At 48.5% G+C, this 57,671-nt stretch carries 56 protein-coding genes and 1 other annotated feature (1 of these 57 running past the window's edge); of the genes, 46 read left to right on the forward strand and 10 right to left on the reverse strand.

Annotated features, from left to right (window positions below):
* The first annotated feature begins 110 nt into the window (after positions 1–110).
* The 8 genes from HP568_RS13945 to HP568_RS13980 all read left to right on the forward strand — a co-directional run bounded on the left by HP568_RS13945 (position 111) and on the right by HP568_RS13980 (position 7,829).
* Positions 111–305, forward strand: coding sequence for a hypothetical protein (locus HP568_RS13945; protein WP_048031905.1), 195 nt, complete (start codon positions 111–113; stop codon positions 303–305).
* Between the two features lie 121 nt (positions 306–426).
* On the forward strand, positions 427–2,001 hold the full coding sequence (locus HP568_RS13950) for a glutathione ABC transporter substrate-binding protein (RefSeq protein WP_048031906.1): 1,575 nt from the start codon (positions 427–429) through the stop codon (positions 1,999–2,001).
* Positions 2,002–2,133: 132 nt separating this feature from the next.
* The gene (locus tag HP568_RS13955; RefSeq protein ID WP_173629457.1) at positions 2,134–2,763 is read left to right on the forward strand and encodes an NUDIX hydrolase; all 630 of its coding nucleotides are present in this window, start codon (positions 2,134–2,136) and stop codon (positions 2,761–2,763) included.
* Between the two features lie 155 nt (positions 2,764–2,918).
* Complete coding sequence (locus tag HP568_RS13960) at positions 2,919–4,355, forward strand: MDR family MFS transporter (RefSeq protein WP_048031907.1); 1,437 nt, start codon at positions 2,919–2,921, stop codon at positions 4,353–4,355.
* A gap of 147 nt (positions 4,356–4,502) precedes the next feature.
* On the forward strand, positions 4,503–5,753 hold the full coding sequence (locus HP568_RS13965) for a GNAT family N-acetyltransferase (protein ID WP_173629391.1): 1,251 nt from the start codon (positions 4,503–4,505) through the stop codon (positions 5,751–5,753).
* Between the two features lie 90 nt (positions 5,754–5,843).
* On the forward strand, positions 5,844–6,017 hold the full coding sequence (locus HP568_RS13970; RefSeq protein ID WP_007728597.1) for a hypothetical protein: 174 nt from the start codon (positions 5,844–5,846) through the stop codon (positions 6,015–6,017).
* A 76-nt stretch (positions 6,018–6,093) separates the two neighbouring features.
* The gene (locus HP568_RS13975; RefSeq protein WP_048031909.1) at positions 6,094–6,570 is read left to right on the forward strand and encodes a PilZ domain-containing protein; all 477 of its coding nucleotides are present in this window, start codon (positions 6,094–6,096) and stop codon (positions 6,568–6,570) included.
* A 116-nt stretch (positions 6,571–6,686) separates the two neighbouring features.
* On the forward strand, positions 6,687–7,829 hold the full coding sequence (locus HP568_RS13980; protein WP_173629392.1) for a DUF2087 domain-containing protein: 1,143 nt from the start codon (positions 6,687–6,689) through the stop codon (positions 7,827–7,829).
* On the opposite strand, the gene HP568_RS13985 is transcribed toward HP568_RS13980, so the two are convergent.
* The 3 genes from HP568_RS13985 to HP568_RS13995 form a co-directional block, all read right to left on the reverse strand.
* Positions 7,826–8,143, reverse strand: coding sequence for a hypothetical protein (locus HP568_RS13985; protein ID WP_048031911.1), 318 nt, complete (start codon positions 8,141–8,143; stop codon positions 7,826–7,828). The genes HP568_RS13980 and HP568_RS13985 overlap by 4 nt on opposite strands.
* 125 nt (positions 8,144–8,268) lie before the next feature.
* Positions 8,269–8,721 (reverse strand): spore coat protein GerQ, encoded by a 453-nt coding sequence (gene gerQ / locus HP568_RS13990; protein WP_048031912.1) that lies wholly within the window; start codon positions 8,719–8,721, stop codon positions 8,269–8,271.
* Positions 8,722–8,753: 32 nt separating this feature from the next.
* Positions 8,754–9,176, reverse strand: a complete 423-nt coding sequence (locus tag HP568_RS13995; RefSeq protein ID WP_048031913.1) for a cell wall hydrolase — start codon at positions 9,174–9,176, stop codon at positions 8,754–8,756.
* Positions 9,177–9,344: 168 nt separating this feature from the next.
* Between HP568_RS13995 and HP568_RS14000 the strand changes: the two genes are divergently transcribed.
* Genes HP568_RS14000 through HP568_RS14010 form a run of 3 tightly spaced genes read left to right on the forward strand, consistent with a single transcriptional unit; the run spans position 9,345 to position 13,137 of the window.
* Positions 9,345–9,761, forward strand: a complete 417-nt coding sequence (locus tag HP568_RS14000; RefSeq protein WP_007728588.1) for a MerR family transcriptional regulator — start codon at positions 9,345–9,347, stop codon at positions 9,759–9,761.
* Positions 9,758–11,329, forward strand: coding sequence for a class I adenylate-forming enzyme family protein (locus tag HP568_RS14005; protein WP_173629393.1), 1,572 nt, complete (start codon positions 9,758–9,760; stop codon positions 11,327–11,329). Before HP568_RS14000 ends, HP568_RS14005 begins: the two co-directional genes overlap by 4 nt.
* Positions 11,326–13,137, forward strand: coding sequence for an acyl-CoA dehydrogenase family protein (locus HP568_RS14010; protein WP_173629394.1), 1,812 nt, complete (start codon positions 11,326–11,328; stop codon positions 13,135–13,137). Before HP568_RS14005 ends, HP568_RS14010 begins: the two co-directional genes overlap by 4 nt.
* Before the next feature lie 52 nt (positions 13,138–13,189).
* Here HP568_RS14010 and HP568_RS14015 read toward each other — a convergent pair whose 3' ends face one another.
* A complete protein-coding gene (locus HP568_RS14015) occupies positions 13,190–13,756 on the reverse strand; it encodes a YqaA family protein (protein WP_173629395.1) in 567 nt (188 codons plus the stop codon).
* Positions 13,757–14,016: 260 nt separating this feature from the next.
* Between HP568_RS14015 and HP568_RS14020 the strand changes: the two genes are divergently transcribed.
* The 9 genes from HP568_RS14020 (at position 14,017) to rplT (ending at position 23,701) form a co-directional block, all read left to right on the forward strand.
* The gene (locus HP568_RS14020) at positions 14,017–14,241 is read left to right on the forward strand and encodes a hypothetical protein (protein ID WP_007728577.1); all 225 of its coding nucleotides are present in this window, start codon (positions 14,017–14,019) and stop codon (positions 14,239–14,241) included.
* A 146-nt stretch (positions 14,242–14,387) separates the two neighbouring features.
* On the forward strand, positions 14,388–15,494 hold the full coding sequence (gene mqnC, locus HP568_RS14025; RefSeq protein WP_173629396.1) for a cyclic dehypoxanthinyl futalosine synthase: 1,107 nt from the start codon (positions 14,388–14,390) through the stop codon (positions 15,492–15,494).
* A 180-nt stretch (positions 15,495–15,674) separates the two neighbouring features.
* Positions 15,675–16,595 (forward strand): putative sporulation protein YtxC, encoded by a 921-nt coding sequence (gene ytxC / locus HP568_RS14030; RefSeq protein WP_048031918.1) that lies wholly within the window; start codon positions 15,675–15,677, stop codon positions 16,593–16,595.
* 25 nt (positions 16,596–16,620) lie between these two features.
* Positions 16,621–16,856, forward strand: a binding site (T-box leader).
* Positions 16,857–16,916: 60 nt separating this feature from the next.
* Positions 16,917–18,830, forward strand: a complete 1,914-nt coding sequence (thrS, locus tag HP568_RS14035) for a threonine--tRNA ligase (RefSeq protein ID WP_048031919.1) — start codon at positions 16,917–16,919, stop codon at positions 18,828–18,830.
* Between the two features lie 134 nt (positions 18,831–18,964).
* Complete coding sequence (locus HP568_RS14040; RefSeq protein ID WP_173629397.1) at positions 18,965–21,019, forward strand: methyl-accepting chemotaxis protein; 2,055 nt, start codon at positions 18,965–18,967, stop codon at positions 21,017–21,019.
* A gap of 213 nt (positions 21,020–21,232) precedes the next feature.
* A complete protein-coding gene (gene moaA, locus HP568_RS14045; RefSeq protein WP_173629398.1) occupies positions 21,233–22,252 on the forward strand; it encodes a GTP 3',8-cyclase MoaA in 1,020 nt (339 codons plus the stop codon).
* Between the two features lie 263 nt (positions 22,253–22,515).
* Complete coding sequence (gene infC, locus HP568_RS14050) at positions 22,516–23,022, forward strand: translation initiation factor IF-3 (RefSeq protein WP_035984450.1); 507 nt, start codon at positions 22,516–22,518, stop codon at positions 23,020–23,022.
* A 30-nt stretch (positions 23,023–23,052) separates the two neighbouring features.
* Positions 23,053–23,250, forward strand: a complete 198-nt coding sequence (gene rpmI / locus HP568_RS14055; protein WP_092276061.1) for a 50S ribosomal protein L35 — start codon at positions 23,053–23,055, stop codon at positions 23,248–23,250.
* Between the two features lie 91 nt (positions 23,251–23,341).
* Positions 23,342–23,701: a 50S ribosomal protein L20 gene (rplT, locus tag HP568_RS14060; protein ID WP_007728568.1), complete on the forward strand. Its 360-nt coding sequence runs from the start codon at positions 23,342–23,344 to the stop codon at positions 23,699–23,701.
* A gap of 110 nt (positions 23,702–23,811) precedes the next feature.
* On the opposite strand, the gene HP568_RS14065 is transcribed toward rplT, so the two are convergent.
* Positions 23,812–24,498, reverse strand: a complete 687-nt coding sequence (locus HP568_RS14065) for a LuxR C-terminal-related transcriptional regulator (RefSeq protein WP_173629399.1) — start codon at positions 24,496–24,498, stop codon at positions 23,812–23,814.
* A gap of 192 nt (positions 24,499–24,690) precedes the next feature.
* Here HP568_RS14065 and HP568_RS14070 point away from each other — a divergent pair, with 192 nt between their 5' ends.
* From HP568_RS14070 to leuB, 10 genes are all read left to right on the forward strand, one after another.
* The gene (locus tag HP568_RS14070) at positions 24,691–25,605 is read left to right on the forward strand and encodes a R2-like ligand-binding oxidase (protein WP_256434931.1); all 915 of its coding nucleotides are present in this window, start codon (positions 24,691–24,693) and stop codon (positions 25,603–25,605) included.
* A 161-nt stretch (positions 25,606–25,766) separates the two neighbouring features.
* Positions 25,767–26,003, forward strand: a complete 237-nt coding sequence (locus HP568_RS14075; RefSeq protein ID WP_173629401.1) for a hypothetical protein — start codon at positions 25,767–25,769, stop codon at positions 26,001–26,003.
* Between the two features lie 161 nt (positions 26,004–26,164).
* Entirely contained in the window at positions 26,165–26,407 is a 243-nt protein-coding gene (locus tag HP568_RS14080) for a hypothetical protein (protein WP_048031925.1), read from the forward strand.
* A gap of 175 nt (positions 26,408–26,582) precedes the next feature.
* Positions 26,583–27,284 carry a phosphoadenylyl-sulfate reductase gene (locus HP568_RS14085; protein ID WP_173629402.1) on the forward strand — a complete coding sequence of 234 codons (702 nt, stop codon included), beginning with the start codon at positions 26,583–26,585 and terminating at the stop codon, positions 27,282–27,284.
* The gene (sat, locus tag HP568_RS14090; RefSeq protein ID WP_173629403.1) at positions 27,281–28,405 is read left to right on the forward strand and encodes a sulfate adenylyltransferase; all 1,125 of its coding nucleotides are present in this window, start codon (positions 27,281–27,283) and stop codon (positions 28,403–28,405) included. The genes HP568_RS14085 and sat overlap by 4 nt, the downstream gene beginning before the upstream one ends.
* Positions 28,406–29,080: 675 nt before the next feature.
* Complete coding sequence (gene ilvB, locus HP568_RS14095; RefSeq protein ID WP_048031928.1) at positions 29,081–30,817, forward strand: biosynthetic-type acetolactate synthase large subunit; 1,737 nt, start codon at positions 29,081–29,083, stop codon at positions 30,815–30,817.
* 1 nt (position 30,818) lies between these two features.
* A complete protein-coding gene (gene ilvN, locus HP568_RS14100) occupies positions 30,819–31,325 on the forward strand; it encodes an acetolactate synthase small subunit (protein ID WP_048031929.1) in 507 nt (168 codons plus the stop codon).
* Between the two features lie 56 nt (positions 31,326–31,381).
* Complete coding sequence (ilvC, locus tag HP568_RS14105; protein WP_007728552.1) at positions 31,382–32,404, forward strand: ketol-acid reductoisomerase; 1,023 nt, start codon at positions 31,382–31,384, stop codon at positions 32,402–32,404.
* 57 nt (positions 32,405–32,461) lie between these two features.
* A complete protein-coding gene (locus HP568_RS14110) occupies positions 32,462–34,000 on the forward strand; it encodes a 2-isopropylmalate synthase (RefSeq protein ID WP_048031930.1) in 1,539 nt (512 codons plus the stop codon).
* A gap of 78 nt (positions 34,001–34,078) precedes the next feature.
* Complete coding sequence (gene leuB / locus HP568_RS14115) at positions 34,079–35,173, forward strand: 3-isopropylmalate dehydrogenase (RefSeq protein WP_048031931.1); 1,095 nt, start codon at positions 34,079–34,081, stop codon at positions 35,171–35,173.
* A 70-nt stretch (positions 35,174–35,243) separates the two neighbouring features.
* Here leuB and HP568_RS14120 read toward each other — a convergent pair whose 3' ends face one another.
* Positions 35,244–36,590 (reverse strand): TrkH family potassium uptake protein, encoded by a 1,347-nt coding sequence (locus HP568_RS14120; RefSeq protein WP_048031932.1) that lies wholly within the window; start codon positions 36,588–36,590, stop codon positions 35,244–35,246.
* Between the two features lie 86 nt (positions 36,591–36,676).
* The gene (locus tag HP568_RS14125) at positions 36,677–38,119 is read right to left on the reverse strand and encodes an aminotransferase-like domain-containing protein (protein WP_173629404.1); all 1,443 of its coding nucleotides are present in this window, start codon (positions 38,117–38,119) and stop codon (positions 36,677–36,679) included.
* Positions 38,120–38,294: 175 nt separating this feature from the next.
* Between HP568_RS14125 and HP568_RS14130 the strand changes: the two genes are divergently transcribed.
* The 10 genes from HP568_RS14130 to HP568_RS14175 all read left to right on the forward strand — a co-directional run bounded on the left by HP568_RS14130 (position 38,295) and on the right by HP568_RS14175 (position 49,056).
* Entirely contained in the window at positions 38,295–38,801 is a 507-nt protein-coding gene (locus tag HP568_RS14130) for a MogA/MoaB family molybdenum cofactor biosynthesis protein (RefSeq protein WP_048031934.1), read from the forward strand.
* A gap of 122 nt (positions 38,802–38,923) precedes the next feature.
* Complete coding sequence (locus HP568_RS14135; RefSeq protein WP_048031935.1) at positions 38,924–40,702, forward strand: B12-binding domain-containing radical SAM protein; 1,779 nt, start codon at positions 38,924–38,926, stop codon at positions 40,700–40,702.
* Between the two features lie 40 nt (positions 40,703–40,742).
* Positions 40,743–41,411, forward strand: a complete 669-nt coding sequence (locus tag HP568_RS14140) for a DNA alkylation repair protein (RefSeq protein WP_254551224.1) — start codon at positions 40,743–40,745, stop codon at positions 41,409–41,411.
* Positions 41,412–41,584: 173 nt separating this feature from the next.
* Positions 41,585–42,202: a DedA family protein gene (locus HP568_RS14145; RefSeq protein ID WP_048031937.1), complete on the forward strand. Its 618-nt coding sequence runs from the start codon at positions 41,585–41,587 to the stop codon at positions 42,200–42,202.
* 3 nt (positions 42,203–42,205) lie between these two features.
* Complete coding sequence (locus tag HP568_RS14150; protein ID WP_048031938.1) at positions 42,206–42,589, forward strand: DUF1294 domain-containing protein; 384 nt, start codon at positions 42,206–42,208, stop codon at positions 42,587–42,589.
* A 94-nt stretch (positions 42,590–42,683) separates the two neighbouring features.
* Complete coding sequence (gene kynU, locus HP568_RS14155) at positions 42,684–43,964, forward strand: kynureninase (RefSeq protein WP_173629405.1); 1,281 nt, start codon at positions 42,684–42,686, stop codon at positions 43,962–43,964.
* A 126-nt stretch (positions 43,965–44,090) separates the two neighbouring features.
* Positions 44,091–45,632: a spore germination protein gene (locus HP568_RS14160; protein WP_173629406.1), complete on the forward strand. Its 1,542-nt coding sequence runs from the start codon at positions 44,091–44,093 to the stop codon at positions 45,630–45,632.
* Complete coding sequence (locus tag HP568_RS14165; protein ID WP_173629407.1) at positions 45,629–46,789, forward strand: GerAB/ArcD/ProY family transporter; 1,161 nt, start codon at positions 45,629–45,631, stop codon at positions 46,787–46,789. The genes HP568_RS14160 and HP568_RS14165 overlap by 4 nt, the downstream gene beginning before the upstream one ends.
* Positions 46,782–47,912: a Ger(x)C family spore germination protein gene (locus HP568_RS14170; RefSeq protein ID WP_048031941.1), complete on the forward strand. Its 1,131-nt coding sequence runs from the start codon at positions 46,782–46,784 to the stop codon at positions 47,910–47,912. Before HP568_RS14165 ends, HP568_RS14170 begins: the two co-directional genes overlap by 8 nt.
* A 13-nt stretch (positions 47,913–47,925) precedes the next feature.
* Positions 47,926–49,056, forward strand: coding sequence for a GerAB/ArcD/ProY family transporter (locus HP568_RS14175; protein WP_048031942.1), 1,131 nt, complete (start codon positions 47,926–47,928; stop codon positions 49,054–49,056).
* 43 nt (positions 49,057–49,099) lie between these two features.
* On the opposite strand, the gene sspI is transcribed toward HP568_RS14175, so the two are convergent.
* On the reverse strand, positions 49,100–49,336 hold the full coding sequence (gene sspI, locus HP568_RS14180; RefSeq protein ID WP_047070986.1) for a small acid-soluble spore protein SspI: 237 nt from the start codon (positions 49,334–49,336) through the stop codon (positions 49,100–49,102).
* Between the two features lie 171 nt (positions 49,337–49,507).
* Here sspI and HP568_RS14185 point away from each other — a divergent pair, with 171 nt between their 5' ends.
* On the forward strand, positions 49,508–50,161 hold the full coding sequence (locus HP568_RS14185) for a potassium channel family protein (protein WP_007728524.1): 654 nt from the start codon (positions 49,508–49,510) through the stop codon (positions 50,159–50,161).
* A 4-nt stretch (positions 50,162–50,165) separates the two neighbouring features.
* Complete coding sequence (locus tag HP568_RS14190) at positions 50,166–50,993, forward strand: TrmH family RNA methyltransferase (protein WP_173629408.1); 828 nt, start codon at positions 50,166–50,168, stop codon at positions 50,991–50,993.
* Here HP568_RS14190 and HP568_RS14195 read toward each other — a convergent pair.
* A complete protein-coding gene (locus HP568_RS14195) occupies positions 50,990–51,709 on the reverse strand; it encodes a DUF2225 domain-containing protein (protein WP_048031946.1) in 720 nt (239 codons plus the stop codon). The two genes, HP568_RS14190 and HP568_RS14195, sit on opposite strands and share 4 nt — an antisense overlap.
* Positions 51,710–52,167: 458 nt before the next feature.
* Here HP568_RS14195 and pheS point away from each other — a divergent pair, with 458 nt between their 5' ends.
* The 3 genes from pheS to zapA all read left to right on the forward strand — a co-directional run bounded on the left by pheS (position 52,168) and on the right by zapA (position 55,999).
* On the forward strand, positions 52,168–53,202 hold the full coding sequence (gene pheS, locus HP568_RS14200) for a phenylalanine--tRNA ligase subunit alpha (protein WP_007728518.1): 1,035 nt from the start codon (positions 52,168–52,170) through the stop codon (positions 53,200–53,202).
* Positions 53,203–53,217: 15 nt separating this feature from the next.
* Positions 53,218–55,641 (forward strand): phenylalanine--tRNA ligase subunit beta, encoded by a 2,424-nt coding sequence (gene pheT, locus HP568_RS14205; protein WP_173629409.1) that lies wholly within the window; start codon positions 53,218–53,220, stop codon positions 55,639–55,641.
* 82 nt (positions 55,642–55,723) lie between these two features.
* A complete protein-coding gene (gene zapA / locus HP568_RS14210; protein WP_007728510.1) occupies positions 55,724–55,999 on the forward strand; it encodes a cell division protein ZapA in 276 nt (91 codons plus the stop codon).
* A gap of 100 nt (positions 56,000–56,099) precedes the next feature.
* Here the strand turns inward: zapA and HP568_RS14215 are convergent, their stop codons facing one another.
* Entirely contained in the window at positions 56,100–56,474 is a 375-nt protein-coding gene (locus HP568_RS14215) for a phage holin family protein (protein ID WP_048031948.1), read from the reverse strand.
* A 245-nt stretch (positions 56,475–56,719) separates the two neighbouring features.
* On the opposite strand from HP568_RS14215, the gene HP568_RS14220 reads away from it, so the two are divergent.
* Positions 56,720–57,671, forward strand: the 5' portion of a protein-coding gene (locus HP568_RS14220) for an endonuclease MutS2 (protein WP_173629410.1). It continues 1,406 nt past the right edge of the window; the window shows 952 of its 2,358 coding nt (coding positions 1–952); its start codon is at positions 56,720–56,722; its stop codon lies beyond the right edge, outside the window.

The following is a 57,671-nucleotide window of genomic DNA, read 5'->3' on the forward strand; positions in this document are numbered from 1 at the left end:
TTTTCTTCTTGTTGCTTTTCATACATAGATCGAAAAATAGACACAAGCAACGTCAAGGAAGCGTGTTTCCAGTCATAGCGCCTCTGGAGCCCGACCAAGCGGAGGGATGAATGGCGGGAGCGTTTTTAGCTTCAACGTGCGAATACATCATCGAGGCTACCACTTTTGAAGCGGCTCCCGTCATTCATGCCGGAGCGGACAGTCTTCACCCCCAGCGGGGCGTAGGCCGAAGCGTAGACTGGAAACACGCTTCTCCACCGAAGCTACGAATCCAAGTATCTTTCCATCTGCACGAAATTAAATAAAAGTAAAAATATTATAAATTGATGTAAAGATGCTGAAAGGTTCGGTTGAAAATCTACCGTATAATGCAAATAAGAAATACATTCAGAATTTTCGACGGTATTCTACAGGGGGTAGACACAAATGAAGAAAACGCGCATGGTCGGTTCCTTGTTGGCTCTGACATTGACGGTTAGTGTTGCGCTGACTGGATGTGGTGGTGCGAGCTCGGAGCAATCCAGTTCGACGAATACAACTGCTACAGAAGCTCCGAAAGAAGGGGGAACCCTGATTGTAGCCCGCAAGGCAGACGCCAACAATTTGGACCCGCATTTCATCTCTAATATTCCTTCGGCAAACTATGTGTATGGAAAAGTGTATGAGAGCTTGGTTTCTCGCGATAAAAACGGCGAGTACAAGCCTACACTCGCTACTGAATGGAAACAGCTCGACGACCTGACATGGGAGTTTAAGCTCCGCGAGGGCGTTACGTTCCATGATGGTACACCCTTTACAGCAGACGCTGTGAAAAAGACGTTCGAACGTGTACGCGATCCAAAGGTTGCATCACCGCGTGCATCTAACTTCTCTATGATCAAAGAAATCAAGATCGTGGATGACAAGACTGTACATTTCGTGCTGGAGTATCCTTTTGCACCGCTGCTCTCCATCTTGGCTAGCTCGGAAGGAAGCATTATCAGCCCGAAAGCAATCGCCGAGCATTCCGATACATTGGCGAAGCAGCCTGTGGGAACCGGACCTTTCAAATTTACAGCGTGGGCACCAGGTCAAGATATGAAACTTTCGAAAAATGATACCTACTGGGGTGAAAAACCAAAGGTAGATGAAGTAGTGTATAAGGTCGTTCCAGAAGATACGACACGTGTAGCGATGATCGAAGCAGGCGAAGCGCACATCGGCGATCAGCTTCCTGTGACAGAAGTAGAGCGCGCACAGGCATCTCCTGGCATGAACATGGTACGTGCAGAAGGCTTGGGTGTGGATTATATCGGCTTTAACGTGCAGAAGAAGCCATTTGATGATGTACGCGTACGTCAAGCTGTCGCACATGCTATCGAAAAACAAGCCATTGTGCAAGGGGTATACAACAATGTGGGAACACAAGCTGTTTCCTCGATGTCGCCAAAAGTAATCGGCTATAACCCGAATCTCCAGGATTACTCGTATGACGTCAATGCAGCAAAAGCACTGCTTGCAGAGGCAGGTTACCCGAACGGCTTCAAGACGTCCATCGTGACAGACGACCGTAAAGAGCGCATGAACGTAGCAGAAGTCATCCAGTCACAGTTGAAAGGCATCGGCATTGATTTGGAGATCAAAGTAATGGAATACGGTGCGTATCTGGAGCACACAGACAATGGCGAGCATGCGATGTTCATCGGGGGCTGGGGCAATGCAACAGGGGATGGCGACTACAACCAGTACAACGTCTTCCACAGCACTTCGAAAGGCAGCGCAGGTAACATGGCGTTCTACAACAATCCAGAGGTAGACAAGCTGATTGAAGAAGGTCGTCGCGAAAAAGATGCGCAAAAACGCAATGAAATTTACGCAAAGCTGCAAGAAATCGAGTTAAAGGAAGTACCGATTCTTCCAATCCGCACGATTGACCATGTGGCAGTTACATCCAAGAATGTAAATGGCTTCTGGCTGAGCCCTGTTGGCTACTTGATGCTGGATGAAGTATCGATCAACTAATGGTGATAGAAGGGATGGCGTTTGTCGCTGTCCCTTCTTTCGTCACGTCAATAGAGAGGAATTTACGCTCTGGACCGGGAATCTAACTTGGGGAAAAGAAATGCGCAAGAGACAAGTCATGGGGTGGAAAACATGCAGGAAGAGCAGCTAGACATTTTTGACGAAGCAGGACAGCACATCGGGGTAGAAGCGCGTAGCGAAGTACACCGCTTGGGGCTGTGGCACCAAACCTTTCACTGCTGGATTTATCGCGTAGTAGATGACCAGATCGAATTGTTGTTCCAAAAAAGACATCCACAAAAGGATACTTGTCCGAACTTGCTCGACATTACCTCTGCCGGTCATCTTCTCGCTTCGGAACAGCCATGTGACGGCGTTCGGGAGTTGGAGGAGGAGCTGGGCTTGTCCGTGAGCTTTGAGGAATTGGATAAGGTAGGCGTATTTCGTGATGTAATGGTTGCCCCCTCCATCATGGATAAGGAAATGTGCCATATATTTTTGTACGAATGCGATCAACCCTTACACGAGTACCGAGTACAGGAAGAAGAAGTCACGGGGCTATTTTGGGTCAGTCTGCATGAGCTAGAGCGGTTGTTTGCGGGCCAGATCGAGCAGATGACGGTGAATGGATTTTTGCTAACGGAAAATGGCGAGCAAAAAGATACAGCGATGATCACGGCCAAAGCTGACTTTGTTCCACATGAGGTGCATTATTACCAGCAGGTGTTTGCAGCAGTGAAGCTACGCGCAGCCAATCGATAACCCTGATCGGAAAAACAATGCCTCGCTTGTCATCGACAAGACGAGGTTTTTCGTTGGTTGAGAAAGATTGGCGAAAACATGTTCCCTAATGTGGTATACTAGACAATGCTTTTTCGCTGCTCGCGATCATGCGTAGTTAGAGAGAGGAGATCGAGATGAGATTACAGATTATGATTGCCCTAATGCTCTCGACATTCCTTGCTGCGATGGAAGGAACGATTGTGAGTACAGCCGTACCACGTATTACGAGTGATTTGGCAGGTTTTGAACAGGTGAGCTGGGTATACGCCATCTACATGCTTGCCACTGCCGTATCTGCTCCCATTTACGGCAAGCTGGCTGATTTATTTGGCCGAAAGAACGTTTTATTAATCGGGATCGGCATCTTTTTGTTAGGTTCCACGCTCTGTGGAGTGGCGACGTCGATGTGGCAGCTCATTGTATTCCGTGCCATTCAAGGCTTGGGTGCAGGTTCAGTCATGCCGATTACGATGACCATTATCGGAGATTTGTACACCGAGCAGACTGCCCGAGCGAAAGCGCAGGGCTGGATTAGCGCTGTATGGGGACTTTCCGGTGTGGCAGGTCCGCTGGTCGGAGGATTTTTGGTCGATACACTGACGTGGCGTTATATCTTTTTTCTTAACTTGCCTTTTGGCCTCGTATCGTTTTTCATGCTCGTCTTTTTGTACAAGGAAAAGCTTGCCGTCAAAGAAAAGCGCCATATCGATTATCCGGGAGCGCTTATTTTTTCGGTCGGGACCATCGCCTTGTTGTATGCCTTGCTAACAGGTAGTCAGAATCAATCCTGGGCCAGTCCAGTGACGATTTCCTTGATCGTATTTGCTTTGGTGACCTATCTGGTGTTTGTATCGGTGGAAAAGAAATCACCTGAGCCACTAATTCCGCTTTCGCTTTTTACCAATCGAAACGTGGCCATGACCAATCTGCTGACACTCTTGACCAATGGAATTGTAATCAGCATGGTGGTGTACTTGCCGATCTGGAGCCAGGGAGTCTTGGGAGAAAGTGCGACAATGGCTGGCTTTGTCCTGACGCCGATGCCAGTTTGCTGGACGATCGGCTCTATCCTTGCCGGGAACTTGTTAGGCAAGCTGCGAGCTGAACAATTGTTTATCGCAGGGACAGCCGTTCTGACGGTAGCGACAACATTGTTGAGCTTCTTGTCCGCTCAGTCAGCGGGATATCTCATTTATGTGGCTGTAGGTTTAATTGGTTTGGGAATGGGACTCATTTCTCCGATCATCATGGTAAAAATTCAATCATCCGTTGCAGTCGACAAGAGGGGGACAGCGGTTGCCCTCAATACGTTCACGGGTACATTTAGCCAAACCTTCGGGGCAGCCGTATTCGGAATGTTGTTCAACATGGTGACTGTAGCAAGTGGTCATGCGAATTTAGGGGCCTCGTTTGAACACGGATCGATTCCAGTGGCACAGCTGGCACAGATCCGAGACTTATTGGCTAGCGGTGTTCATGTGGTCTTCACAGGTACCTTAGTGCTTGCGATAGGCAGCTTTGTTCTGGCGCTTGTGATCGCAAAAGGAAGCCGAGTCAAACAGACACACTAATTCGAAGACGTCCGCCGAGTGTGGGCGTTTTTTCAATAATTGGTTACAGTTTTCCAAAAAATACAAACTTCATATTGCCAGTTGCTACATTCATCGTTACTATTTTCCTAGATGCCCAAATTCTTGCGGACAGGAGTGCATGAGACGATGGAGGAGATTCGACCGGTTTCAATTGACGATATCGATGAGGTCGTTAGAATTGCAGCGATGAGTTACCCTGGAAGCAATCTACTGGGTGCAGAGAGCAGGCAGCGATTTGCCGAACGCGTAAGGGAGACGATCGAAAACGACCCGCACGTCAGCTACCACGGATGCTACCGTGATGGACGACTGGTGGGGATTATGAAATGGTACGATTTTCCCATGAATGTTCACGGTACACCGCTTTTGACTGGCGGGATTGGGTTGGTCGCCGTGGACCTTTTGCATAAAAAGGAAAAAGTGGCCATGTCGATGCTGCAAGGTTTTCTTTCCAGCTATCGGGAGCGGGGAATCTCGTTGGTCTCTCTCTATCCGTTTCGTGTTGATTTTTACAAGCAAATGGGTTTTGGAATAGGGACTAAGGTTCATCAATACAAGTTCAAGCCGTCCAGCCTGCCGTTTGTAGGTAAGGATAAAATCGTTTATATAGGAAAAGAGGACAAAGAAGAACTGTCTGCGTGCTATCATCGTATCGCCCGTCAAACACATGGCATGATCAAGCGAACAGATCGAGAGTGGGACAGAATCCTCGATAGTCCTGAAATGATTACCGTCGGCTACCAAAAGGAAGGGAGACTAGGCGGCTATCTCGCTTTTCAGTTTCAGAGCGCCCATGAAAAAAACAAACTCTTCAACAACATAGAAATAAGAGAGCTTCTGTATGAGAGCCGCGAAGCACTTGCACAACTGCTCTCTTTCCTGCGCAGCCAGGCCGATCAGATTCAACGGATCGAGTTTACGACGCCGGACGAAGATTTTCACTTGTTGCTATCTGATCCGGGCAATGGAACGGATTCGATCTTGTGGAGCATTTATCATGAGAGCCATGTATCCGGAGTCGGTCTGATGTATCGGATCATTGATGTGCCTGGATTTTTCCGTCAGCTCTCCCACCACCGTTTTGGTTCGGAAACGGTAAATGTAATGCTGACGATCCGCGATTCGTTCCTGCCTGAGAATGAAGGAACATGGCTCATCAAGTTTGTCGATGGACGTCCGGAATTAGGAGAGGCAGTAGAGCCTGACGTTACGGTGCAGCTAGATATTTCGGATTTTTCTTCGCTCGTGATGGGGGTAGTAACTGCCCGAAAGCTGCATCAATACGGCCAGTTGGAACTGGATGCCCCAGAAAAGCTACCCATTTTGGATAGACTGTTTGCTGTTTCCGAGAAGCCGCGAAGTGTGACAACCTTCTAGAAAAGGAGGATTGTCACGTTTTTGACACATTTGGTTATCTTATGATGCTTCCTCCCATATGTTGTTAGTAAATGGGAGGAGGCAGGTTTTATGATCTTTCTTACACTGGTTATCTTTTTTGCGTTTCTTTTGATTGTTTGGGTGGTCGTTAGACTCCTCTTCCGGCTGGAAAAGCATGATTCCATCACACATGATGAGAGAGAATTATGGAATCGCTTTCAGGTGAAAGAGCAGGAGATCAAATACCGAAAGCCCAAAAAATAAAAAGAAAGGCGCCAAGGGACAGGCGCTCTTTCTTTTGCGTCTTACCCACTATGAGAAGAGAAAGAAGGAGAAGAAAATGCCAGGTAGATCAGAGGGGCATCAACGTGAATTTTTTCGCTTACGTCTAGAATACGCCCTCTGTGCAGACATGACTATTGTGCTGATCAAAGGGAAAACCATGGAGATTGGGAGCACGCAGGTATTGATCGAGGATATCGGGGCAGGTGGACTTCGTTTTCTTTCTCATCTCAAAATGCCGGCAAATGATCAGCTCGTTCTGCAGTTTGCGACGGAATTGTGCGGACAGGCTCTGAAAATGTACGGCCATGTAGTCCGCACGATTCCGTGGGAAACGGACTATTACGAATACGCTGTACGGTTTACGATGGAAGAGGAACAACATCTGGAGATTAATCGCATGGTAAACCGATTGGCGATCCGCTATCGGCAGAAGCGGACAGCAACAGAAGGACGTTTCTATAAAGGTGACCGCCTGGCATTTTTAAAAGAGTTGGCTCAAGCAAGTCTTGCGATGCGAGCCAGTGAAGCATAAACAAAAAGGCTTTCTGTTGTGCGAATAGACAACAGGGGGCTTTTTTGTTTGACACAAAACAAACGTGATGATAAGTTATCTATAATAAATTAAACGAATAAAGGTTGTGTTTATATATGAGTCTTCATGAAGCATTTTGGAGCGCTTCCCTTCAAGAGTGGAAGCAAGGTTACATCGAACAAGGTGAACATTTTATGTGTTTGCTCTGTGGGGAACAGGTGGAGAAAGGAATTATTTATCCAGTGGAAGGTGTCCTGTACGAAGCGTCCCGGTTTATGCGCCATCATATCGAGGCAGCGCACGGTTCTGTCTTTACTCACCTGAGCCAGTTGGATAAACGATTGACGGGCTTGTCTGATCATCAGGTGAATTTGCTTCGCCTCTTTTATCAGGGCAAGACAGACGCCGAGGTTCAAAATGAAATGGGGATCGGCAGTGCATCGACGATCCGTAACCACCGCTTTGCACTCAAGGAAAAAGAACGTCAGGCCAAGGTGTTCCTGGTCATGATGGAGTTATTGCATGAAGCGGATAAAAATCAATCGTCCAACGATGCCAAATCAAGCAAGCAAAAGAATACCTCGAAAGATGGCGATGCCGCAGAGTATGCCGCGATCGTAAAGAGGCTCTTGCCGAATGGACTATCAGGTCGATTGGAGCGTTTCCCGCGTAAGCAAAAGCATAAACTGATCCTCCTCGAAGAGATTTCCAAAAAATTTGAGCTCGACCGTTTCTACACTGAGCGAGAAGTGAATGAGATTTTGGAAGGTCTCTACGACGATTATGTGACCTTGCGGAGATATTTAGTCGATGTTGGTCTGATGGATAGACAGGCGGATGGCAGTCAATATTGGCGGATCGCAGTGGAAAATGAAGGAGAGGAACGGGGGGCGCAACAGATGAATCGCAAACAAGAGCTCAAGCAGATGTACAAGGAAGTAGAAACCGATGCAGGCGTATATCAAATTAAGAACAAGCAAAATGAAAAAGTGTTCATCGCCAGCACGAATAACCTAAAAACGATCAACGGCAGAAAGTTCATGCTTCAGCATGGTTCACATCCTAATCGTGAGCTGCAAAAAGACTGGGATAAATACGGTCCGGACGCTTTTGAAATCGAAGTTCTAGAAAAGGTGGAGAAGAAAGACCATCCGTATTTTGATGGGAAGGATGCCCTGGAAAAGCTCGAAGATAAATGGATGAAAAAGCTGGCGCCATATGGTGATCGAGGCTATCACGTGCAAAAAGATCCATCCTAGTCTCGTCTATCATCCAGCATGCGGAAGCGCTCCAAGTGATCCCACAGGCCTTCCTTTTGCAAGACCTGGATTTGTTTTTCGCCCAGTAAATCAAAATGTGGGAAGGGTGCGCGGTTATGAATGTAGACAGGATCGAGTCCGTTGGCTAGGCACCAGTCTGTCAGTAGCGAATAATTGGCACAGCCTACTTTTGTAACGGTTTTGATTCCGGGAAACCGGGGGTCCAGCCAATAGTGGGTGAGAAATGCCAATTCGCCTCGACTAACGGCTTGCTTCCAACGGTTCAGTTCGTCTCGTGTAATCCCAAATGCCACTCTTCCTCATCCTTTGCAAAGCAGTCGTGTTTCTCACTCATTAATAGCATGGAATGGTAGAAACGTCAAAAAGACAGTTCTCCCCGGGCATAGCCGACGGAAACTGTCTTTTTGTGCTTGGTTGCTTACCGAACTCCTGTTGGAAGCTGCGGCGGGACGTAATTCAACTCTTCGTCCGCAGTGATGTAATCGGTGTTGACCATGAGGAGCAAATAGCGCTTGCCGGTTTGCGGATCGCTGATAATAATGTGGTCGCGGCCAGCTGTTTCGAGGACGCCACGAAAAATTTTGGCGTTCCATTGGCTGTTGTTTTCAAACGTTTGGTACACCGTAATGACCTTGCCTCGATTCAAGCGAAGGATGTTTTCGATGTACGATTCTTCCAGCACTTGCCCAGGAGTAATGGGCATTCCAGGAATCAAGGCTCCGCTTGGCTGCATCGGAACTAGTTGAGGTTGCTGCTGCTGAATCATCTGCTGCTGTTGCTGAGGCATGCCGTATGGATACTGTGCGGATGGGTACATGTCGTAACCGTATTGTTGTTGAGGGTAACCAGTGTAAGGCATTTGTTGACTCATGATGAACTCGCTCCTTTATCTATCTAATTCTTTTAATAGACGCGTGGACAATCTGCTGGTGTTGGAACGAAGAAGCAGTGTGCCTTATAGCGACCGGAGTTTTGCTGATCCCACCAGGTAGGAGGGCAGTTTCCAGCAGGACGGTAGAACCACAATGCGTTGCTCGCAGGGCGGGTTTTCTCTCCATTGACTGCCCGCTGTGCCAGTCTTCTGTCTTTTTCCCTGGCCCGTTGATAGAAATACGGCTTCTGGACCGCTTCGAATCCTCCCGGAGATTGATAGACCATGTCACGCATGCTGCGAATGTTTTTGAAGTCAAGGCAGTTACCTAAAATCCGATTTACTCCAACGTTGCCAACCATCAACATGCCCAACTCACCTTCACCCTCAGCCTCGGCCCGAATCAGTCTGGCAAGCATATCTACATCACTGGAGTTCGCTTTGATGACGGCCATTGCTTCACCTCCTTCCACAAAAATCACAATAACAATATATGGGCGAATAATAGATTGGTGATTGGCCCGATAAATTTTTCATCAAGTTGACGTTTACGTAAACGGCAGTTACAATCGCTTTATTCGGTAAATTTCGAATTTTATAAATGTAAGTAAGGGGCGCTGGACATGAGCAGAGAAGGAATACAGAAGGAAGAATCGTGGACCATCTCTGATCTTGCTCAACAATTAGATGTCAGCACCAGAACGATTCGGTACTACGAAGAGCTCGGTTTGATTTTCCCCAGTCGAACAGAGAAGGGAAGCAGGCATTATAACCGCAAGGATCGTGCCCGGCTGCGACTCATTCTGCGAGGGAAGCGCTTCGGATTTTCGTTGGATCAGATTCGCGAGATGATTGAGCTGTTCGACGAGGATCGTACAGGTCGTGCGCAGCTTATGCGAACGATTGAGTACGGCAACCAAAAGCTGGCTGAGATCGACGAGAAAATCATGGAACTCCGACAACTGAGAGAAGACATTCTCGTCTACAAGCAAAACTTTGAACAAAAATTGCTTGAAGAAAATGAGGAGGAGAAACGATGAACGTATCAGCTCTGCTCGCAGTAAACGGAAGGAAATATCCGGACAAGTCCGCGCTGATTGCTGGAGATGTAGAGGTCAGCTTTTCCCAGTGGGACACACGCTCTACTCAGTGGGCTTGCCATTTGCAAGAGCTTGGCATCGAGCAAGGGGATCGGGTTGTCATGCTGATGCCCAATTGCCCGGAGTTTGCCATTTTTTACGTCGCCATCATTCGCAGTGGTGCCCTCGTTGTACCGATTAATGCACGCTCAACTCAAGAAGAAGTACGACATATATGTGAACATGCCGGAGCAAAGGCACTTCTTGTTCATGATGCCCTCGTGCCTATCGTGAATGAGTGGGTCCTTCAAACGCCACAGCTTGTGGCAATCAAAACAGGTCCGAGCCAAGGGAATTGGTTTGGAATCGCTGACTGGGATGCCAATAACGTGTCTTTTGATAAAATGAATGCGCTTTCTTCACAGCCGTATTTGGCGAACATGAACGAAGATAGCGAGGTCAGCATCCTGTATACTTCTGGTACGACTGGACGCCCTAAAGGGGTGCTTTATACACATAGAAACTTATTGACGGTCGCGAAAATGATGTCGATTGAACTGACGATGACACATCATTCACGAATTTTACATTTGATGCCGCTGAGTCATTCGGCTCCCCTCCATCTCTTTTTCATCGCAGGGCTCATGCTTGGCGCCACTCAGGTAATGGCCTTGACCTTCTCGCCGCAGCTTCTTTTGGATTTGGTGCAGCAGCATCGGATTACGCATTTCTTCGGAGCGCCAGTGGCGTATTTGCTGACGATGAAGCATCCCGAGTTTGCGGCGTACGATTTGTCTTCCATCGAACATTGGATGTATGGCGGGGCTCCGCTGTCCAAAGAGATGGCTTCGGTTATGGAAGAAGCATATGGACGCGATAAACTGGCGTGCGTCTACGGCTTGACGGAGGCAGGGCCGACCGGAATGTGCCTCTTGCACCGCGAGCATCCGGATAAAATCGGCAGTCTAGGCAATCGTGGTGTATTGTTCGTCGAAATGGAGGTTGTAAACGAGCGAGGAGAGCGATGTGCCAGTGGCGAAGCGGGTGAAATTCGCTTGCGCGGAGAAGGGACAATGAAAGGATATTACAACAATCCAGAGGCGACAGCAGAGACCATACGCGATGGTTGGGTGTACACTGGCGATATTGCACGCGTAGATGAGGATGGGTTTCTGTGGATGATTGATCGCAAAAAAGACGTGATGATTACGGGAGGGGTAAACGTCTACCCACAGGAAATCGAGCAGTTGTTGGAGCGTCATCCGTCGATTGGCGAGGTAGCTGTTGTTGGTTTGCCGCATCCTGAGTGGGGTGAGACGGTTACGGCTTATGTGGTACTGAAGCCAGGAGTCGATACCAATCGTGAGTGGCTAGAGGAAATCCAAGGCTCTTTGCGTGGTCATCTCGCCGATTACAAGCTCCCTCGACAGGTGAATATCGTTCCTGCACTGCCGCGGAACACGAGCGGAAAAGTCCTGAAGCATGTATTGCGTGATGTCAGTTCCCAAAAGGAAGTGGAGCTGCGATGAGTGATTTGCAAACGAGCATCGATCAGCGAGCATACAGCGACAATATCCCGCATCCGCGTACGCCACAGGGGCAAAATTTTTTCAAAGCAGATCCCAACCTCGATTACTTACTGAAACGTTATCTCCCTGCTTCTATGCATGAATGGGCCAGACAGCAGTTGAGCTGGCTTGGTGCGCAAGTGGCAGGACCCATCGATGAACGTGCTGCTTACACAGACAGAGAAGGAAAGCCGAGATTGCGCAAGTACAATCGGCTGGGCGAGGACATTTCCGAGATCATTACCAATGAAGGTTACAAGGAAACCGTAGCAGAAGTGTACGGAGCAGGCATCGTTAGCTACTTGTATCAAGACATACCTGAGTTGGGGAGAAAAGCGCCGTACAGCTATTCCTTTTTCATGGGCTATCTCGTGAGTCAGTCTGAACCGGGCTTCTATTGTCCTGTCACCTTGTCGATGTCAGCCGCTTATTTAATTGATCGCTATGGCAGCGAAGGACAAAAGGAGCAGTACCTGACAGGGCTGACCTCTCGCGATCGCACTCGCTTGTATGAGGGGGCTACTTGGCTGACGGAGAGACAGGGCGGTTCGGATGTCGGTGCGAATTTGACTGTAGCAGAGCCAGTAGCAGGTCGGCCGGGTGTGTACCGATTGACAGGAGAAAAGTTTTTTGCGAGCAATGCGGGAGCATTTGTTGCGACTGTATTGGCGAGAATCGATGAGGAGAAACCGGGGACAAAAGGGCTTGGACTGTTTTTGGTGCCTTGGATAAAGCCTGACAATGAACGCAATCATATCCAGTTCCGCCGTCTGAAAGATAAGCTGGGCGTCAACGCTGTACCATCTGCGGAGATCCTGTTGGACGGGGCAGAGGGCTATTTGATCGGGGAGCCGGAGAACGGCTTCAAGTACATGGCAGAAGCCCTGAATCTCTCTCGCATTTGCAACGCGATTGCTTCGATTGGGATCATGCGTCGAGCTTTTTACGAAGCGAGGTATTATGCGGAGCAACGTCGTGCATTCGGGAAACCAATCGATCAGTACCCGATGGTAAAAGAAATGCTGGTCAGCCTCTTATTGGATACGGAGGTAAGCACGGGTGCGGTATTTGATATGATTGCTGTTTATGATCGCTTGCAGTCTCATTCCGCCAGCAAAGAGGATAACGCGCTTGCTCGCTTGCTGATTCCTTTGCTGAAATACCGTACAGGGGAAGAGGCTGTCGAATCGACCCATACCGCAATAGAAATTCATGGTGGTAACGGTTATATCGAGGAATACGTGACGCCGCGTCTGTTACGTGATGCGCAAGTTTTGACCGTATGGGAAGGCACCTCGAATATACTCGCACTCGATATTTTGCGTGTGATGCAAAAAGAAAACAGCCACGAGGTGTTTAGCAGATTGCTTCGGGAGCGCATAGCTGGCTGGAAGCATGCCTTCTCACTGCCGCACGCCGAGTTGATTCGGACAGAACTGGCTATCATGGAGGAAAATATCGCCTATCTCATGCAGCAGACCCACGATTATGTAACGTACAAATTAAAAACGCTCGCAGACCATATGGTAGATTTGTACACCTTAACTTGCATCGTCAGTGAGGCCGAGGATCAGGTGACACGAAAGGGAAATGCGCGCAAATACATTTTGGCAAAGCTGTATGCCGATAAGCATTTCCATTCACAAGAAAAGCGGGGGGTCCAAGCTGATTCTTTGCTGGATGTTCAGTTCTTCACTCAACTGGTGGAGTATCAATTTGTCAGCGTAGAAGAGTGGGCCAAACAGTCCACTATTGTTCCGACCCGATAATCAAAAAGCGCCTTTAGACCACTTGTTGAGGTGGCTTGGGCGCTTTTGATTTTTACGCATACCGCTTGCGGCGCATACTCCAAATAAACCAGATCGCAGCAACCACTGTTGCGACCGCCAGCAGCGTGATCTCAAAGTATTCATCGATCAGAACCTTTGCGTGTTTTCCGTATAAATAAAACAAGGTGCCAATCAAAAAAAACTTCAATCCCCGCCCGATGATCGCATAAAACATGAGCTTGGTCAGCGAGTAATTGAATACGCCAGAGAGCACAGTGAAAACCTTGAAAGGAATGGGGGTAAAAGCTCCGATCAGTACGGCAGCATCCCCGTTTTTTGCGAATTTTTCCGTCGCTACAATAACCCATTTTTCAGGGAGAATCTTGTGCAAAAGTGGTTTTCCCAGCCATCTTCCCAAGAAAAATCCGATAGGGGCGCCGAGGACGGAAGCAGTAAAGGCTACTGTCGCAAACTGAATCGCTGAGTCTGGATCGAGCAGACTCATCGCAATTTGCATAAAAAACGGAGGAATCGGACTAATAAATGAGTCCAAAAATGCCATGGCAACAAGTCCCCACATCCCATACTGCATGAATAGCTGTGTGATATGTTCGAGCATGAGCATCTCCTTAGAAGGTTTTTTCTATTGTAGCTATCCTATGCCAGTTTGTCCAAAGAAAGACCACAACGGAAGTTGGATGTCGAGGGCCAAATTTCATCGGAACAATAATCAAGTTACGCAGACGGTTTCAAAATAAGTGGATCAATGAGCTTATCCTAGGTCGGATGTTGGTAATGAAGTCCTTGTTTTTCATTGACGCTAGGAAAGATTATCCACTAAAATGAAGGGAAACAGGACAAACATCATGGGAGGAACCAATGAAAACATTGGGTTCGGGAAAAGTCGTTTTCTATGCGCCAAACGGGACTAACTTGCAATTGTCAGGGGAAATTGACGTTCGTGGTGATCGGGTATCCATAACAGAAATCATCTATTTTAATGGTCAACCAAACGGAGCACGCGAAACGAATTTGCCACTCGCGCAAACCGTGATTTACTGGGAGCCAGAAGTATACGAACAGATCGGATATGAAGAACAATAAGAATCATTGCGATTCCATGCCCTGTCTCTAACAGGGTTTTTTCGCGTACGGCAGCGAATCTGCCAGCACCTCGGGCTATAGCCGATGTCCCGGTATTGTGTTATGATGTGGGATGGAATTTACGTATGGTACAAGGAGTGATCCTTATGATCGATTCTATATTGGAACGTGCACTCGCAGGTGAACGACTGGGTCTCGAAGACGGTCTGGCTTTGTTTGCGAGCAATGAAATCGAAAAGATCGGACATTACGCTAATCTGGTCATGCAAAAGCATCATCCAGAACCGATTACGACTTTTGTCATCAGTCGCAACGTCAATTACACGAACGTATGTGACACGTATTGCCGTTTTTGTGCCTTTTACCGTCGCCCGGGCTCTTCTGAAGGATACGTTCTCCCCAAAGAAACGATTTTCCAAAAAATTCAGGAGACCGTGGACGTTGGCGGTACAGAAATCTTGATGCAAGGCGGTACCAATCCGGATCTGAAACTGGATTATTATACGGACCTCTTGCGTGAGATCAAGCAACGCTTCCCGCAGATTACGATGCACTCTTTGTCTGTAGCGGAAGTGATGAAAATCGCGGAAGTTTCCAACATGTCTGTCGAGGAAGTACTGAAAGAGCTGAAGGCAGCAGGTCTCGATTCCTTGCCGGGAGCGGGCGGCGAAATCCTCGATGATCGTACACGTCGGAAGATTTCCCGTTTGAAGGGTTCTTGGACAGAATGGATCGACACACAAAAAGCTGCACACCGTGCAGGTTTGCCTGGCACTGCTACGATGGTCATTGGTTTTGGGGAAGAGATGGAGGAGCGCGTACTGTCCCTTCTGCGCATTCGTGATGCTCAAGATGAGACAGGCGGCTTCAAAGCGTTCATCGTCTGGACCTTCCAACCGGACAACACCAACATGAAGGCAGTCAACAACACGCCAGAGGAGTACTTGAAAACACTGGCAATCAGCCGCCTCATGCTGGATAATATCGAAAACTTCCAATCCTCCTGGGTGACGATGGGCCCGCATTACGGTCAGCTTTCTCTCTCTTATGGGGCGAACGATTTCGGTCAAACCATGATGGAAGAAAACGTTGTTTCCGCAGCGGCATGTACGTACAAGGTCAACACGAACCAAATTTTGGAGCTCATTCGCGGCGCAGGCAAAATTCCTGCACAGCGCAACACACAGTATGACATTCTGCGCGTTTTCAAAGACGGCGAGATGGCAGAACGTGATTTTGTCATGCAAAACTAAATAACCTACAGACGCTTCTCTGCCCCCTTCTAACAAAGGGAAACTGGCAGGGGAGCGTTTTTTGGTTTTTGAATCAGGAACTTTTTACCTGCAACCTTCCCTGAGTTTCCAACCGTTTAAAAGTATATCGCTCCTGACGGGACATATACTGTAACTACAATGGCGGTTGGGGGGATGGTTATGCAGACGTTTCGCGTATTGCTGGAGAATGTCCCTGAGCATTGTGACACGTATCGGGCTATCGTAAATGAGATGACGGAGCGGGTCAACACTGCACCGGTGCGCATTACATACAGGGAGCAAGAAGAGAATGGATACCTCTTGTTCTACTTCCAAAGCTGGTGTGAGACTGAGTATGACGCGCAGACCATCGAGTGGGCGAGAGCCTTCGTTGCTCTTACATTAGCCGAATGGGTCATTCAGGTGAAAGAACCGAAAATTATGGAAGAAATGGCCGCTGACTTACTTGCTGCTGAACAGATGGAAACCGAGTGGGCAGAGATTTTTCCTTATATTCAACGCATGTGCCAAGAAGTCGAGCTAGATGGCAGGGACCTGCTAACAGCTACAACTCGCAAGGCAAACGTATATCGCAACGTTTTTACCTATCTGGAGGGAGAGCGAACGATCAACGTCTTGGGTTTCGTCCGGTTCCGATTGCAGGAGCATTGGAACGAGCTGTTCGAACTCGTGGAAACTGGCATTGATGAATATCTGGAAGACAAGCAATACCAAGAGTTCGTCGAGCTGTTGCGCTATTTCATTGCTGTACAGGAAACCAAGCAGGAAGTCGTTCATGTCGTTCCTAGTGTGGACAAACCTTTCCATCTTTATGATAAAAAAGGGGATCGACTTTGGCTTGAACAGTTGGATACCGTTCTGAACATGGACGAACAAAAATGCAGGGACGAGGATTATTTGGTCAGTGCTTTGGTTACACTGGCTCCTGAGAGTATCGTGCTCCATATGGCTTCGGAAAAGCCTGGGCTTGCACAGACGATCCGCAGTATTTTTGACAGTCGGCTCGTTACTTGCCACTCTTGTTCGCTTTGCCTATCCGAGCGACGCGTACTTGACGGGAATAATCCCTCTAAACTATAATAGCAACAACAACTTTACATCGCTTATAAATACGATGAGAAGGACACGGACAATAGTAAGGACGCTCTAGAGAGGCGGGCCACAGGCTGGAAGCTCGCTGCGAACTGTTATTGATCTACCACCTTCGAGTAGCTGCCGGGAACGAAGCGTAGGCTTTTACTATCGGTATGCCGGTTAAATACCGTTACATGGAATGAGGAGTCTGTTTTTGTGAACAGACTTGAAGTAGGGTGGTACCGCGAGAACACACTCGTCCCTTTTTGGGGATGAGTGTTTTTTTATTTTCTCAACAAAACAAGATACAGGAAGGAAGAATCCGCAGTGGCACAAATTCATGTTACTTTCCCAGATGGAGCCGTTCGTCAATACGACGCTGGGATTACTATCGAAGACATCGCAGGCTCCATTAGCTCTAGCCTGAAGAAAAAGGCAGTAGCTGGTAAAAAAGACGGCAAGGTTGTCGATCTGTACACAGAACTCACAGATGATGCAGCGATTGAAATCGTTACCCTCGATTCTGCTGACGGCTTGGAAGTATACCGCCACAGTACGGCTCACTTGCTCGCTCAAGCGGTAAAACGCATTTACGGCGCTGAAGTGAAGTTCGGAATCGGACCTGTGATCGAAGACGGCTTCTACTACGACATGGATATCCCGGTTTCCCTTTCCCCAGAGGATTTGGGCAAAATCGAAGCAGAAATGGAAAAAATCGTGAAGGAAGACCTGCCGATTCGCCGCAAAGTCGTAAGCCGCGAAGAAGCAACTGCGATTTTCCAAGAACTGAACGATCACCTGAAGCTGGAGCTGATTCGCGACCTGCCAGAGGATGCGACTATCACGCTGTATGAGCAAGGCGAATTTTTCGACCTCTGTCGTGGTCCGCACTTGCCGTCCACTGGCTTCATCAAAGCGTTCAAGCTGATGAGCGTGGCAGGTGCATACTGGCGCGGAAAAGCAGAAAACCAAGTTTTGCAACGCGTATACGGTACAGCTTGGCCGAAAAAAGCAGACATGGATGAATATCTGCACTTCATCGAAGAAGCGAAAAAGCGCGATCACCGCAAATTGGGTAAAGAACTGGGACTGTTCATGTTCTCCGAGGAAGCACCAGGAATGCCGTTCTACCTGCCAAAAGGCTTCACTGTTCGCAACGAGCTGGAGCAATTCTCCCGCCGTCTGCAACAACTGGCACAATACACTGAAGTGCGCTCTCCGTTCCTCATGAACGAACGTCTCTGGAAAGAATCCGGTCACTGGGATCACTACAAAGAGAACATGTACTTCTCTGAAGTAGACAACGCGACTTACGCCCTGAAGCCAATGAACTGCCCAGGTCACATGCTGATTTATAAAAACGAGATGCATTCTTACCGCGACCTGCCAATTCGTTACTCCGAGTTCGGGCAAGTTCACCGCCATGAGTACTCCGGGGCATTGAATGGAATGCTGCGGGTGCGTACCTTCTGCCAGGATGACGCGCACGTATTCGTCCGTCCTGATCAGATCGCGAGCGAAATCAAAGGCATGATCACTTTGATTGATAGCATCTACAAGGTATTTGGCTTCGAATACAGTGTGGCTCTGTCCACTCGTCCGGAAGATTCCATGGGATCTGATGAGCTGTGGGAAGCAGCAGAAAGCTCTCTGAAAACAGTGTTGGAAGAGCTCGGTATGGCCTATGAAATCAAAGAAGGAGACGGTGCGTTCTACGGACCGAAGATCGACTTCCAAATTACCGACGCGCTGAAACGCCGTCACCAATGCGGAACGATCCAGTTGGACTTCCAAATGCCTGAGAAATTCGACCTGACTTATGTTGGTCAAGACAACGAGAAGCATCGTCCAGTTGTCTTGCACCGTGCGATGTACGGCTCCATGGAGCGCTTTATTGGTATCCTGATCGAGCACTACGCAGGTGCATTCCCGATTTGGTTGACACCAATCCAAGCACGCATCATGAACATCAGCGAAGTGCACATGCCATATGCAGAACAAGTAAGAGAAAAGCTGCAACAAGCTGGCATTCGTGTAGAGCTGGATGGCCGCAATGAGAAAATCGGCTACAAAATCCGAGAAGCACAAGTTGAAAAAATCCCGTACATGCTGGTCATCGGTGAAAAAGAGGTGGCTGACGGTACGCTGTCCGTCCGCAAACGCGGAGTGGGCGATGAAGGCGCGATGACAGTGGATGCGTTTGTAGAGAAAATCCGCGCTGAAATCAATGAAATGAAGTAAAAGCGTATAGAAGTAGAGCCGCCCTGAATTTTCGGGCGGCTTTTTTCATTATACGTTTACTTGGAAAAAAGAATGGGAATAGGATGTAGGGTAATGGTGCTCATGGACATCAAGAAGAACTGCGGGGGATACGTATGCGGGTAAGCATCAAGCAAAGACTGATAGCAGCATTTCTTGCCATTATTTTAATCCCGATTGGAGTGATTAGCTCATTTGTATATGTCAGTATGGAGGAGCGAATCCAGACTTATTTTATTGAATCCTCGACAAAAGAAGTGGCTCAAGTAGACAACGCGATTAACTTGTATTTCGACTCGATTCGTGCAAACGTAAACCTGATAGCAGGCAGTCCCTTATTAAAAAGTGCAGATAATACCATCACGACGTATATGGACAAACCAACCAAAACCAAGCATACGCCACTGCAAAATGGCGGGGTAGAGGCGGCCATTTTTCAAGATTTCCTGCGATTTGTCGATTCTCATCCGAATACTGCATTTATCTATTTAGCGACAAAATACGGAGGATACATACAGTGGCCGACAGATGATGTCATTCCGAATTACGATCCGCGTACAAGGGATTGGTACAAAACCCCAATGGAGAATCCCGGTAAAGTGATCACGACAGATCCGTATCTCTATTTGGGCGACAACAGTATCGTGATCAGTAACGTGACGATGCTAAAGGATGACAAGGGTGAACCGCTTGGCGTTGTTGGACTGGACGTGAATTTAAAAGGACTAACCGACATTCTGAAAGAAATTAAGATCGGGAAAACGGGTTATCTCATGCTGGTTGGCAAAGACGGAACGATTTTGGCTAATCCCAAGAACCCCGAGCTCAATTCGAAAAACCTGAAAGATACGCAAATTCCTGAATTGGCTGCGATCGCAGAGAATACCTCCAGCAGCTTTGCGGTCACGATGAACGATACCGAGTATATGGCTAACGTCTTTACTTCAGACAAAACCGGTTGGAAATATATTTCGTTTATTGAAAGAGCTGAGCTCTCTGCTGAAGCCAATCAAATCGGTTTCATCATCGGGGCATTGAGCGTTTTGTTTGCTTTACTAGCGATTGTCGCTTCCATTCTTTTCTCGCACAAATTCACCAAGCCATTGCTTGCTATCGTTGACCAGATTGCGCAGATCGGACGTGGTGACTTTACAGGTGAATTGCCCAAAAACCTTTTGGAAAGAAAAGACGAAATCGGCATGCTTGGTCAGAGTATTCAGGTGATGCAAGTATCCATCCAAGGACTCATTCGGGAAGTCCAAAAAGCGGTTAATACACTCTCTACTTCGTCTGACAACATATCGGTTCGCTTGGCGGACAATGTAGATGCTACGAACAAGATATCTACTACCATACAGGAAGTTGCAAGCGGGGCCCAAAATCAGCTCAGAGGTACCGAAGAATCCGCAAGAGCAATGGAAGAGATGTCGATCGGCATCCAACGTGTGGCGGAGACAACCTCCATCATTTCGGAAGCATCTACATGTACGGCGGATGAAGCGCAGTTAGGAAATCAGTCCATCCAAAAAGCGATCCAGCAAATGGACTCCGTCCGTGGCTCTGTGGAACATTCTGTATCCGTAGTCAAGCAATTGGGTGAGCGATCCAAAGAAATTGTGCAAATCATTGACGTGATTACGGGAATTGCTTCCCAAACCAATCTGCTTGCTCTCAATGCAGCCATCGAAGCTGCCCGTGCGGGAGAGCATGGACGAGGTTTTGCTGTCGTAGCAGATGAAGTGAGAAAACTCGCTGAACAATCTGATGAGTCTGCTCGGCAAATCGCCAATCTCATTCAGGAGATCCAAGCAGATACGACCATGGCGGTCAACTCGATGGATTCAGTCAATCAAGATGTTCAGGATGGATTGTCTATCGTACTGGAGTCAGGAGAGGCCTTCCAACGCATCTTACAAGAAATTCAACAGATGACCGATCAAATTCAGGAGGTATCTGCTGTCTCTGAACAAATGTCGGCTGGATCAGAACAAGTAGCAGCATCTGTGGACGAGACTGCTCAAATTGCAAGGATTTCAGCGGGCAATGCTGAAAATCTGGCTGCTTCCTCCAAAGGACAATTGGCTACTATGGAAGAGTTTGCCGTTTCATTTGAATCCTTGAATCAGATGGCTCGCGAACTGGAAAGAATGATTAGCAAATTTAAGATATAAGAATTCATAACGAAAAGAGTACGAATGTCGGGAGGTATTCGTACTCTTTTTTTTGCAAAGTGGTCCCATTTATGACAAAATGTGCGGTTTGCGTTTGAAAATTTGGCTATTTCGATTTATGATAATAGACTGGTACTAAGTCGAAATACGATATTATAGTAATGATGAAGAGAAAAAGTTGCCATATATAGATAAAAAGGAGAGTGAACACCTATGCCAGATAAAGTGCTTGATTTACGGAACCGTCCTCTCCGAGATTTACGAATATCTGTCACCGATAAATGTAATTTTCGTTGCCGTTATTGCATGCCTGCCGAAATTTTTGGACCGGATTTTGAGTTTTTGCCGCAAAGCAAGTTGCTGACCTTTGAGGAGATCACCCGTTTGACCCAGATCTTTACTTCGCTTGGGGTCGGGAAAATCCGTATTACCGGCGGAGAGCCATTGATGCGCAGAAATTTGCCTGAATTGATTCGAATGATACGTGAAGTGGAAGGCGTTCAAGATATTGCGATGACGACCAACGGTTCTCTCTTGTCCCGCCATGCTCATGCACTAAAAGAAGCAGGTCTGGATCGGGTCACGGTCAGCCTGGACAGCTTGGATAATGAGCGTTTTGGGATGTTGAATGGAAGAGGCTATCAGGTCGATGCCGTGCTGGAAGGGATTCGTGTTGCAGCAGATGCCGGGCTGCTGGTTAAGATTAACATGGTAGTACAGCGCGGAGTCAATGATCAAGATATTTTGCCGATGGCACGGTACTTCCGTGAGCAAGGGCATACCCTGCGATTTATTGAATTCATGGATGTGGGAAACAGTAATGGTTGGCGACTGGATCAAGTCGTACCTTCCCGTGAAATTGTGCGCATGATCCATGAAGAGATGCCGTTGGTGGCGACTGAAGCGAACTACTACGGAGAGGTGGCTTCTCGCTATCGCTATGAGGGATCGGACCAGGAGATAGGATTGATTTCATCAGTGACCCAAGCTTTTTGCTCCACTTGTACGCGAGCTCGCCTGTCGGCAGAAGGGAAATTGTACAACTGTCTCTTCGCGTCATCTGGAGATGATTTGCGCGAGCCAGTCCGCGATGGACGCACGGATGAGGAGATTCGCGAGCTGGTACGTGCGATCTGGGAGCGTCGTGACGTGCGCTACTCGGAGGAACGACTAAGTGAAACGCCTGGTCTCGCCAAGCGTGAAAAGGTCGAAATGTCCCATATCGGGGGATAATTAGGTATGAGCCTTGACAAAACCCAAGCTACCTAGTAATATAAATTGCGTGTATAAACACTTCATACTTCGAGAACAAGCAGAGGCGCCCAGCTTCTCACCTGGGTCGACGTCGTATACGACTGTTGACAGGTAACTCTTACGCAAAGATCCTCGGATCTGATGAAATTGCTTAGGTGAGATATGTGCGGGCGCAGAATGCGTTCGCACATTTTTGTTCCTTCTCGAAATTGACGGGGGTGGCAAGTATTAGCAAGGATCAAATGTTAATTAACGAAGCGATCCGTGCCCGTGAAGTCCGTTTAATCGGTGCTGACGGGAGCCAATTGGGAGTCGTACCTTTTAGGGAAGCATTGCGCATTGCCCAGGAAGCTGAATTGGATCTGGTAAACGTTGCTCCTACAGCCAAGCCGCCTGTATGCCGTATCATGGACTATGGAAAGTTCAAATACGAGCAGGCGAAAAAGGAAAAAGAAGCGCGTAAAAACCAGAAGATCATCGAGCTGAAAGAAGTGCGTTTTTCTTCTAACATCGAGGAACACGATTTTCAAACAAAGCTTCGCAACGTCCGCAAGTTCTTGGAGGATCAGCACAAGGTGAAGTGTACGATCCGTTTCCGTGGACGTGAAATCACCCACTCCGAAATTGGACTAGGCGTTATGGAACGTGTAGCTGCCCAGTGTGAAGATCTCGCTACGCCTGAGCGCAAGCCGAAGATCGAGGGCCGCAGCATGATCATGATTCTGGCTCCGAAAGCGGAAAAGCAGTAAGATAGTAGTTTAGACAGGAGGATTTTTCAGATGCCTAAAATGAAAACCAACAAGGCCGCTGCGAAACGTTTCAAAAAGACTGGAAGCGGCCAATTGAAGCGCGACCGCGCGTTTGGTAGCCACTTGTTCGCTAACAAATCGACGAAAGCTAAGCGCCACCTGCGCAAAGCTGCACTCGTTTCCAAAGGCGATCAAAAACGTATGGAGCAAATGCTCACTTACCTGTAAGTTTTTCTTTATTACACACCATTACGCAGCATGAGCTCCCTAAGCGCCTAGTAGTAGGCCGCCATGCTGGAAAGACCAGGAGGAGTTTAGTATGCCAAGAGTAAAAGGTGGCATTGTTACACGCCGTCGTCATAAGAAAATCCTGAAGCTGGCGAAAGGATACTTCGGTTCCAAACATCGCCTGTTTAAATCCGCTAATGCGCAGGTAATGAAATCCCTGCTGTATGCATACCGTGACCGTCGTCAAAAGAAACGTGATTTCCGCAAACTGTGGATCACTCGTATCAACGCACAAGCTCGCATGAACGGTCTGTCCTACAGCCGTTTGATGCACGGCCTGAAAGTTGCTGGCATCGAAGTTAACCGCAAAATGCTGGCTGACTTGGCTGTTAACGACAAAGCTGCGTTCAACGAACTGGCAACAGTTGCAAAAAGCAAACTGAACGCTTAATTTTTTTATAGAAGAGCCGATCTTCCCGTTTGAGGGCAAGGTCGGCTTTTTTTGTTTGAGTCAAAGAAAAAACAACCGCGATCACATTCGGTTGTTTTTTCTATTTCTATTCAACAAATGATTCGCTGGCGAATAGCGTCTGCCACACCTTGTGCGCGATTTTGCACACCGAGCTTTTTTAAGGCGGACTTGATGTAATCCTGCACGGTAAACTCACTAATTCCCATCCAGTCCGCCATCTCCCTAACGCTTTCGCCCCATGACATCCGCTGCATGACTTCGACTTCTCGGCGTGAGAGCTTGACGGTTTTAGGGCGAAGGGAGTCGGTTGCCAATACTTTGCCCAGCATCATACAGTACGTGCTCAAAGATTGCACCAATTGATGGTTGATGCCAGAACAACCGTCCTGATGCCAGGAAATACCGGCGTAGCCGAGTACGTTAGGCCCATAGCTGATGGGGAGAATGAGCGCATAGGGGGCGCCGTAAACTAAATTGGGCGGGAACTGACGAATCGCCTCAGAATCTAGCAAGACGGCCTTCTGTTCACGGATCGCATGCTGAATGAGGGGCATGTTGCTCATGTCCACCCGTATATCGCGGATGGAGCATAACTCTTGGTCAAGGATCGACCATAGTCCCTCACCCATTTGACTGAGCGTCGAGTAATTGCACAGAATGGCCCCCATGAAAGGAAAGAGATCTACAAAGCCACGTACAGCAAGCACCAGTTTCTCCTCGTAAAATGTCGTTTCTTCGATTCGATCGATGTACATGTTCAGCTCTGGACTGACCATGGAGTGATTGCCACCTCCATTTGAGTGATGAGCACCCCCTGATTTTTGGGGATATGAACGATCGTTCAGCCTGACCTATAATCAACCTATAGCGCCTTCATTTTATCAAACCGCTGATCGGAGCGTAAAGAACCGGATTGGTATAAATTTACAATTTTATGACTTCTTTCATTCGCTCGGAATAGAAGGCGTATGAGAAAAAAGAAAGGTTGGATGGGGATGAGGAATGGTTTTGTTTCGACCAGCCAAAAAGGATTGAATCAGGAGCTACTGCCGTACCAGTTGTATCAAAAAGCGAAGAGATACGGCATTTGGAACCCGCAGGACATTGATTTTACGCAAGACCGCGAAGATTACGCGAATATGAATCCGGAACAGAAGGAAGAAACTTTGGGGCGAATTGCTGGTTTTCTTGGTGGGGAAGAGGCAGTCACCCTCGATCTTTTGCCTTTGATCATGGTCATTGCAGAGGAAGGGCGATTGGAGGAAGAAATGTATTTGACGACCTTCCTCTTTGAAGAGGCCAAGCATACGGAGTTTTTTCGATTGGTTCTAGACAACATCGGCGAGTCAGGAGACTTGCATCATTTTCACGATGATAGGTACAAGCGAATTTTCCATGAGATCTTGCCGAATGCACTCAATCGTCTGCTGACGGATAAATCCCCCGAAGCCATCGCAGAAGCTTCTACTGTCTACAACATGTTTGTGGAAGGCGTGCTTGCAGAGACAGGCTACTTTGCGTTTTACGAAGCACTCAGCAAAACAGGGCTCATGCCTGGTTTAATGCAAGGAATTGGGTATTTGAAGACAGATGAATCGCGGCACATCAGCTACGGAACATTCCTGCTGCAGCGATTGATCTGTGAGCATCCCCATATTTACGATGTCATTGCCAAAAAGATGGATGAGCTAGCCCCAATGGCAAGTCATCTGTACGACTGGATGGATGACCCACAAGGGGTGAGTGCGTTCGGAGTGAAGGTCGCTGATTTGCAGCAGTTTGCGAAAAAGCAACTAAGCGTGCGCATGGAGGTACTTGCCCGAGCAAAAGGGCAAACGATTGAAGAGCTGTATAAGCATACAAGAACAACGATCGATGTGTAAGAATAAAAGCGATCTCCGCTTATAGAACTGGGCTCTGGTCCTAAAGCAGAATCCGCCCAAGGTCTGAGCAAAAAACAACCTCTCGTCCGTGTTGAACAGCCTGGCTGACCCCTTAAAATAAAGACATCAAAGGAAAACATTGGATAGGGAGAGAGACCAAAATGAGAAAACAAAAGTGGATGATGATGGGAATTACAGCAGTTGTTTGTTCAGCGATGTTCGTGCCAGGGGCGTTTGCCAAAGACAAGGATGACTCATATTCCGTGACGCCGTCTATCTTCGCGCCTGGTCCGTCCTCGGCTCCGGTAGTCCAGAAAACAGATGCGGCAGAAGGCGCGCAATCAGCAGGAAATGCGTTTACTTTCGCTCCAATTGTAAACGAAAAAGAAGAAAACTAATGGGCTGAAGCATCCGTACAGGATGCTTTTTCTTTGGAACGAAACGGATGTAAGCCTCAAGTCTGACAAAAAAACAATCTTTCGTCCGTGTCAAGCAGACTCCCCAATGCCATACAATAAAAAGCGTTACAGGAAAACATTGGATAGGGAGAGAAACATAGATGAGAAAACAAAAATGGATGATGATGGGTGTAACAGCAGTAGTTTGTTCAGCGTTGTTCGTGCCAGGAGCGTTTGCCAAAGACAAGGATGATTCTTACTCGGTGCCGCCTTCCTTCGTAAGCCCTGGTTCATACGCGATACCGACTGTTCAAACGGTTCCAGTAGCCGATACTAAAAAGACGCAACAAATCGGCCCTTCGTTTATATTCGCCCCGGCTGTAAACGAAAAAGATGAAAAATAAAGCAGCAGAAAGCTGTCAGACCCTTGTCTGGCGGCTTTTTTTCTGTGAAAAGCGCCTCAACCAAACGGTCATGATCATTTGGTTTGGGCGAGTTGGATATAGGTGGACGATGCGCCACTTCCAGTCACTAGGCATATGATGGTGGGTGAATCCTAGCAAGAGAGGAGCTTCGCTGATGAGCAATCGCCAAAAAATGGCGGATGAGGAAATACAGGAATGGGCAAGCCGACTGGAAGAGCAGGCGCCGCAGGACGTGCTTGTGAACGCCGTCGATAATTATGCAGCCAGTCTAATCCTAGCTGCCAGCTTTGGCGCTGAAGATGTCGTTTTAATCGACATGCTGCACAAATTGGCTCCCACCATTCCTGTATTTTACCTCGATACCAACATTCATTTTGCTGAAACGTATGATACGCGTGACAAGCTGCAAGCCAGATACGGCACGACATTTATTCAAGTGCAGCCACAACTGACGCTAACCGAGCAGGCAGAAAAACACGGTGACAAACTGTGGGAGAGAGAACCGAATCTTTGTTGCGAGATTCGGAAGGTAGAGCCGTTAAAGCGCGTCCTGTCCAACTATCAGGCGTGGATTACAGGCATTCGCCGCGAGCAATCACCTACCCGAGTGAATACCAAAAAAGTGGAGTGGGACGAAAAATTCAACCTGGTTAAATTCAATCCGCTAGCAGATTGGACGGAGGCCCAGGTGTGGGAATATATCCATGCACATGATGTCCCTTACAACCCATTGCACGACAGGAACTATCCAAGCATTGGCTGTCGAGTATGCACGCGCGCTGTCATGCCTGGCCAAGATTCTCGATCCGGACGGTGGGCTGGCTTCGAAAAGACCGAATGCGGTCTGCATAAATGAACAGCGCAGGAGGGAAAGACGTGAAGCAAATGATCTTGCCGCACGGGATCAAAAAAGCCATTATCGTGGACAAATGGACCCTGTCGGACATCGAATGTCTTGCTATCGGAGCATTTTCGCCGCTGACTGGATTCATGGAAGAGGCGGATTACCACACTGTCGTGGAAACGATGCGTCTCGCCAATGGAACGGTGTGGCCATTGCCAGTGACATTGGCTATCGATGCAGATGAGCACAACGATGTTGTCCCTGGTGACAGTATTCTGTTACGTGGGGAAGATGGCGTGGACTATGCGATTTTGCAGGTGAAAAGCTGCTTTGTGCCCGATAAAATGCGTGAGGCCGAGCTCGTTTTTCGCACGCTGGATCTCGCTCACCCCGGTGTGAAAAAGCTGTTTGAAAAGTCAAATCTATACGTAGGTGGGCCTGTAGAAATACTGCAAAAGCCACAGCCTGAGCGCTTCTCCGATTTTTATTTGACGCCGGCAGAAACGAGAGAAAGATTTCGAGAAAATGGCTGGAAAACGGTGGTTGGTTTCCAAACGCGCAATCCAGTTCACCGGGCGCATGAATATATTCAAAAGGCGGCATTGGAGATTGTCGATGGCCTTTTTCTCAACCCATTGATGGGGGAAACGAAATCAGACGATGTTCCTGCACAAGTACGAATGAAAAGCTATCTCGCCCTTCTGGAAAATTACTATCCGCGCAACCGTGTACTGCTCGGTGCTTTTCCGGCTGCTATGCGATATGCGGGTCCGCGTGAGGCGGTCTTCCACGCATTGGTACGGAAAAATTACGGTTGTACACACTTTATCGTCGGCCGCGATCACGCAGGGGTAGGCGATTACTACGGCACGTATGATGCACAACACATCTTTTCCGAGTTTGCGCCAGGTGAGCTCGGTATCCAGCTACTCTTTTTTGAGCACAGCTTTTACTGCAAGGCATGCCAAGGGATGGCAACGACCAAGACGTGCCCGCATGACAAAGAATCTCATATGACCTTATCGGGAACAAAAGTGAGGGAAATGTTGAGAAACGGAATCACGCCACCTCCGGAATTTACACGTCCGGAAGTCGCAGCGATTTTGATAGAGGGATTGAAATCCCCGCACTAAAACGGAACTGAAAAAGCGGGAGAGGACGGCAATGCTGTCCTTTTTCCGTTGCGAAAAACCGGACAAGTTTTCCTGTTTCCAGTGAAAAACGTCTCGCCGTTTTTCATAAAAGGATACGCGAACGCTTGCGGTCAACAAAACGGCTTTGACCGTTTTTTGTATCCGCTTTCACGCAAAAACCGCGCTGTAAAGCCATTTCCTACTGAGCATTCGTTCGGACGAAAGTCCAGTAAAATCTTTTTGTTTTCGTTGACACCCCCTAGGTGCCTAGCTATAATCAGACGTAACACTTTATTCTGACAACAACAATATTGAAAATATTGTTTTAATAGTAGGCCAAGACGAGGATGGTGCACGTTACCCCTTTTACAGAGAGCCCTGATGCTGAGAAACGGGTATAGGGTACGTCGCATTGCTCACCTCCGAGCCGTTTAGCTGAAACTTGCTTTGCAGGTAGTAGGCCAAACCGCTTAACACCCGTTAACGTGTTACAGTCCACATTTGCTGTGACTGGCTGAGATCGGCTGACCGTGAGGCGCCGATAAAGTTGGGTGGTACCGCGAACCCTTTCGCCCCAAAAGACATGGAAATAAAACCGTGTCGGGGCGAAAGGGTTTTTCTATGTGTCTATAGTTATTTTCAATACCTGTTGAGAATTGGGAGGAGGAGAGGTCAATGAGTGTTGAAATGGCCGAATTGCAGAAAAAGAACGGCATTCCACCGATTCAGTTCGGGGAAGAAGTGTCAGGAGCAGAAACGCTGCTGCGCTGTTTAATCCTGGAGCAGGTCGAATACATTTTCGGCTATCCAGGCGGTGCGGTGCTCCCCATTTATGACTCCCTGTACGGGAGCTACTTCAAGCACATTTTGACTCGCCACGAGCAAGGCGCTATCCACGCTGCTGACGGATATGCCCGAGCGACAGGCAAACCGGGTGTTTGTATCGCTACTTCCGGTCCGGGAGCAACAAACCTCGTAACGGGGATTGCAACTGCTCAGATGGACTCGGTTCCACTGGTCTGCATCACGGGTAACGTAGCACAGTCGCTGATTGGTACTGACGCGTTCCAAGAGGCGAATATTACGGGAATTACCATCCCGATTACGAAGCACAGTTACTTCGTTCGCGACATTCGCGATCTTCCACGGATTGTGAAGGAAGCTTTTCACATCGCAACAACCGGTCGCCCGGGCCCAGTATTGATCGACATTCCCAAAGACGTCGCCAATGCGAAGGCACCATTTACCTATCCGGATAAAGTGGAGATTCGCGGCTACCGCGCTTCCCTCGTACCAAGCGACGAAGAAGTACAAGGGTTTGTAAAAGCCGTTAGCGAAGCGAAACGTCCAGTCATTTTGGCGGGCGGGGGAATCATTGCAGCTCAAGCAGAGAAAGAATTGCGCGACTTTGCTGAAAAAACACGCATCCCTGTGATCAACACCTTCATGGGATTGGGCGGTTTTTCTGGAACACACGAGTTGTCGCTGGCAATGCCAGGGATGCACGGAAATTACACAGCGAACCAAGCGCTCTTGAATGCGGATTGTGTAATTGGTCTGGGAGCACGGTTTGATGACCGGATCACGATGGGACGCACGAAAGAGTTCGCACCAAAAGCCCGCATCGTACACGTCGACATCGATCCAGCAGAGCTGGGGAAAAACGTAGAGACTGCCGTAACAGTAGCGGGCGACGTGAAGAGTACGCTGGCAAAAGCAATTCCGCTCGCAAAGGCTTGTGATTCGGAAGCGTGGATCAGCCAGTTGAAAGAGTGGCAAGAACAATATCCGTACAAGTACAAAAAAGATGGCGACGTATTGAAGCCGCAAGCAGTCATTGAACTCTTGTACAACTCCACAGATGGGGAAGCGATCGTCACAACAGACGTTGGACAACACCAGATGTGGACAGCTCAATACTATAAGTTCAAGCACCCGCGCTCCTTTATCTCTTCCGGTGGTCTCGGCACGATGGGCTTTGGCTTCCCGGCAGCAATTGGCGCACAGATCGCTCACCCGGATCGCACGGTAATCTCCGTCGTTGGGGATGGCGGATTCCAGATGACCAACCAGGAGCTGGCAATCGTCTCCCAATACAACATTCCGGTCAAAGTAGCGATTGTGAACAACCAGTGCTTGGGAATGGTACGTCAATGGCAGGAGCTCTTCTACGATAATCGCTACAGCCAAATCGATCTGACATGCAGCCCGGATTTTGTCAAGCTGGCGGAAGCCTATGGCGTAAAAGGCTTGCGAGCAAGCACGCCGGAAGAAGCCGAAGCAGTTTGGGCCGAGGCGCTTGCGCATGATGGACCAGTCGTGGTGGACTTCCGCGTGGCACAGGAAGAAAACGTATATCCGATGGTTGCATCAGGCAACACACTAGATCAGATGGAATTGGGGGACGATTAGGATGCAGCAACATACCATTTCCGTACTCGTCAACGACCAACCTGGCGTTTTGACCAGAGTGGCGACACTGTTCGGCCAACGCGGCTTCAACATCGACAGCATTACGGTGGGAGGCACGGAAGAACAGGGGCTGTCCCGGATGATCATTTCAACCGGGGGAGATGACCGCCAAATCAATCAGCTCATGAAGCAATTGCACAAGCTGATCGATGTCATCTCAGTCACGAATCTCAGTGAGAACCCTTTTGTTTCAAGGGAACTGGCACTGATTAAAGTGACGGCATCGCCTAGCCAGCTGGCAGAGTTAAACGGAATTGTCGAGCCGTTCCGTGCCGCGATCGTCGATGTGGGGCCTAGCTCACTGATCGTGCAAGTCACGGGTGACACCGAAAAGATTGATGCGCTGCTCGTACTATTACAAAGCTACGGCGTTATTGAACTGACAAGAACAGGTGCAGTAGCGATGGCGCGCAGTATTGTTCCAGCAACAGCCGCAGCAACGGTTTAAAATGCAAAATTTCAGAATAAAAATTCAAACTAAACATTTTTAGGGAGGCTATACAAATGGTAAAAATGTATTATGAAGCGGACGTAAAACAAGAGGTACTGCGTGGGAAAACAATCGCAATCATCGGTTACGGTAGCCAAGGTCATGCACAAGCACAAAACCTGCGCGACAGCGGTTATAAAGTAGTTGTGGGCTTGCGTCCAGGGAAATCCTGGGATGTAGCAGCAAAAGACGGCTTTGAAGTTTTGACAGTAGCAGAGGCAACCAAACGCGCTGATGTAGTACAAATCCTGATGCCAGATGAGCGTCAAGCACAAGTATACCGCGATGAGATCGCTCCAAACCTGAAATCCGGTGCTGCACTGTGCTTCTCTCACGGCTTCAACATCCACTACGCGCAAATCGTGCCACCAGCGGATGTAGACGTAATCATGGCAGCGCCAAAAAGCCCGGGTCACCTGGTTCGCCGCGTATACCAAGAAGGCTTCGGCGTACCTGGTTTGATCGCAATTTACCAAGATGCAACTGGCAACGCGAAAGATCTCGCACTTGCCTACTCCAGCGGTATCGGTTGCACAAAAGCTGGCGTAATCGAAACTTCTTTCCGTGAAGAGACAGAAACAGACCTGTTCGGTGAGCAAGCAGTATTGTGCGGTGGCGCAAGCGAGCTGGTAAAAGCAGGATTCGATACATTGGTGGAAGCAGGTTATGCTCCTGAGATCGCCTACTTCGAGTGCTTGCATGAGCTGAAGCTGATCGTTGACCTGATGTACGAGGGTGGCTTGGCTCGTATGCGCTACTCCATCAGTGACACTGCTGAGTACGGTGACTACAGCACAGGTCGTCGCATCATCACAGATGAGACTCGCAAAGAAATGAAAAAAGTATTGGCTGAAATCCAAGACGGTACATTCGCTCGCAATTGGATCTTGGAAAACCAAGCAAACCGTCCTGGCTTCACTTCCCGTCGCCGTCTGGAATCCGAGCATGGCATTGAGGTAGTAGGGGAGCAACTGCGCGGCATGATGTCTTGGATCAACAAAGATACGAAAAAAGAAGAAGCGAAAATCGGTCAATAAATAGGCGTGAAAAAAACGCATATATAATGTAGGGAAAAATGTGGAGGTGAAAAGTTCATGCGGACCATTGAGATTTTTGATACGACACTGCGCGATGGGGAGCAGTCTCCGGGCGTCAATATTAGCACGAACGAAAAGGTGGAGATCGCCCTTCAACTCGAGAAGCTGGGCGTAAACAGAATTGAGGCGGGCTTCGCTGCTGCCTCCCCAGGTGACCAAAAGTCTGTGGCCGAAGTTGCAAAACGGGTGAAGAATGCAACAGTCGTCAGTCTGGCTCGTGCCGTAAAAGACGACATGGATAAGGCATACGAAGCGCTTCGCAACGCACAAAACGCTTCCCTCCACGTCTTTCTCGCAACATCTCCGATTCACCGTCAGTTCAAGCTGAACATGAGCAAGGAAGAAGTCCTTGCTCGGGCGGTGGAAGCAGTTACTTATGCGAAAAAGTACTTTACGGAAGTCCAGTTTTCCGCAGAGGATGCGGCGCGTACCGAGATCGACTTTTTGGCAGAGGTTGTAGAGGCGGTCATCAAGGCAGGGGCTACTACGGTAAATATTCCAGATACGGTTGGCTACATGACGCCGTATCAATACGGAAACATTTTCCGTGAGCTAAAAACACGGGTACCTTCTACTGATCTGATTCGTCTGAGCTGCCATTGCCACGATGACCTCGGGATGGCAGTCGCCAACAGTCTCGCTGCTGTCGAGGGTGGAGCTACGCAGGTCGAGGGCACCATCAATGGAATCGGAGAACGTGCTGGAAATGCTGCTCTGGAAGAAGTGGCGCTTGCATTGGAGACGCGCAAGGATTACTACCAGGCAACGACCAAGCTGAATTTGAAAGAAATCGCACGGACCAGCCAGTTGGTGAGCCGTTTGACAGGAATGATCGTGCCAGGGAATAAAGCAGTCGTGGGGGCAAATGCTTTTGCACATGAATCCGGTATTCATCAGGATGGCGTGTTAAAAGAAGTCACCACGTACGAAATTATCCGTCCGGAATCGGTTGGCTTCAAGTCAAACAAACTGGTTCTCGGCAAGCACTCTGGCCGCCATGCTTTCAAGGAAAAGTTGGTTGATCTGGGCTATCACTTGGAGCAGGAAGAAGTAAATGCGGCGTTTGCAGCATTCAAAGTGCTGTGCGACAAGAAAAAAGAAATCACGGATGACGACATCCTCGCATTGGTCGACTCCAAGATGGTTCGTGGACCAGAAGCGTTCCAGCTGGAATCCGTACAGCTTGCTTACGGCAACATTTCCGTTCCGACAGCGAGTGTGCGACTGGTTCGTGCCGACGGATCGGTATGCGAAGAAGCCGCATGTGGAAATGGATCGGTTGATTCCATCTACAAAGCGATTGACCGCGCTACCGGAGAAGAAGTTACCCTCGTCGATTACAAAATCCTTTCCGTTACTCACGGGCAAGATGCGCTGGGTGAAGTGTTTGTTCGTCTGCAGCAGGGCGATCTGATCGTTACCGGCCGCGGCGTGAGCACAGATGTGCTGGAAGCGAGCGCGATTGCCTATGTACGGGCAGTGAACAAGATCATGGAGCGGCGTGGCGAGCCTATGCCCGTCAGTGCAACGATATAAAGATAGGTCAAATATGGATAGGATCATAGGAACCAGCAGCGTTCGGAAACCATTACGTATAGAAAAGCGGGATAAACGATGAAGAAAAACTATCGCATCGCCGTTCTTCCTGGAGACGGTATTGGACCAGAAATCATGCAGGAAGCGGTCAAAGTCCTTACACTCGTAGGGGAACTTGAAGGTGTCACTTTTACATGTGAAGAAGGCCGAATCGGTGGTATAGCAATCGATACGGATGGAACACCATTGCCAGAAGAAACGGTAACGCTGACAAAGCAAGCGGATGCTGTGCTCTTGGGTGCCGTTGGCGGACCGAAGTGGGATCAGAATCCTGGGCATCTTCGTCCAGAAACAGGGCTGCTCGGCATTCGCAAAGCGCTCGGTTTGTTTGCGAACATTCGCCCAGCTACCATGCACAGCTCTCTGGTCGATGCTTCTTCCCTCAAGCCAGAAGTCGTTTCTGGCGTTGACTTGATCGTTGTACGTGAACTGACCGGGGGGATTTATTTCGGTGAGAAAAAACGCTATGACGGTCCAAACGGTGAAGTCGCAGAAGATCAATGCATCTATCATGAAGCGGAAGTCGAGCGAATCATTCGAGTCGGTTTCGACATTGCGCGCAAACGCCAAAAGCGTCTCGTATCTGTAGATAAGGCAAACGTCCTCGAAAGCTCCCGCCTCTGGCGCAAGGTAGCCGAGCGAGTAGCGGCGGACTATCCAGATGTAGAGTTGTCTCATCAGTTGGTAGACTCCTGCGCGATGCAGCTCGTGCGAGAACCAAAGCAGTTTGACGTCATCGTGACGGAAAACATGTTTGGCGACATCTTGAGCGATCAGGCAGCGATGCTGACTGGTTCGATTGGGATGCTGTCCTCGGCGAGTCTGGCAGCAGGCAGCTTTGGCCTGTATGAACCGGTTCATGGTTCTGCCCCTGACATTGCTGGAAAAGGCATTGCCAATCCGCTGGCAACCATTCTGTCTGTAGCGATGATGCTTCGTCTCTCACTTGGTATGGATGAAGCGGCAGCAGCAGTGGAAAACGCTGTTTGGTCCGTACTGGAAGCAGGACATCGCACTGGCGATATCGCGGCTGACAGAAGCAAAGCGATTGGTACAATCGAGATGGGCCAACTGGTTCGCGACGAGCTGTCCAAACAGTGGCAAAAACAATAAATTATACGCAAAACGAAACCCTGCCAAAGTCCTTCGGTGATTTGGCAGGGTTTTCTCCATTTTTATACGGTTATCCGATCGTGATCTTCCCTTTTGGATAACGGAAGTATTCCTTTTGCTTGCGTTGAGCGAGGGCAAAGGCAATCGTGAGAGGTCCCAAGCGACCAGCAAACATCGTCAAAACGATTAATGCTTTACCGATTGGCGTAAGGTTTGGAGTCAGCCCCATAGATAGTCCAGTCGTAGCAAATGCAGAAGTGACCTCGAACAGGATCATCTCGAATCGGGCACTTGTCTCTGTAATGGAAAGCACCATCGTCATGACAAGGACAATGAACAAGGCGATCATCGTCAATGTCAGCGATTTGTAGACCATGTGAGGCAGAATGCGTTGCCGAAAGAAGATGACATCTTCCTTCCCTTTAATTTGGGCGATAACAGCACCAACCAGTGTAGCAAAGGTCGTCGTTTTGATTCCGCCTCCAGTTGAACCAGGTGACGCACCAATGAACATCAGAATAATAATGAGGAAGAGGGACGACTGATACATATCCCCGATATTCAATGTGTTCGAACCTGCCGTACGAGGTGTAACCGACTGATAAAAGGAGCCAAGCACCTTACCCATCATGGATAGAGGCTGTAACGTTTTTGGATTGTTATACTCCAAAATGAAGATAAGCACGGTCCCTGCCGTAATCAAGAGACCAGTTGTTGCCAGTACCACTTTCGTATGTAAAGACAGGCGGCGGGTTTGACGATAATCGTATAACTCACTCACAACAATGAAACCAATACCGCCTAGAATGATCATCAGACAGACGACGAAATTGACGAGCGGATCATCTACATAAGCAGTTAAGCTGGCGAAATCCCCCATCAGATCAAACCCAGCATTATTAAAATTAGAAATCGCATGGAAAAAGCCAAAGTAAATCGCTTTTTGCAGAGGAAAGTCAAAGGCAAAACGAATAGAGAGAAGCACTCCGCCTATAAACTCAGTGAGTGCAGTAAAAATCAAAATCATTTTGGCTAAACGTACGACACCTTCTATCGATACCTGATTGAGCGACTCTTGCAGGATGAGTCGTTCACGCAATGAGATTTTTTTACGCATGATCAGTGCGAAGAAGGTAGCGAACGTCATAAATCCGAGACCGCCAATTTGAATGAGAGACAAAATAACAAGCTGACCAAAGATCGTAAAGGTCGTACCGGTATCGACGACAACCAAGCCGGTTACACACGTAGCAGAGGTGGCCGTAAACAGAGCATCAAGCCAATGCAGACCAAGTCCATCAACTGTAGCGACCGGGAGTGTCAAAAGCAGCGCTCCCAGGAAGATAATCAAGGCAAACCCAAGAACAAGCGTTTTTGGTGGATCAAGGTGAAGCTTTTCTACGATTTTTTTAATCATAGCAGGTTATACCTCGGCTTTTTTAAAGTCTAGTGTAAAGGTAAGAGGGAAATCCATCTCTTAGTATGGCATTTCCCTTAGAAATCTTACCGAAGAAGAGCAGCACCCAATCGGTGAAGCCAATGTTTCAACTCTCGTTCTTCCAGTGGAGCAAGCGGGAAACGGACAGCCGGGCAGCGCAGAATATCCGCAGGCTCATCCGCTACGCGAAAAGCATGGCCACCAGTCAGCTCGAGACCCTCCTCCCGCAGAATAGCGACGACTCTCTCTTCCTGTTCGGTTGCTCTTGCGGTTGGCGTTCCCCATTTGATCCACGTATTTAACCCCCCTGAAATGGGGTACATTCGTGCGTGCTCAGGGAGTGCCTGGCGTCGTTCCTGCCACAGTCGCAGGAAGCGGGTCTGGAACAGGGCGCGACGATCCGTCAGAAACTCTTCATAAAACCACGGATCATCGAGGAGTCGAACGGCAGATTCCACGACGAGTAAGGATGGCTCTGCTCCTGTCATGGAGACAAGCTGACTGTAGCGTTCCAACTCGTCATCTGATAAATCAGAAGGAAGCATTAGCACGCCCAATTGCAGATCGCGAGCCAATGTTTTGGATAACGAATGAAGATAGTAGACCTCCACAGGGCTTTTTGCCTGCGCAGCCATCTGGTATAGCGGAACACTCGGTTCTTCAAACCAGAGATCGCCATAATGGTCGTTTTCCACAAGACGGACGTTATGGCTCTGCGCCCATTCGAGCAAATCTTCCTTTCGTTTCAACGAATAGCTAATACCGGTAGGAAAGTGATAATGCGGGTTAATCAAAAGCCAATTCGCCGGGTAATGCTCCTGCTCTTCCGTGAGAGCTTGAATACAAACGCCTTCTTCATCCATGCGAATCGGGCGAACGGTAATCCCGCACTGGCTCAACAGGCGAAGAAATACGGGATAACTATACTCCTCTACATAGACGACATCACGTGAATTCATGACACGCTGCGCAAGAAAAGCGAAGCCGCTTGTGCTTCTATTAAATAGCAGGAGTCGCTCAGGCGAGTGAGGGAGCCCTCTGCGGCCGAGGTGATCGGCAAAAACTTTGGCAGCTTGTGTTCGCCTGATTTTCTTTTGCGCGGACGGTTCATCCAAGACGGTCAGGCTCTCATAAAAAGCACCACGCAAACGCTTCACCAGCTCTTCGCTTGGACGAGGGGAGGAATCAGCGAGGGAAGCGATCGGAATATCTGTGAGCGGGAGGCGATTTTCCAAACGAGCTTCTTTGGCAAGCTGCGTCAAGTAATAGCCTTTGCCGTGTACAGCTTCCAGCCAGCCTTCCAACGCAAGATGATCGTATGCTTTTTTGACTGTCTCCAGCGAGCAGCCGCTAATTGTTTTCATATCTCGCAGTGATATTAATTGTTGTCCATCTACAAGAAAGGCACCACGCAGAATCGCTGTTTTTAATTGCTCAGCGAGTTGTACATAGATCGGTGTGTGCGATTGTTTGTGGAAATGAAAAGAAAAATACGGTCGCTCTGGCATTCGCGCACGCCTCCTTGTCTGTCGAAAAAATAGCAGTCATCAGCATTATATAGGAAAGCGAAGCATCTCGGGTATAGGGAGTGAAGAAAATGTTGCCGGAACGACGAGGGTATTGGAAACCCGAACATGGTATCATAAGAAATAGGTATATATTGAAGAAATGAGGAAATTACGGATGAGTACGCAGGAACACAAGGCGTTATCGCCCAAGCAAGTCACATGCATGGTCATTACCGTTTCCGATACCCGGACAGAGGATACAGATAAAAGCGGACAGTTAATGAAAGAGCTTTTGACGGAAGCGGGTCACAGCGTTGCCCTGTATCAAATAGTAAAGGACGAGCCTGTACAGGTCATTGCAGCGATCGAAGCGGGAATCGCACATGAAGACGTTCAAGTCATTCTTCTTAATGGCGGTACTGGCATTTCGCCAAGGGACAATACCTTTGAGGCTGTTTCTGGCTTGCTTGATAAAGAAATGCCGGGGTTTGGCGAGCTGTTTCGGATGTTGAGCTTTACAGAAGACATCGGTTCGGCAGCGATGCTCAGTCGTGCGATTGCAGGAACGCGGAAAGGGAAAATGATTTTTTCCACGCCAGGCTCGACAGGTGCGGTGCGACTGGCGATGAATCGGTTGATCGTGCCAGAGCTGGGGCATGTGGTGCGCGAATTAAACCGTTAACGATTTGCCGTTAGTAGTCTCGTATGGTACTGTTACGAAAGGAAAAAGATCGGTCAGACCATGAACCATCGATTGCAGATGGTTTTTTGATGCCGAATTTTGCAAGGAGAGTAGGCCCATCCATGAAGATTTTACTATCGACCTTAAACGCCAAGTTTATTCACTCCTCACTCGCTTTGCGTTATTTGCGAAGCTATGCCCAGGAAGCATTTCCTTCGATTGAGCTGGTGGAGTATACCATCAACGATGTGACGTTAAATATAGTAGCAGATATACACAAGCGCAAGCCCGATGTCGTTGCATTTTCCTGTTATATCTGGAACATTCGAGAGACGCTCAGTGTCATGCGCACGTTGAAAAAGATTTGCCCGGATGTTCCGATTATCCTCGGCGGACCAGAAGTGACCTACGATGCGGACGAATGGATGAAGAAGCATCCTGAAATCGATGTCATCTGCATTGGTGAAGGGGAGCAGACCTTCTTGGAGCTTTTGCAGGTGTATCAGGAATCAATGCAAACGAATCAGCCTCCACGCCTGCGTGATGTAGCTGGAATCGCTTATCGCGAAGAGGAGTACGTGCGTTTTTCCATGCCGCGTGCGCAAGTTGAAGAGATGGACAGCATTCCTTCCCCATACGCGGACCATCTGGACGAGCTGAACAACCGCGTCGTCTATTTTGAGGCATCCCGTGGGTGTCCGTTCAAATGCCAATACTGTCTGTCTTCGATTGAAGACGGCGTACGCTATTTCAGTCTGGAACGAGTCAAAGAGGATCTCATGCGCTTGATCAATCACGGCGTCAAAACGATCAAGTTCGTGGATCGCACGTTTAACATCAATAAAAAATATGCGTTGGAAATCTTTCAGTTTTTGATCGACAACCACAATGGCACGATCTTTCAATTCGAGATCACGGCAGACATTTTGCGGGCGGACGTTCTCGACTTCTTGACCGAGAACGCACCACCAGGCATTTTCCGCTTCGAAATTGGGGTTCAATCCACGAATGATGAGACCAACCGCCTTGTTCAACGGATTCAGCGCTTCGATCGCCTTGCGCGTACAGTGACACAGATCAAGGATTCGAAAAAAATCGATCAGCATTTGGATTTGATCGCTGGTTTGCCTGAGGAAGATTATGCGTCTTTCCGCAAAACCTTTAACGACGTATTTGGCCTGCGCCCGGAAGAGCTCCAGCTCGGCTTTTTGAAAATGCTCCGCGGGACCGGTGTTCGCGCTCGTGCGGCTAATCACGGCTATGTTTTTATGGATGAGGCTCCTTACGAAATTTTGGGGAACAACGTCCTTTCCTTTGATGACATGCAAAAAATCAAGCGTGTAGAAGACATTCTGGAAAAGTACTGGAATGCGCACCGGATGGACTATACAGTGGAGTGGCTGTTGGCAAATCAATTCGAAACAGCTTTTGACTTCTTCCAGACATTTGGTGACTATTGGGAAAATCAAGGCTGGAGCCGAATCGGTCATCAATTAGAGGATTTGTTCGTGCGCTTGCAGAAGTTTTTGCAATTCCAGCAAGTGGACGGTATGGGGCATGTGCTCAGCATGATGAAATTCGATTTCCTGCGCAACCAGAAGCATCGCCCGCGCAAGCTGTGGTGGGAGGATGTCATGGACAAGGAAGAGATGCAGCAGACGTTTGCTGTCCTAACCGAGCAGCGTGAGCGACTCCGCGATGATTTTGCCGCACATGCTGCATTGGAAAAAGATTACTTCAAGCACACGCTGACTGCCAAGGTGACCTTTGACATTGAAAAATGGATGGAGACTGGTGAGTTTGTCGAGGGAGATTTTACCCTTGTCGTGTATTATCCGTACAAAGACGAAGCGCAAAATGCTTTTGCTGTCGTCAAGCAGGACGTCCAAGTAGCAGGTTAAACCACCGGAATATCAGATGAGTTGGGTGGAGGAGACGCAGATGAACGCAAGCGAGTATACGAAGGCTGTCGAGGAACGGTTGCGTGGCCATGGTGATTCGATTGTGGCTGGTCCAATGGAACAGTACATGAAAAATCATTTTCCCTTTCTGGGGATCAAATCACCACAGCGCAAAGAACTGACCAAACAAATCTTTCGTGATTATGGTGTACCCGAAAATTGGGAGCAGGTCGTTGGTTCCTTGTGGGCTTTGCCAGCACGAGAGTACCAGTATGTAGCGCTTGACGTACTCGAGAAGTCCAAAAAGCGTCTCACCCCTGACCATCTCCCGTTCGTTGTCGAACTTATCACGACAAAATCGTGGTGGGATACCGTGGATTATTTGGCTTCTCATACAACGGGCAAATTGTTTGTCTTGCATCCCGAACTGATCGGACCGAATACGACAGTCTGGATGAATGGAACGAACATGTGGCTGCAACGAACGGCGATTTTATTTCAGTTGTCATACAAAGACAAGACAGATCAGCGGCTGCTCTTTTCCTTGGTGGAAAGATGCGCGGATTCCAAAGAGTTTTTTATTCAGAAGGCAATCGGCTGGGCGTTGAGAGAGTATGCGAAAACAAATCCCGACGCTGTACGTGAATTTGTAGAAGCTACGCCACTCGCGAGTTTGTCCAGACGTGAAGCGCTCAAACATCTATCATGATAGAGTCGTCTGGCGTATCTGTGCTTGATAAAATACGTAAATCTATTGCAAAATAAACAAGTACCTTTTTGGAGGTTCATTCGTAATACATAGAGTCAGATATCGTGCGATGCCATAGCTGCTAGTATGTCAAGAAATGACCGCACTGTGGCAAGGATAGGGGATTTTGCCTCATGGAAGTCGACCTGCTGATGTCAATCATAGAGCAATACGGCTACGTAGCGATTTTTTTCCTGCTTTGGCTGGGGATTGTAGGTTTGCCGATTCCTGATGAGCTGGTTGTTGCTACAGGAGGATTTCTTGCCTCCATCGGCGTGCTAAACCCATGGTATTCTTTTTTGGCGGGATATTTAGGGGTTGCCTCCGGATTGACGATTGGCTTTTTACTTGGAAAGTACTTTGGGAAACCGATATTGCAATGGCTGTGCAAAACCGAGAAAATGAGGAACGCCGTGAATCGATCAACGGGCTTGCTGGAGAAGTATGGTACTACTGCTCTTTGCATCAGCTACTTATTTCCGGTTGTCCGTCATGTCGTACCTTATTTGGTTGGGCTTGGCGGTATGACGTTCCGTCGTTATGCGATGCTGTCTTATCCGATCGGGTTGGTTTGGACCATCGCCTTTTACTTTCTCGGCCATGTATTCGGTAATAATGTGGAAGCAATTATCGAAGTCATCCGTAAATACGGTTTCTACGCTTTGCTGGTGATCGTGGTTGTTTTGGGTGTGGTATTCTTCGTACGCAAGCAGTTCATGGGAAATCGGGCATATCGGGCAAAAGGAGATTAAGAAATGTACCATCAACAATTAGCTGCCCATCGCCGCAATTTCGTGCTGGTGCTCATCATAAGCTGGGTACTCCTCTTGGCAGGATACTTCAATTCGAATGTCTGGGTGCTGGCGGCAGGAGCTTTGCTGGTGAATGGCTATGCTTATTACCTGATGCAAACAGACAAGCGTCTGGCGAAAGAAAAAGGTTTCCGGGTTCCGGAATTGAGCCTTTTGCTGGTCGCATTTTTAGGAGGAGGGATTGGTGCGCTTGAGGGTATGCTCATTCAACGGCATAAGACCAAGCATATCTCTTTTCTCATCCTGCTCCCGCTCTTTTGCATCGCGCAAATCTTGCTAGTCATTTGGTTAACGCAACTATACTTGGATAAAAATCTCGTGTCGTAGGTGACACGGGATTTTCTTTTTTCGAATGGGATTCTCTTGTTTGAAAATTCAGCCTATAATAGAGGTAACGATAGCACAAGCCGAGGAGGTAGCTATGTCTCAATCAAGCCCCCTAACGAAAACGTACGCTGAGCAATTGGATGCACAGGACGAACTCGCGAGCTATCGCGAAGAGTTTTATTTGCTTCCGAGCCTCTATTTGGATGGAAACTCGCTTGGCCTCATGTCAAAAAGAGCGGAAAAGAGCGTCATGGATATGATGCAGTCTTGGAAGGAGCTGGGTGTGAAAGGCTGGACAACGGGTAACCATCCGTGGTTTTTCTTTTCGGAGAAATTGGGAGAGATGAGCGCAGCACTTGTAGGGGCAAGTCCCGAGGAAGTGATCGTAACGGGTTCTACGACGATCAACCTCCACCAGTTGGCAGCTACCTTCTATCGTCCGGTTGGGAAGAGGACAAAGGTGATTGCTACCGAGCTGGATTTCCCTACCGATATTTATGCACTCCAGAGTCAAATGAAGCTCCATGGGCTAGACCCGGAAGAGCATTTGGTCCGGGTAGCGTCAAGAGATGGCCGCCTGATCGAGGAAGAGGACATTATCGATGCGATGACGGATGAAGTAGCACTGGTAATCCTTCCAACGGTTCTGTATCGCAGCGGTCAACTGCTCGATATCGAACGATTGACAGCAGCCGCACATGAGAGAGGGATTCTGATTGGTTTTGACGGATGTCACTCTGTAGGCGCGATCCCGCATTCCTTCAGCGAATGGGGAGTGGACTTTGCCTACTGGTGCAACTACAAATACGTAAATGCAGGGCCCGGAAGCGTGGGCAGCCTATATGTCAACCGCAAGCATTTTGGCAGGGCTCCGGGATTGGCAGGATGGTTCAGTTCGAAAAAGAGTAAGCAATTTGACATGGAACATACGCTGGATGCATGCGAAAATGCGGGCGCTTACCAGATTGGTACCCCACATATGCTGAGTCTCGCCCCGCTGCTTGGTTCCTTGGAAATGTTCCAGGAGGTGTCCGTGGAAAAGCTTCGTACCAAGTCGCTCGGCTTAACGCGGTTCATGATGGATTTGATCGAGGGGGAGCTGGCAGACATGGGTTTTACGATTGCGAACCCACAGCAGGATGACCGCCGAGGTGGGCATGTCAGCCTTGAACACGATGAGGCCATACGTATATGCAAGGCTTTGAAGGAAGCGGGCATTATTCCTGACTTCCGTGCACCAAACATCATCCGGTTAGCCCCCGTTGCTTTCTATACGACTTATACAGAGGTTTGGGAAAGTGTCCAGATCTTAAAAAAGATTATGCTGGAGAAGAGCTACGAGAAATTTGAAAACAAGCGAGAGGTAGTTGCTTAGCAGGTCCGACTTAGGTTGGACCTGTTTTTCTTATGGAATAAGCCTTTTACGGGATTTCCTTTCCATTATTGGGCACACTATCCGTACCTGTCGGCAGACTACATTCCATGGATAAGGGTGAGCAGCTTGAGCCAGTTTTTTCAAGCATGGAAGAAAAGAAAAGAAGCCCTCCAGTCAAAAACGTTGGAACAGCACTCTGACAAGAGCATGGAAAGCGTATCGGATGTTGCGCTCACGACAAATGTGGAAGAAAACATCCAATTGATTCAAGCGCAATTTGGAAAGTGTGACGATCTCGTTGTTCGTCGTTTTCAAACAAAGTCAAAGGCACAAGCCGCTATCGTTTTTATAGATGGCATGGTGGATCGCAATGTCATCAGTGATTTTATTATTCGCTATATGACGACTCCCGATATCACCTATCAAGATCCGGCGACAAATGAGCTGGATTTGACAGACAAACTGAGGCAGATCGTCCGAAATATTTTGTCTGGATGTGCGGTACTGATCATCGATGGGTGTCAAAATGCTTATTTGAATAACACGAGAGGTTGGGACAGGCGTTCAGTGGAAGAGCCTCAGACGGAATCAGTCGTACGAGGGCCACGCGATGGCTTTTGTGAGACGTTGTGCGTGAATTCAGCATTGATCCGCTTCCGCTTGAAAGACCCCAATCTCAGAGTGCGTCATATGGTTGTCGGTGAACGAACACAGACTGACATTTACGTCATGTACATCGACGGTATTGCGTATCCCCCAATGGTGGAGGAAGTAATTGCGCGAATAGAGAGTAATGTTCGTGTGGATGCTGTGTTGGAGAGCGGGTACATCGAACAAATGATTCAGGATCGGAGATGGTCCCCCTTCCCGCAGATTCAAAATACGGAGCGCCCTGACAAAGTAGTGGCCAATCTTTTGGAAGGGAAGGTAGGCATTCTGATAGACGGGACTCCGTTCGGATTGATTGCTCCGGCTGTATTTTCGCAGTTTTATCAGAGTCCCGAGGATTATTACGAGCGATTTTATATCGCGACCTTGATTCGTTTCATTCGGATTATTAGTATCAGTATCGCCTTGCTGTTGCCGTCTCTTTATATCGCTTTTAGTGCGTTCCATCCAGAGATGATCCCTTCTCGGTTGGTCATTGCGATGGCGGCAGGACGATCTACCGTTCCATTCCCTTCTTTAATCGAAGCCCTGTTTATGGAGTTGGCCATTGAGATATTGAGGGAAGCGAGTGTGAGGCTGCCGGGGCCAATTGGTCCTACGATCGGGATTGTTGGAGCACTGGTGGTCGGAGAAGCGGCGGTAACGGCCGGGCTTGTCAGTCCTGTCATGGTAATCATCGTGGCTGTGACGACAATCGGCTCGTTCGCATCCCCGAGTTATAGCGCAGCGATTGCCATTCGCATGCTCCGTTTCCCGGTTATGATCTTGGCAGGGATGTTTGGTCTTTACGGTATTATGCTGTTTTTGATCGTCATCCTCATTCACTTGTCTTCACTGAAATCGTTTGGAGTACCCTATATGAGCCCGCTTAGTCCGCTCAACCTGAATGGAATGAAGGACTTGTTCATACGGGCCCCGCATCATCTATTGAAAACAAGACCGATGATGTTTCATGTTCAAGATAAAATCCGGATCAGAGAGGAGGAGAACCCGAAATGAGCAGGAGGGAGGGGCACGGCTGGCACCAGACTCTATCGATGTGGCAGCAAATTTGTCTCATGACAAGTACCTTAATCGGTGTCGGCGTATTGACCCTTCCTCGCACAACTAGCTCGAGATTATTCGAGGCAGGCTGGATCGCCCCTCTGATTGGCTCAGCAGGTGCGTATGTCTCCTTATGGTTAATTGTCAAATTAAGCAGGCGTTACCCGGGAGAAACCTTCATTGAATACAGTCACAAGGTGTGGGGATCTGTCAGACGGCCTTGGGTGGGCAAAGTGTTCAGCCTTCCCTGGATTTGTATCTATCTGGTATATCTGTATTTTTCCACGGCAGTCGTCTCGCGTGTGTTTGGCGAAGTGGTTGTGACTTCCGTTCTTTTGCAAACTCCGTTGGAAGTTATGCTTATCACGATGTTTTTACTGGTGCTGTTTTTGTGCATGCATGAGGTGGAAGTAGTAGCGCGAGTGAACGAGCTGCTGTTTCCTTTAATTATCTTGCCGCTTCTTTTTATCGCGCTTGCGTCGTTCCAAAAAGCGGAGTTTGGGAATCTCCTCCCGATTAATCATGTGTCGATCAGTTCAATGGTAAAGGGGGTATACGAAGGAATTTATTCCTATTCCGGTTTTGAAATTATGTTCGTCTTTTTTGCCTATGCACAACAAAACACGAACAGGGAAAAGGCGGGATTTTACAGTCTGTTAATTGCAGCATTACTTTACATGTTAATTGTGGTGGCGGGCATTTCGGTATTTGGGTACGAAGAGCTCCAGAGGGTGACGTGGCCGACACTTGAATTGGTCAAGACGACGCAGGTGCCAGGATTGATCTTGGAACGTTTGGAGTCCGCTTTTTTGGCAGTGTGGGTTGCGGCTGTTTTTACTACGGTAGCCAATGCGTATTACGCGGTTGTTTATTCGCTGAGACAGTTGTTTCGCAAGGGAATCTGGTTTCAAAGAAGCGTGGCTTCTATTCTCCTCGTCCCCTTATACTTCTTTGCGCTCATTCCTCAAAACATCACGGAAGTATTTAAGTTAGCGTCGTTGTTGGGGTTGTCTAGCCTGGTCATTAATTTGCTTATCCCCGTCGTTTACTGGATAGCAATCCTCATCCGCGACATGGTGACGCGACGAGAGGGGCGGAATATCGATGGGTAAGTCTCTTAGATACTTCGCTTTACTGATCATCTGTACAATCTTGCTGACAGGGTGCTGGGACAGACGTGAACTGGAGGAACGCGCATCCGTATTGGCCATTGCGATTGATCAGGATGAAAAGGATGAAAAGCTGTACAAAATGACCGTCCAAATCCCGATTCCCATCAAAATCGCGGGGAGCAGTGGGAAGGGGGGAGGAAGTGGTGCGGATGCCGTGAAGATCATGAGCGTGACAGGAAGAACGGTAACAGATGCTTCTAATAACTTGCAAATGCGGATGAACCAGCGATTGTTTCTTGGACATACGCGTATTCTTGCCATAAGTGAGGAGGTGGCTCGAAAGGGAATCCAGGACATCATGGACAGTTTTCGGCGCGAACCGCAAATACGGCGACTTCTGTGGCCGATCGTCGTGAAGGGTAAAGCGTCTACCTTGCTGGAAATCAAACCGAGAATCGAGCCGATTCCAGTCGTCTATATGATGGGGCTGATCGAAAATGGCATGAAATTAGGAAGAATTCCAGACCAAACGTTGGGCGACTATTTCAATCAGACCTCTAATCTAACCATGGAGCCGTTTTTGAATTATGTAGAGGCACGAATGAATGAGGTGAGCTGGAAAGGGGTTGCCGTTTTTCGCGGACACAAGATGGTGGGGAAATTGGATCACTTACAAACATGGATATTGCTCCAGTTGCGAAATGAAAAACCGGGTGGAGACATTGTGCTTCCGTTGCCAAAAACCAAGAACGGATATGTAAGTTTTCGTCCGCATTTTGTAAAAAAAAAGGTGATCATTCACCAATCCTCTTCCGCTACTTATCATTGCGAGCTCCAAGGAGATATTGTCGAACTCACAGAAGACCTGAAAATTCCGCCAGAGCAATTCGTCCTGCAAATGCAAGCGCTTATCAAAAAAGAGATGGAAAACCGCGCAAAGAAGCTACTACAGCAATTACAAAAGCAGTACAATAGTGACATTTTGAAGCTGGGCCTTACACTGCGTGCGAAGCATTACCAAGACTACTGGAAAACTCACAATTGGAAGCAAGATTTCAGGGATTTTCCGGTTCGCGTTACATACACAATCAAGCTTCGCCGTCTTGGTATGGAAATGCAATAGGAGAGCGATCACTATGGAGAATCAGCAACGTAATTTTGGTGCCTGGCAACTGACAAGCATTATGATCAGTTCGATGATCGGGGTGGGTATTCTCATCATCCCGAGAACGGCAACCGAGCTTCTTCGTCAAATGGGGTGGTTAGGACCCGTTGCAGGTGCTATCGTAGCATCCGTGGCTGTGGCGGCTATCGTTTATTTAGGCAACCAGTTTCCTGGCCTTACCTTTGTCGAATTTATGCCGAAGATATTTGGTGTTGCCATCGGTAACCTGTGTGTGTTTCTTTTCATTCTCTACCAGTTCCTCAATGCGGGAATCACAGCCAGATTGTTCGGGGAAGTCGTCGTAACCTCCGTATTGCCGCAAACGCCACTAGAAGTAATTATCATCACGTTGCTATTGTTGGTCATGTTTCTTTGTTGTCATGAGATTGAAGTTGTGGCAAGGGTAAATGAGCTATTGATTCCTTTCCTTATGTTGCCGTCTCTCTTGGTTCCGCTCGTATCCTTCTTGAACGCAGATTGGTACAATTTATTGCCATTCCAACTGGAGTCATGGACAGATGTCATAAAAACGGGTCTGGAAACGTATACGCTCTACACCGGGTATGAGCTGTTAATGGTTTACTTTGCCTTTGCTATTCCCGGGGCAAGGCTAGGGGTGGCAAGCATGACAGGTATGAGCTTTGCTCTTGTCGTTTATGTGATCACAGTTGTTGCAGGAATTACTGTATTTGGCTATGAAGAATTGCAGAGGCTTGTTTGGCCAACACTTGAACTGATCAAGGTAACGCAGAAAACCGGCTGGTTTTTGGAGCGTTTTGAGTCCGCCTTTCTTGCGATTTGGGTTGCTTCTGTATTTACAACGATCGGGAATATGCTTTACGCGACGATTTTTTCCTTGCGACGCTTGTTTCACAAAGGCATTCATTTTCAGCGAATCACCGCGATTGTGATCATGGTGCCACTCTTTTTCCTAACATTAGTGCCGCAAAATATAGTGGAGTTGTTTTCTTTTACAAAGTATTTGACGGCCGTAGGATTTTTGATAACCATCATCATTCCCCTCTTGCTGGCAATCACCCAATTCATGCGCAATCAGTTCAACAAAGGTCGGGAAGTAAACAATGAAAAGGGAGGGACATAGCAGTCCCTCCCTTTGTAGCTTTATTTGCTTGATGAAGACGTGGTTAGATCGGTTTTTCGGCTTGCTCAGGCAAGTGTTCCGCGATAGTTGTAATCATGGATTGGCGTGAGGAAGCATCGCTGTTTTGCCACAGCACTTCAAATAAAACACCTAAACCCGGCAGTGTCTTCTCCTGACCACTTGCGATAGCATCACTGATGGTTTCTTCCACTGCGTTTGGATCTGAGCCTTGCATTTTGTACATGATCGCTTGACGTAAGTTGAGTGAGGCAATATTCATGACCGTGCTTGCACCTCTCTTGTGAGAATGAATTCATGAAATAGTATTTGTAAACGCTGATTTGTGCATACCATGCTTTTCGTACAAAACGTTCATGAGCATTTTGTGGCGGATGTTTTGGTTGTGCTATAATGCTTGATATTGGTAAGTTCCGTAAAGGAGAAGATTAACATGTCCAAGCAATTTGCCATTATCGGGATGGGACGTTTTGGTTCTAGCGTGGCGAGAACGTTATACGAGATGGATTATGAAGTCATGGGAATAGATGAGAACGAGGAGCGTATTAACGAAAATATTCAGTACGTAACGCATGCGGTAGCAGCTGATTCTACGGATGAACGCGCTTTGAAGGAAATCGGCATCCGCAATTTTGACGTTGTCGTCGTGGCCATTGGGGTCGATATTCAGGCGAGTATCCTGACGGTATTGACACTGAAAGATTTGGGTGTCAAAAAGATTGTGGCAAAAGCACAGAATGAGCGTCATGGACAAGTATTGTACAAGGTAGGAGCTGACCGTGTTGTATTCCCTGAGCGTGACATGGGGGTGCGAGTCGCTCACAATCTGATCTCCTCTAACGTTCTTGACTTTATTGAGCTGGCAGAGGACTACAGCGTGGCGGAGGTAGTCGTGTCGTCCAAGCTGGTCGGTCAAAACTTGCGGCAACTGGATATTCGGAAAAAATACGAAGTCAACGTTATTGCCATCAAAAGCGGAGATAAATTCAACATCGCTCCTAGCCCGGATGAAGTCATCCAATACGGCGACGTGCTTGTGGTGATCGGGAACAACAAAGACTTACGCGAATTTGAGGAGCGGGCATAGGTTTATGACAAATGAAATCATTACTTCGATACAAAACCCTTTGGTCAAGCGATTGCACCAGTTGCTGTCTCGCAAAGGTCGGGAGGAGCAACAGCGTTTTCTCGTGGAAGGGGCGCATCTGGTAGAGGAGGCGTTAAAAAGCGGGGCGGAGGTAGTCACGGTTATCTACGATCAGCAGCGTGACATGGACCCTGCTTGCCAACGTGCATTGGCTAATCATCCGGATGCTGTTCAGGTCATTGCGGCATCAGAGGCAGTGCTGGCGAAGCTGTCCGAAACCAAGTCTCCACAAGGAATTGTAGCCGAAGTGAAAAAAACAGCAGCAGATTGGGCCGAATGGGTAGATAAGAAGAGACAGGAACAAGACAGCTTGTTGCTTCTCTTTTTGGACGAAATACAAGACCCGGGCAACCTCGGCACGATCTTGCGTACAGCAGAAGCCGCAGCAGTCGATGGTGTCGTACTTGGAAGTGGCAGTGTCGATATTTACAATGGAAAAGTGGTACGGGCCACAATGGGAGCACTGTTCCGTATCCCGGTCTTTACACAGTCGTTAGTCGAGACGGCAGATGAATGGAAGGCAAAGGGAGGGCGAGTTCTGATCTCTTCCTTGGAGCAAAACAGTGTATCCTATGACGAGGCTGATTATGCTGGTCTGACGGCAATGGTCATCGGCAATGAAGGAAGAGGCGTCTCTAAAGAGATGTTTGCCAGGGCAGATCAATTCGTTCACATCCCGCTTTATGGCGGCGCAGAGTCGTTGAATGCAGCAGTTGCGGCGGGAATTTTTGTCTATGAGGCACAGCGCAAAAGAAAAGATCGGCATGTCTAGCCGATCTTTTGCTCGTTCTTTTTCTCTTTATACTCCTCGCGCGCGAGTTGCCATTGATCTTGCGCCATCCGGATAATGCCGCTCTCAATGGTGTGATTGCGAAAGGCGAGTGCCTTGCCGAAATACTTGATGGCTAAGTCAAACTTTTCGAGTCTGCGGTAGAGCTCACCAATCAAGTACAGCAAGCGGACTTCGGTCATTTCCTTGTCGCCGCGTGTATAGTCGGAATGAATATACGATTGTTCATATTCTTCCACGGCCATATCGATAAAGCGCATTTCTTCCACGACATTTTTCTGGAATCGATAAAGCCATGCGAGGCGCAAATACAGACCCGCTTTTACGGAATGGGGCTGATCCGTTAGTTCAGCCGCGTAAATGGCCAGTTTGTAGCTGACAATAGCTTCTGGTACATGACGAACATTGCCAAAATCTTTTGGCGTCCATTTCGAGGTGATTTGTTCATCCACAATCTGCTTTTGCCAAGGGGCGAGCTTATCCCGGAATTGATCCGTAAAGGCGAAGCCGCATTCAGGGCAGACATTGACGGTATATATAATGGGATTTAAAGATTGCTCTTTAAAAGTGGTATAAAAATCGCTGTCGCGATGAAGCATCGTCAACGTGCCGCTTCTGATCCTTTTTGTCGAAAAGGTCGCTTGGCAATGGCGGCAGTTGCTTGTCTTATCGTAAAGGGCGGAAACATTATCAATCATGTCAAAATCCCCTTTCGAATGGGTAACATACACATGAAAGCACTCTTTTGATATGTAACATTTGTAGAATTGAAAGTTCTCTCTTGTTGCGCTATAATTTTCCTTACGTCACAATTATAACGTAAAGCGATGACGGAGACTAGTACGCAGGACCTATCTGTTTTTTCAGGGAGAAGATGTCACAGACTGCGAACATCTTTAACATGATAGCTGCCGAATTCACTCCAAAGCCGCACTCTGAACCGCTTTTCGCGCAGTAGGAGCAGCCGGGTCATACCCGTTACCAATGATCTGAAGTGAGACAAATGTCTCTTTCCACTAGTGATATTGTCATGTATTTGTCACAGGCTGGAAGCGAATTGTCTAACAAGGGTGGTACCGCGAGAAAAAAGTAACTCGTCCCTTTTCTGGGGCGGGTTTTTCTTTTTTTTTACAAACGAAAAAAGGAGCGATTCGAAGTGCAAACTCGGTTGCAAGAAATGAAAGAGTCCGCACTGGGCCAAATCAGCCAAGTGACAGAAGCCGCACAACTTCAGGATTTGCGCGTCAAATACCTGGGGAAAAAGGGTGAGTTGACAGAACTGCTACGCGGTATGGGCGGCCTTTCGCCAGAAGAGCGTCCAGTTGTCGGTCAATTGGTAAATGAAGTAAGGGAAGCACTGGAGGCAGCGTTCTCCGGCAAACAACAAGCATTTGAAGAAGCGGCTCTCTTTGCCAAGCTTTCTTCTCAAACGATCGATGTGACACTGCCAGGGCGTCCAGTACCAGCAGGCACCATGCACCCGCTCTCTCGGATCATTGAAGAGATCGAAGACATTTTCATCGGCCTGGGCTTCGAGGTGGCAGAAGGTCCTGAGGTCGAAATGGACCACTTCAACTTCGAGATGCTAAACCTGCCGAAAGATCACCCGGCGCGCGATATGCAAGACACGTTCTACGTCACAGAAGAGCTACTGCTCCGTACGCAGACATCTCCTGTGCAAGCACGTACGATGCTGAAAAAAGAAGGCAAGACCCCACTGAAAATGATTTGTCCGGGTAAAGTGTATCGCCGCGATGATGACGATGCGACACACTCCCACCAATTCACGCAGATCGAGGGTCTCGTGATTGATAAAAAAATCGGGATGAGTGACTTGAAAGGGACCCTGTTAACGTTTGCCCGTCAAATGTTCGGGGAAAACCAGCAAATTCGTCTGCGCCCAAGCTTCTTCCCGTTCACGGAGCCTTCCGTAGAAGTAGACCTGCAATGCTTCAACTGCGGTGGTCACGGTTGCCGTGTATGTAAGCAAACAGGCTGGATCGAGATTTTGGGTGCTGGTATGGTTCACCCGCGCGTACTGGAAATGGCCGGCTACAACCCTGAGGAAGTCAGCGGCTTTGCATTCGGTATGGGTGTAGAACGAATTGCGATGCTCAAATACGCGGTGGAGGACATCCGCCATTTTTATACCAACGACGTTCGTTTTCTGCGTCAGTTCAATCGAGGCTAGAGAGGAGAGGCAAAGATGAAGGTATCGTACCAATGGTTATCTGAATACGTCGATCTGAGTGGAACGACGCCCCAGGAGCTGGCTGAAAAGCTGACTCGCAGCGGGATTGAAGTAGACGCAGTTGAATCACGCAACGCAGGAGTATCCGGTGTTGTGATCGGTTATGTAAAAGAACGTAGCAAGCACCCCGATGCAGACCGTCTCAACGTATGCGTCGTTGATGCAGGACAAGGAGAAGACCTGCAAATCGTTTGTGGGGCAGCGAACGTAGACAAGGGACAAAAAGTTCTCGTTGCCTTGATCGGTGCAAAGCTCCCGGGTGGTCTGAACATCAAACGCTCCAAGCTGCGCGGTGTAGAATCCCAAGGGATGATCTGCTCGGCAAAAGAACTGGGCTTAAACGACAAGCTTCTGGCAAAAGATCAGCAAGAAGGCATTATGGTCTTGCCAGCGGATGCGGAAATCGGAATGGATGCTGTTTCGTACCTCGGCCTGGATGACTATGTGCTGGAATTGGGACTGACACCGAACCGTTCGGATTGCTTGAGCATGCTGGGGGTTGCTTACGAGGTAGCCGCTATTTTGGGCAAAGAAGTGGTATTCCCGCAAATCGAGCTGACCGAAAATGGTGGCGACAACCCGATCCAAGTCAAGATCGAAGCGACAAATGAAAGCTATCAATACCATGGTCGTCACTTCACCAACGCCCAAATCGCGACATCTCCACAATGGATGAAAAATCGCTTGATGGCAGCGGGAATTCGTCCAATCAACAACGTAGTAGACGTAACAAACTACGTCCTGCTCGAATACGGTCAGCCGCTGCATGCTTTCGATGCGACACAGGTAGCTGATCGCTCTATTGTCGTTCGACTGGCAAACGAGGGCGAAAAGCTCGTGACATTGGACGATCAAGAGCGCACACTGGATGAGCAAACCTTGCTGATTGCCGACCAGACCAAAGGCTTGGCGATCGCAGGGGTAATGGGTGGAGCGAACTCCGAAATCACTGGCGAGACGAGCGAAATCATTCTCGAAGCAGCTTGGTTCACGCCAAAAACAGTACGCCGCACAGCTCGTATGCTCGGCATGCGTACAGAAGGCTGCGTACGTTGGGAAAAAGGCGTTGACCAAGCACGTGTGCAGGAAGCGGGAGAACGCGCTGCTGCTCTGATTCAGCAATTGTCTGGGGCAACGGTATCCAAAGGAATCAGCTCTGCTGTTGTAAGCGAAGCTGCGCCTGCTGTTGTTTCCGTTACGCTTGCAAAAATCAATCAGCATCTCGGAACCGACATGTCGGCTTCTGATGTATCGCCGATTTTCGAGCGTCTGCAATTCCCGTATGAAGTAGCGGGCGACAAATGGACGGTAACGGTTCCAACGAGACGTGGCGACATTACGCTGCCAGAGGATTTGGTGGAAGAGGTTGCACGTCTGTACGGCTACGACAACATTCCGACCAGCTTGCCTTCTGGTTCAACCACACAGGGACAGTTGACAAAAGAACAGCAATTGCGCCGTACGATCCGTCATCATTTGATCGGTACTGGCATGAATGAAGCGATTTCCTATGCACTGGTTCATCCAGATCGTGTTGAGGCAGTAGCGGGTCTGCATCAGGAGAGAGTAAACCCTGTTGCGCTCATGATGCCGATGAGTGAAGACCATAGCGTTTTGCGCACGAGCTTGATTCCTAGCCTCTTGGAAACAGTCGCTTACAATAAAAACCGCCAAAACCACGATGTTGCGATTTTCGAATTGGGCCGTGTGTTCTTGACGAAAGAAGAAACACTCACACAGCTTCCAGAAGAACGTCTGTATGTAGCGGGTGCATTGACTGGACAATTGCTCACACAAAACTGGATGGGCGCTAAGCAGCCTGTTGATTTCTTCCAAACCAAAGGGATTGTCGAATCACTCTTCGCTCGTTTGGGTATCCAAGGTGCCGAGTACAAAGCCGTCCAGGACATCGCAGGTATGCACCCGGGACGTACCGCGGAAGTATGGGTAGGTGAAAAGCGTCTAGGGTACCTGGGGCAAGTTCATCCGGGCACAGAAAAAGCGTATGATCTGTCCGAAACGTATGTATTCCAGTTTGATGTAGCTACTTTGATTGATGTAGCTGCTGAGGTAGGACATTACAATCAATTGCCGAAGTCCCCAGCGGTAACGCGTGACTTGGCTCTTGTTGTGGATCGCAGTGTAGCTGCTGGTGCATTGGAAGCAACGATTCGTGAAGCGGCAGGTGAGTTGCTCGAGTCCGTAACCCTGTTCGATGTATACATGGGTGAGCGTATTGCCCAAGATAAGAAGAGCATGGCATTTGCCCTCGTATTCCGTCACGCAGAGCGTACTTTGCAGGACGAAGAGATTCAACAAGTGACCAGTGCTGTCATCGAAGCCCTGAAAAACAACACAGGCGCTGAACTGCGCATGTAAGATTGCTTGACGAAATCTGACATTTTCAGTAACCTAAAAAAGGATAAAGTAGAGCAAAGGTCGCAGTAGGGAGGTACCTCTCGTGCAAGGTGATGGGAAAAATCGTTTGACGGTGGACATCTTTGGCCAACAATACCGGCTCAGTGGAAAGGCAAGTGTCAATCACATACGCATGGTGGCCGGTTTCGTTGATGACAAGATGAACGAAATCGCAAACGGCAACCATCGACTGGATACTGCCAAAATTGCCGTACTTTCTGCGGTCAATATCGCGGATGAATACTTCCGCTTGCGTCAGGAGTACGAAGAACTGCTGAAAATCATTCAGGAAGAGGCAAAGGCTAAACCGATAGATTAAGGAAAAGAGGGGCTTGAATGCCTCTCTTTTTTTTCACGTTGTGGGTAAAAGGAGAAGAGCCACCCCGTTTTTGATGGGATGGCTCTTTGTCGCATTTTGCCTATGTCTCCTGCTTGTTCCCGGCATCCCCATTGCGCACGTCCATATGGGTTTTGATCGGGATAAACAAGTCGATGATCCCGATCACCAAGGAAGCCAGAAGCGCTCCAAGAATCGTTACGCGGAAGCCAGAGACGATGAACTGAGTGAGATAAATCACGACGGCACTGACCAAGAAGCCGATAATACCACGATTGTACGGCGAAATTCGATCTCCGAAAATGGCTTCTACGGCCCAGCCAATCAGAGCGATGACAACGGCCGCGAGCAGAGCTGTCCAAAAACTGCTAACCGAAAAGCCGGGGACCAGAAAGCCGACAAACATCAGGACTACGGCAGCGACGATAAAGCGGACGATATGGCGCATGATCGTCAAGTGTACTCCTCCTTTAGAGTTGTTTCACCTTTCATTCTCTCACGCAAAGTGTAGATCTATGCCCAACGAAAACGTGTAAAATTATCCTTCGCCGATGATGCCTGTCTGATGCTATCCGTTGCCCAAGTTTTCTAAGCTCCGCTGCCATGCTATAATGGGGAGATATCGTAATGATTGCCGGTATAGACCGTCGCTCCCGCCCGCACGGTACAACGGTCGCCGCTGGATAAAGAAGGAGGAGCACAGTGGAACAACGGGTTTTAAAAACGTTAGAATACGATAAAATAGTCGCCCTGTTGATTGACAAGGCATCTTGCACATATGGTAAAGAAAAAGCAGCAGAGCTGATTCCATTTTTACGCTTGGATGAAGTCATAACCGCTCAGCAAGGGACTGAACAAGCAGCGACCGTGTTACGCCTGAAAGGCAGCGTGCCTCTCGGTGGCATTCGCGATATTCGCGGTCCCGTACAGCGCGCCAGATTGAACGCCATGCTCGCCCCGATGGAATTGCTGGATATCGCCAGCACCGTAATGGCTGGACGCAGGCTCAAAACGTTTTTGCTCGATATGTGTGAGGATCACGAGCTGCCATTATTGCAACAGCAGGCAGAGCGTATTGAGGGCCTGCGCGAGTTGGAAACTGAAATTCGCCGCTGTGTTGATGAAAATGGCGATATTTTGGACAGCGCGAGCCTTGAATTGCGACAGGTACGTCAGGAGATTAGACAGGTCGAGTTGCGCATTCGTGAAAAGCTCGATCAAATGACACGCTCGTCTACTTACCAAAAAATGCTGATGGAAAACATCGTTACAATTCGTGGCGATCGTTTCGTCATTCCGGTGAAGCAGGAGTATCGTTCTGTATTTGGCGGAATTGTTCACGATCAGTCGGCATCTGGGGCGACGCTCTTTATCGAACCGGAAGTGATCGTCGAGATGAACAACAAGCTTCGCGAGCTTCGCTTGCGTGAGGAACGTGAAGTGGAGCGTATTCTGTATGTGTTGACGGAGCAGGTATCCTTTGCGGTAGAGGCTTTGATCGAGAATACAGAAGCGCTGACAGAGCTTGATTTTATGTTTGCCAAGGCTCAGCTTGCCTGGAGCATGAAGGCGATCTGTCCACGCATCAATGATCGCGGGTACGTTAACATGCGTAAAGCGCGTCATCCACTTATTCCACGAGAAGTTGTCGTTC

This window comes from Brevibacillus sp. MS2.2 (assembly GCF_013284345.1).
Classification (GTDB): domain Bacteria; phylum Bacillota; class Bacilli; order Brevibacillales; family Brevibacillaceae; genus Brevibacillus; species Brevibacillus brevis_C.

Bases quoted from the DNA above. Each gene is read 5' to 3' on its own strand.
- HP568_RS13945 (WP_048031905.1), top strand. From the start codon at position 111: ATGGCGGGAGCGTTTTTAGCTTCAACGTGCGAATACATCATCGAGGCT.
- HP568_RS13950 (WP_048031906.1), top strand. From the start codon at position 427: ATGAAGAAAACGCGCATGGTCGGTTCCTTGTTGGCTCTGACATTGACG.
- HP568_RS13955 (WP_173629457.1), top strand. From the start codon at position 2,134: ATGCAGGAAGAGCAGCTAGACATTTTTGACGAAGCAGGACAGCACATC.
- HP568_RS13960 (WP_048031907.1), top strand. From the start codon at position 2,919: ATGAGATTACAGATTATGATTGCCCTAATGCTCTCGACATTCCTTGCT.
- HP568_RS13965 (WP_173629391.1), top strand. From the start codon at position 4,503: ATGGAGGAGATTCGACCGGTTTCAATTGACGATATCGATGAGGTCGTT.
- HP568_RS13970 (WP_007728597.1), top strand. From the start codon at position 5,844: ATGATCTTTCTTACACTGGTTATCTTTTTTGCGTTTCTTTTGATTGTT.
- HP568_RS13975 (WP_048031909.1), top strand. From the start codon at position 6,094: ATGCCAGGTAGATCAGAGGGGCATCAACGTGAATTTTTTCGCTTACGT.
- HP568_RS13980 (WP_173629392.1), top strand. From the start codon at position 6,687: ATGAGTCTTCATGAAGCATTTTGGAGCGCTTCCCTTCAAGAGTGGAAG.
- gerQ (WP_048031912.1), bottom strand. From the start codon at position 8,721: ATGAGTCAACAAATGCCTTACACTGGTTACCCTCAACAACAATACGGT.
- HP568_RS13995 (WP_048031913.1), bottom strand. From the start codon at position 9,176: ATGGCCGTCATCAAAGCGAACTCCAGTGATGTAGATATGCTTGCCAGA.
- HP568_RS14000 (WP_007728588.1), top strand. From the start codon at position 9,345: ATGAGCAGAGAAGGAATACAGAAGGAAGAATCGTGGACCATCTCTGAT.
- HP568_RS14005 (WP_173629393.1), top strand. From the start codon at position 9,758: ATGAACGTATCAGCTCTGCTCGCAGTAAACGGAAGGAAATATCCGGAC.
- HP568_RS14010 (WP_173629394.1), top strand. From the start codon at position 11,326: ATGAGTGATTTGCAAACGAGCATCGATCAGCGAGCATACAGCGACAAT.
- HP568_RS14015 (WP_173629395.1), bottom strand. From the start codon at position 13,756: ATGCTCGAACATATCACACAGCTATTCATGCAGTATGGGATGTGGGGA.
- HP568_RS14020 (WP_007728577.1), top strand. From the start codon at position 14,017: ATGAAAACATTGGGTTCGGGAAAAGTCGTTTTCTATGCGCCAAACGGG.
- mqnC (WP_173629396.1), top strand. From the start codon at position 14,388: ATGATCGATTCTATATTGGAACGTGCACTCGCAGGTGAACGACTGGGT.
- ytxC (WP_048031918.1), top strand. From the start codon at position 15,675: ATGCAGACGTTTCGCGTATTGCTGGAGAATGTCCCTGAGCATTGTGAC.
- HP568_RS14040 (WP_173629397.1), top strand. From the start codon at position 18,965: ATGCGGGTAAGCATCAAGCAAAGACTGATAGCAGCATTTCTTGCCATT.
- moaA (WP_173629398.1), top strand. From the start codon at position 21,233: ATGCCAGATAAAGTGCTTGATTTACGGAACCGTCCTCTCCGAGATTTA.
- infC (WP_035984450.1), top strand. From the start codon at position 22,516: ATGTTAATTAACGAAGCGATCCGTGCCCGTGAAGTCCGTTTAATCGGT.
- rpmI (WP_092276061.1), top strand. From the start codon at position 23,053: ATGCCTAAAATGAAAACCAACAAGGCCGCTGCGAAACGTTTCAAAAAG.
- rplT (WP_007728568.1), top strand. From the start codon at position 23,342: ATGCCAAGAGTAAAAGGTGGCATTGTTACACGCCGTCGTCATAAGAAA.
- HP568_RS14065 (WP_173629399.1), bottom strand. From the start codon at position 24,498: ATGGTCAGTCCAGAGCTGAACATGTACATCGATCGAATCGAAGAAACG.
- HP568_RS14070 (WP_256434931.1), top strand. From the start codon at position 24,691: ATGAGAAAAAAGAAAGGTTGGATGGGGATGAGGAATGGTTTTGTTTCG.
- HP568_RS14075 (WP_173629401.1), top strand. From the start codon at position 25,767: ATGAGAAAACAAAAGTGGATGATGATGGGAATTACAGCAGTTGTTTGT.
- HP568_RS14080 (WP_048031925.1), top strand. From the start codon at position 26,165: ATGAGAAAACAAAAATGGATGATGATGGGTGTAACAGCAGTAGTTTGT.
- HP568_RS14085 (WP_173629402.1), top strand. From the start codon at position 26,583: ATGAGCAATCGCCAAAAAATGGCGGATGAGGAAATACAGGAATGGGCA.
- sat (WP_173629403.1), top strand. From the start codon at position 27,281: ATGAACAGCGCAGGAGGGAAAGACGTGAAGCAAATGATCTTGCCGCAC.
- ilvB (WP_048031928.1), top strand. From the start codon at position 29,081: ATGAGTGTTGAAATGGCCGAATTGCAGAAAAAGAACGGCATTCCACCG.
- ilvN (WP_048031929.1), top strand. From the start codon at position 30,819: ATGCAGCAACATACCATTTCCGTACTCGTCAACGACCAACCTGGCGTT.
- ilvC (WP_007728552.1), top strand. From the start codon at position 31,382: ATGGTAAAAATGTATTATGAAGCGGACGTAAAACAAGAGGTACTGCGT.
- HP568_RS14110 (WP_048031930.1), top strand. From the start codon at position 32,462: ATGCGGACCATTGAGATTTTTGATACGACACTGCGCGATGGGGAGCAG.
- leuB (WP_048031931.1), top strand. From the start codon at position 34,079: ATGAAGAAAAACTATCGCATCGCCGTTCTTCCTGGAGACGGTATTGGA.
- HP568_RS14120 (WP_048031932.1), bottom strand. From the start codon at position 36,590: ATGATTAAAAAAATCGTAGAAAAGCTTCACCTTGATCCACCAAAAACG.
- HP568_RS14125 (WP_173629404.1), bottom strand. From the start codon at position 38,119: ATGCCAGAGCGACCGTATTTTTCTTTTCATTTCCACAAACAATCGCAC.
- HP568_RS14130 (WP_048031934.1), top strand. From the start codon at position 38,295: ATGAGTACGCAGGAACACAAGGCGTTATCGCCCAAGCAAGTCACATGC.
- HP568_RS14135 (WP_048031935.1), top strand. From the start codon at position 38,924: ATGAAGATTTTACTATCGACCTTAAACGCCAAGTTTATTCACTCCTCA.
- HP568_RS14140 (WP_254551224.1), top strand. From the start codon at position 40,743: ATGAACGCAAGCGAGTATACGAAGGCTGTCGAGGAACGGTTGCGTGGC.
- HP568_RS14145 (WP_048031937.1), top strand. From the start codon at position 41,585: ATGGAAGTCGACCTGCTGATGTCAATCATAGAGCAATACGGCTACGTA.
- HP568_RS14150 (WP_048031938.1), top strand. From the start codon at position 42,206: ATGTACCATCAACAATTAGCTGCCCATCGCCGCAATTTCGTGCTGGTG.
- kynU (WP_173629405.1), top strand. From the start codon at position 42,684: ATGTCTCAATCAAGCCCCCTAACGAAAACGTACGCTGAGCAATTGGAT.
- HP568_RS14165 (WP_173629407.1), top strand. From the start codon at position 45,629: ATGAGCAGGAGGGAGGGGCACGGCTGGCACCAGACTCTATCGATGTGG.
- HP568_RS14170 (WP_048031941.1), top strand. From the start codon at position 46,782: ATGGGTAAGTCTCTTAGATACTTCGCTTTACTGATCATCTGTACAATC.
- HP568_RS14175 (WP_048031942.1), top strand. From the start codon at position 47,926: ATGGAGAATCAGCAACGTAATTTTGGTGCCTGGCAACTGACAAGCATT.
- sspI (WP_047070986.1), bottom strand. From the start codon at position 49,336: ATGAATATTGCCTCACTCAACTTACGTCAAGCGATCATGTACAAAATG.
- HP568_RS14185 (WP_007728524.1), top strand. From the start codon at position 49,508: ATGTCCAAGCAATTTGCCATTATCGGGATGGGACGTTTTGGTTCTAGC.
- HP568_RS14190 (WP_173629408.1), top strand. From the start codon at position 50,166: ATGACAAATGAAATCATTACTTCGATACAAAACCCTTTGGTCAAGCGA.
- HP568_RS14195 (WP_048031946.1), bottom strand. From the start codon at position 51,709: ATGATTGATAATGTTTCCGCCCTTTACGATAAGACAAGCAACTGCCGC.
- pheT (WP_173629409.1), top strand. From the start codon at position 53,218: ATGAAGGTATCGTACCAATGGTTATCTGAATACGTCGATCTGAGTGGA.